Source organism: Solidesulfovibrio sp. C21 (assembly GCF_047785625.1).
Classification (GTDB): domain Bacteria; phylum Desulfobacterota; class Desulfovibrionia; order Desulfovibrionales; family Desulfovibrionaceae; genus Solidesulfovibrio.
In genome coordinates, this window is record NZ_JBLODY010000012.1 from 1 (window position 1) to 57671 (window position 57671).

General features: G+C 62.2%; 41 protein-coding genes and 4 pseudogenes (1 of these 45 running past the window's edge). 23 read left to right on the forward strand and 22 right to left on the reverse strand.

Features of this window, described 5'->3' with window-relative positions:
* Positions 1–175: 175 nt before the first annotated feature.
* The 5 genes from ACMZ6R_RS06025 to rsmI form a co-directional block, all read right to left on the reverse strand.
* On the reverse strand, positions 176–1981 hold the full coding sequence (locus ACMZ6R_RS06025; protein ID WP_416109983.1) for an ABC transporter ATP-binding protein: 1806 nt from the start codon (positions 1979–1981) through the stop codon (positions 176–178).
* A 185-nt stretch (positions 1982–2166) separates the two neighbouring features.
* Positions 2167–4920, reverse strand: coding sequence for a glycosyltransferase (locus tag ACMZ6R_RS06030; protein WP_416109984.1), 2754 nt, complete (start codon positions 4918–4920; stop codon positions 2167–2169).
* A 419-nt stretch (positions 4921–5339) separates the two neighbouring features.
* A complete protein-coding gene (locus ACMZ6R_RS06035; RefSeq protein WP_416109985.1) occupies positions 5340–5696 on the reverse strand; it encodes an Hpt domain-containing protein in 357 nt (118 codons plus the stop codon).
* Between the two features lie 72 nt (positions 5697–5768).
* Positions 5769–7277, reverse strand: a complete 1509-nt coding sequence (locus ACMZ6R_RS06040; RefSeq protein ID WP_416109986.1) for a sensor histidine kinase — start codon at positions 7275–7277, stop codon at positions 5769–5771.
* An 18-nt stretch (positions 7278–7295) separates the two neighbouring features.
* The gene (gene rsmI, locus ACMZ6R_RS06045; protein WP_416109987.1) at positions 7296–8135 is read right to left on the reverse strand and encodes a 16S rRNA (cytidine(1402)-2'-O)-methyltransferase; all 840 of its coding nucleotides are present in this window, start codon (positions 8133–8135) and stop codon (positions 7296–7298) included.
* A 218-nt stretch (positions 8136–8353) separates the two neighbouring features.
* Here rsmI and ACMZ6R_RS06050 point away from each other — a divergent pair, with 218 nt between their 5' ends.
* Entirely contained in the window at positions 8354–10060 is a 1707-nt protein-coding gene (locus ACMZ6R_RS06050; RefSeq protein WP_416109988.1) for an FAD-dependent oxidoreductase, read from the forward strand.
* 228 nt (positions 10061–10288) lie between these two features.
* Here the strand turns inward: ACMZ6R_RS06050 and ACMZ6R_RS06055 are convergent, their stop codons facing one another.
* A complete protein-coding gene (locus ACMZ6R_RS06055) occupies positions 10289–10924 on the reverse strand; it encodes a flavodoxin family protein (protein WP_416109989.1) in 636 nt (211 codons plus the stop codon).
* A 176-nt stretch (positions 10925–11100) separates the two neighbouring features.
* On the opposite strand from ACMZ6R_RS06055, the gene ACMZ6R_RS06060 reads away from it, so the two are divergent.
* The 11 genes and pseudogenes from ACMZ6R_RS06060 (at position 11101) to ACMZ6R_RS06110 (ending at position 26462) form a co-directional block, all read left to right on the forward strand.
* Positions 11101–11865: an AraC family transcriptional regulator gene (locus ACMZ6R_RS06060; RefSeq protein ID WP_416109990.1), complete on the forward strand. Its 765-nt coding sequence runs from the start codon at positions 11101–11103 to the stop codon at positions 11863–11865.
* Between the two features lie 537 nt (positions 11866–12402).
* The gene (locus ACMZ6R_RS06065; protein WP_416109991.1) at positions 12403–13668 is read left to right on the forward strand and encodes a [FeFe] hydrogenase, group A; all 1266 of its coding nucleotides are present in this window, start codon (positions 12403–12405) and stop codon (positions 13666–13668) included.
* Positions 13669–13771: 103 nt separating this feature from the next.
* Positions 13772–14146 carry an iron hydrogenase small subunit gene (locus tag ACMZ6R_RS06070; protein WP_005996593.1) on the forward strand — a complete coding sequence of 125 codons (375 nt, stop codon included), beginning with the start codon at positions 13772–13774 and terminating at the stop codon, positions 14144–14146.
* Between the two features lie 84 nt (positions 14147–14230).
* Positions 14231–14623: pseudogene (locus ACMZ6R_RS06075) on the forward strand (hypothetical protein); the annotation flags it as partial.
* Positions 14624–15075: 452 nt separating this feature from the next.
* Positions 15076–16824, forward strand: coding sequence for an ABC transporter ATP-binding protein/permease (locus ACMZ6R_RS06080; protein WP_416109992.1), 1749 nt, complete (start codon positions 15076–15078; stop codon positions 16822–16824).
* Positions 16821–17825, forward strand: coding sequence for a permease (locus ACMZ6R_RS06085; protein WP_416109993.1), 1005 nt, complete (start codon positions 16821–16823; stop codon positions 17823–17825). Before ACMZ6R_RS06080 ends, ACMZ6R_RS06085 begins: the two co-directional genes overlap by 4 nt.
* Positions 17822–18622 (forward strand): DUF1980 domain-containing protein, encoded by an 801-nt coding sequence (locus ACMZ6R_RS06090; RefSeq protein ID WP_416109994.1) that lies wholly within the window; start codon positions 17822–17824, stop codon positions 18620–18622. The genes ACMZ6R_RS06085 and ACMZ6R_RS06090 overlap by 4 nt, the downstream gene beginning before the upstream one ends.
* Before the next feature lie 285 nt (positions 18623–18907).
* A complete protein-coding gene (locus ACMZ6R_RS06095) occupies positions 18908–21652 on the forward strand; it encodes a molybdopterin-dependent aldehyde oxidoreductase (RefSeq protein ID WP_416109995.1) in 2745 nt (914 codons plus the stop codon).
* Between the two features lie 157 nt (positions 21653–21809).
* Entirely contained in the window at positions 21810–22979 is a 1170-nt protein-coding gene (locus ACMZ6R_RS06100; RefSeq protein ID WP_416109996.1) for an iron-containing alcohol dehydrogenase, read from the forward strand.
* Positions 22980–23072: 93 nt separating this feature from the next.
* Complete coding sequence (locus tag ACMZ6R_RS06105; protein ID WP_416109997.1) at positions 23073–23936, forward strand: transporter; 864 nt, start codon at positions 23073–23075, stop codon at positions 23934–23936.
* 468 nt (positions 23937–24404) lie between these two features.
* Positions 24405–26462, forward strand: a complete 2058-nt coding sequence (locus ACMZ6R_RS06110; RefSeq protein ID WP_416109998.1) for a sigma-54-dependent Fis family transcriptional regulator — start codon at positions 24405–24407, stop codon at positions 26460–26462.
* A 32-nt stretch (positions 26463–26494) separates the two neighbouring features.
* On the opposite strand, the gene ACMZ6R_RS06115 is transcribed toward ACMZ6R_RS06110, so the two are convergent.
* The 4 genes from ACMZ6R_RS06115 to ACMZ6R_RS06130 all read right to left on the reverse strand — a co-directional run bounded on the left by ACMZ6R_RS06115 (position 26495) and on the right by ACMZ6R_RS06130 (position 29928).
* Entirely contained in the window at positions 26495–27838 is a 1344-nt protein-coding gene (locus ACMZ6R_RS06115; protein WP_416109999.1) for an SLC13 family permease, read from the reverse strand.
* Positions 27839–27881: 43 nt separating this feature from the next.
* Positions 27882–28886 (reverse strand): transporter substrate-binding domain-containing protein, encoded by a 1005-nt coding sequence (locus ACMZ6R_RS06120; RefSeq protein ID WP_416110000.1) that lies wholly within the window; start codon positions 28884–28886, stop codon positions 27882–27884.
* Positions 28887–28986: 100 nt separating this feature from the next.
* Positions 28987–29289, reverse strand: coding sequence for a tetratricopeptide repeat protein (locus ACMZ6R_RS06125; protein ID WP_416110001.1), 303 nt, complete (start codon positions 29287–29289; stop codon positions 28987–28989).
* 282 nt (positions 29290–29571) lie between these two features.
* Positions 29572–29928, reverse strand: a complete 357-nt coding sequence (locus ACMZ6R_RS06130) for an inositol monophosphatase family protein (RefSeq protein WP_416110002.1) — start codon at positions 29926–29928, stop codon at positions 29572–29574.
* A gap of 861 nt (positions 29929–30789) precedes the next feature.
* Between ACMZ6R_RS06130 and ACMZ6R_RS06135 the strand changes: the two genes are divergently transcribed.
* The 3 genes from ACMZ6R_RS06135 (at position 30790) to ACMZ6R_RS06145 (ending at position 33787) form a co-directional block, all read left to right on the forward strand.
* Positions 30790–31758: a tripartite tricarboxylate transporter substrate binding protein gene (locus ACMZ6R_RS06135; RefSeq protein ID WP_416110003.1), complete on the forward strand. Its 969-nt coding sequence runs from the start codon at positions 30790–30792 to the stop codon at positions 31756–31758.
* A 62-nt stretch (positions 31759–31820) separates the two neighbouring features.
* Positions 31821–33344: a tripartite tricarboxylate transporter permease gene (locus ACMZ6R_RS06140; RefSeq protein ID WP_416110004.1), complete on the forward strand. Its 1524-nt coding sequence runs from the start codon at positions 31821–31823 to the stop codon at positions 33342–33344.
* Entirely contained in the window at positions 33341–33787 is a 447-nt protein-coding gene (locus tag ACMZ6R_RS06145; protein WP_416110005.1) for a tripartite tricarboxylate transporter TctB family protein, read from the forward strand. Before ACMZ6R_RS06140 ends, ACMZ6R_RS06145 begins: the two co-directional genes overlap by 4 nt.
* A gap of 364 nt (positions 33788–34151) precedes the next feature.
* On the opposite strand, the gene ACMZ6R_RS06150 is transcribed toward ACMZ6R_RS06145, so the two are convergent.
* From ACMZ6R_RS06150 to ACMZ6R_RS06170, 5 genes are all read right to left on the reverse strand, one after another.
* On the reverse strand, positions 34152–35312 hold the full coding sequence (locus ACMZ6R_RS06150; RefSeq protein WP_416110006.1) for a UxaA family hydrolase: 1161 nt from the start codon (positions 35310–35312) through the stop codon (positions 34152–34154).
* A 2-nt stretch (positions 35313–35314) separates the two neighbouring features.
* On the reverse strand, positions 35315–35599 hold the full coding sequence (locus ACMZ6R_RS06155; RefSeq protein ID WP_416110007.1) for a UxaA family hydrolase: 285 nt from the start codon (positions 35597–35599) through the stop codon (positions 35315–35317).
* Between the two features lie 516 nt (positions 35600–36115).
* Positions 36116–37666, reverse strand: coding sequence for a sigma 54-interacting transcriptional regulator (locus tag ACMZ6R_RS06160; RefSeq protein WP_416110008.1), 1551 nt, complete (start codon positions 37664–37666; stop codon positions 36116–36118).
* Between the two features lie 140 nt (positions 37667–37806).
* On the reverse strand, positions 37807–39075 hold the full coding sequence (gene larA, locus ACMZ6R_RS06165; RefSeq protein WP_416110009.1) for a nickel-dependent lactate racemase: 1269 nt from the start codon (positions 39073–39075) through the stop codon (positions 37807–37809).
* 103 nt (positions 39076–39178) lie between these two features.
* Complete coding sequence (locus tag ACMZ6R_RS06170; RefSeq protein WP_416110010.1) at positions 39179–40039, reverse strand: NAD(P)-dependent oxidoreductase; 861 nt, start codon at positions 40037–40039, stop codon at positions 39179–39181.
* A gap of 500 nt (positions 40040–40539) precedes the next feature.
* Between ACMZ6R_RS06170 and ACMZ6R_RS06175 the strand changes: the two are divergent.
* The 3 genes and pseudogenes from ACMZ6R_RS06175 to ACMZ6R_RS06185 form a co-directional block, all read left to right on the forward strand.
* Positions 40540–40770: pseudogene (locus tag ACMZ6R_RS06175) on the forward strand (hypothetical protein); the annotation flags it as partial.
* A 302-nt stretch (positions 40771–41072) separates the two neighbouring features.
* Positions 41073–41207, forward strand: a pseudogene (locus ACMZ6R_RS06180) (CoA-binding protein); the annotation flags it as partial.
* Positions 41185–41745 (forward strand): ATP-binding protein, encoded by a 561-nt coding sequence (locus ACMZ6R_RS06185; protein WP_416110011.1) that lies wholly within the window; start codon positions 41185–41187, stop codon positions 41743–41745. The pseudogene ACMZ6R_RS06180 and the gene ACMZ6R_RS06185, both read left to right, overlap by 23 nt.
* Here ACMZ6R_RS06185 and ACMZ6R_RS06190 read toward each other — a convergent pair.
* Both ACMZ6R_RS06190 and ACMZ6R_RS06195 read right to left on the reverse strand, forming a co-directional pair.
* Positions 41696–42094, reverse strand: coding sequence for a hypothetical protein (locus ACMZ6R_RS06190; protein WP_416110012.1), 399 nt, complete (start codon positions 42092–42094; stop codon positions 41696–41698). The genes ACMZ6R_RS06185 and ACMZ6R_RS06190 overlap by 50 nt on opposite strands.
* 199 nt (positions 42095–42293) lie before the next feature.
* Positions 42294–42560 (reverse strand): hypothetical protein, encoded by a 267-nt coding sequence (locus tag ACMZ6R_RS06195; protein WP_416110013.1) that lies wholly within the window; start codon positions 42558–42560, stop codon positions 42294–42296.
* Between the two features lie 529 nt (positions 42561–43089).
* Between ACMZ6R_RS06195 and ACMZ6R_RS06200 the strand changes: the two genes are divergently transcribed.
* The 5 genes and pseudogenes from ACMZ6R_RS06200 to amrB all read left to right on the forward strand — a co-directional run bounded on the left by ACMZ6R_RS06200 (position 43090) and on the right by amrB (position 49992).
* Entirely contained in the window at positions 43090–44592 is a 1503-nt protein-coding gene (locus ACMZ6R_RS06200) for a hypothetical protein (RefSeq protein WP_416110014.1), read from the forward strand.
* Between the two features lie 22 nt (positions 44593–44614).
* Positions 44615–44824: a recombinase family protein gene (locus ACMZ6R_RS06205; RefSeq protein ID WP_416110015.1), complete on the forward strand. Its 210-nt coding sequence runs from the start codon at positions 44615–44617 to the stop codon at positions 44822–44824.
* A 245-nt stretch (positions 44825–45069) separates the two neighbouring features.
* Positions 45070–45177, forward strand: a pseudogene (locus tag ACMZ6R_RS06210) (hypothetical protein); the annotation flags it as partial.
* Between the two features lie 709 nt (positions 45178–45886).
* Positions 45887–48202, forward strand: coding sequence for a DUF3160 domain-containing protein (locus ACMZ6R_RS06215; protein WP_416110016.1), 2316 nt, complete (start codon positions 45887–45889; stop codon positions 48200–48202).
* 149 nt (positions 48203–48351) lie between these two features.
* Positions 48352–49992: an AmmeMemoRadiSam system protein B gene (gene amrB, locus ACMZ6R_RS06220; protein ID WP_416110017.1), complete on the forward strand. Its 1641-nt coding sequence runs from the start codon at positions 48352–48354 to the stop codon at positions 49990–49992.
* A 321-nt stretch (positions 49993–50313) separates the two neighbouring features.
* On the opposite strand, the gene ACMZ6R_RS06225 is transcribed toward amrB, so the two are convergent.
* The 5 genes in view from ACMZ6R_RS06225 to kdpA are tightly spaced (at most 14 nt apart) and all read right to left on the reverse strand, a layout consistent with a single transcriptional unit that may run on beyond the window.
* On the reverse strand, positions 50314–51006 hold the full coding sequence (locus ACMZ6R_RS06225; RefSeq protein WP_416110018.1) for a response regulator: 693 nt from the start codon (positions 51004–51006) through the stop codon (positions 50314–50316).
* Positions 50972–53683, reverse strand: coding sequence for a DUF4118 domain-containing protein (locus ACMZ6R_RS06230; RefSeq protein ID WP_416110019.1), 2712 nt, complete (start codon positions 53681–53683; stop codon positions 50972–50974). Before ACMZ6R_RS06230 ends, ACMZ6R_RS06225 begins: the two co-directional genes overlap by 35 nt.
* Positions 53684–53691: 8 nt before the next feature.
* Positions 53692–54309, reverse strand: coding sequence for a potassium-transporting ATPase subunit KdpC (kdpC, locus tag ACMZ6R_RS06235; protein WP_416110020.1), 618 nt, complete (start codon positions 54307–54309; stop codon positions 53692–53694).
* A gap of 10 nt (positions 54310–54319) precedes the next feature.
* Positions 54320–56392, reverse strand: coding sequence for a potassium-transporting ATPase subunit KdpB (kdpB, locus tag ACMZ6R_RS06240; RefSeq protein WP_416110021.1), 2073 nt, complete (start codon positions 56390–56392; stop codon positions 54320–54322).
* Positions 56393–56406: 14 nt separating this feature from the next.
* On the reverse strand, positions 56407–57671 hold the 3' portion of the coding sequence (gene kdpA, locus ACMZ6R_RS06245) for a potassium-transporting ATPase subunit KdpA (RefSeq protein ID WP_416110022.1). It continues 550 nt past the right edge of the window; the window shows 1265 of its 1815 coding nt (coding positions 551–1815); its start codon lies off the right edge, out of view; its stop codon occupies positions 56407–56409.

The following is a 57671-nucleotide window of genomic DNA, read 5'->3' on the forward strand; positions in this document are numbered from 1 at the left end:
CCCCCGAGCCCCCACCCTCCCGAAAAACTTTAAAGGGAGATGGACAAAAATTTTCCCATTTCTAAAAAAACCTTATAGATATAACATCCTATTATAACTAAAAGTCTTTGGAAAGGGGGCCCGGGGGGAGAACCTTTCTTCAGAAAGGTTTCCCCCCGGCTCATTCTTCAATTCTTTACGCCACCAAGGGGTGCGGCGGCAACTTCTCGGGGCGTCCCTTGCCCATCTGGATGGCGTGGAGTCGGGCGAATTCACCGTTTCTGGCCATCAGCTCGTCGTAGGAGCCCATTTCGTGGATGCGCTGGTTCTTGATGACCAGGATGACGTCGGCCCGGCGCATCATGGACAGGCGGTGGGCGATGACGAAGGTGGTGCGGTTTTCCATGAGCCGCTCCAGGCCTTCCATGATGAGGGCCTCGGTCTCGGCGTCGAGGGCCGAGGTGGGCTCGTCGAGGATGAGCAACGGCGCGTCCTTGAGCAGGGCCCTGGCGATGGCCAGACGCTGGCGCTGGCCGCCGGACAGGTTGGAACCCTTTTCGCCGAGGACGGTGTCGTAGCCCTTGGGCAGACCCATGATGAACTCGTGGGCATTGGCCAGCCTGGCCACGCGCTCCACTTCTTCCCGGGTCGCCTGTTTTTTGCCGTAGGCGATGTTGTCGTGCACGGACATGGGGAACAGCTGGGTTTCCTGGAGCACGATGGCGATCTGGTCGCGCAGGCTTTTGAGGCTGACCGCGCGCAGATCCTGGCTGTCGATGGTGATGGCCCCTTTCTGGGGATCATAGAAGCGCAACAGCAGGCTTATAAGCGAGGTCTTGCCGGCGCCGGTCTGGCCGACCACGGCCACGGTGGAACCGCCCCGGCAGGTGAAATCGAGGTCGTTTAAGACCATCTTTTCCGGGGTGTAGCCGAAGGACACCGCATCAAAGCGCACTTCGGCGTTTTTCACGACCAAAGCCGGGGCATCGGGCACCTCGGGCACGGCCTCGTCCACGGCCAGGACGTCCATGACGCGCTTGGCCTGGGCCAGGGAGCCACGGATGCCGCCCACGGTGACGCTCAGGTTATTGAGCGGCGTGTAGAGCGATCCCAGGTAGGCGATAAAAACCAGCAGTTCACCGGTGGAGAGCAGGCCGTCGAGGACGTGGCGCACGCCGATGTAAAGGACCAGCGCCGTGCCGGCGGCGGTGATGCCGGAAACCAACCAGCCGTAGACCGTCTGCAAGGCATAGAGCGACAGCTTCCGGTCGAAGGAATGCTGGGACTCGGACACGAATTTGCGGCGTTCCTCGTCTTCGCGGCCAAAAGCCTGGACCAGGGTGATGGAGGAAAAGATGCGCTCCACCGTGGTGTAGACCTGGGATTCCTTGAGATGCGTCTCCGTGGTCAGGTCGCCGATCTTGCGCGACACCCGCGATATGGCGATAAAAAGGAAGGGGATGACGCACAGGGCGTAAAACGTGAGTTCCGCATCCATCTGGACGCACACCACCAGCATGCCGCAAAGCAGCGCGGTGCTCGTGACCGTGGTGAAGACGCCGTTCATGAGCAGTGCCTGCACGGCGTAGGTATCGCCCATGATGCGGTAGATGAGGTCGCCCGTGGGCCAGTTCTGGTGAAAGCGCAACGACTGGCGCTGGAGATGGTCGAACAGGTCGCAACGCAGGTCCTGGACCATGTCCTGGCCCATGCGGATGGTCAGGTAGTTGTTGAGGAGTTGTACGAAGCCCACCAGGAAGTGCACGCCGACCAGCATGCCGACCACGACGAGAAGCTGGACGCTGACGGAAATGGCGGCCAGATCGGGCTTCCAGCCCATGACTTCCAGGGACTTGTGGCCGATGATCTGGTCCACGGCCAAGGTCAGCGGCCAGGGTTTGAGGAGCTCCATGGCGCTGGCCAGACCGACCAGTCCAAGCCCCAGGATAAACAGGGCTCTGTAGGGCTTGAGATACCCCAGCAGCGTACGAAACATGCTCATGGCGATTTTCCTTGCCAGGAGAGGCGCCGCCTCTCCTGGACCTCACCGGCAGGGGCTCCGCCCCTGCACCCCGTCGGGGGGCCGAGGGCCCCCCGATCCCCCCATACCGGGGAGAAATAAAACGTATAACCAATCATGCCGCCCCGAGGCCGAAGCACCTTGGGGCGGCGTGGCGGATACCGCTGTTAAGCGGCTTCGGTCTCGACAACCACCGACTCGGGCTCGAGTTCGGCGGCAACCGCGGCGGCAACCGTTTCCTCAGGCACGGGCTGGGCCACGGTTTCGGCCGTGCGCGGCTTGACCACGCGGGTCACGCGTTCTTCCACCGGCTCACTCATGGAGCAGCCGGGGCGGGTGACCATGACGTACTGGATGATGGTGGCCACGAGCGAGGCGGAGCGGAAAAGCCCCACGGTCATCCAGCCGGCCAGGCCGACCGCGGCGGCGCCGAAGGCCAGGGCCAGGACCGGATGGAGCAGGAAGCACCCGGCGGCCGCGCCCAGGCAGGCGACCAGGGCCAGAAACGACGCGCCGGAAGGCAGGACCGAACCGGCCAGGCGCACGAACCGCTTCTCGCCGCCGTGGTTCTCCACGGTCACGCGCAGGCGCGAGGTGGTGAGCTTACCCGCCTTGGCGGCCAGATCCCAGGGCGGGGTGGACGACGAGGCGGCAAACCCGCTGTCGAGGGCGTAGGAGACGCCGAGCGTGCGCAAAAGACCGATGATGGAGGCGAGCAGCTCGTCGCGCTCGAGGCTCTTGTTGTTCCAGAAGAAACGGTGGAAGGACAGGCGATGGGCCAGAATGCTGCCGGTTGCGGCCAGGCGGCGAAACAGGCCCACGCGCGGCAGGCTCGACTCGTCGCAGCCCGCCGTGTCGGCCAGGGGCAACGGGCAGGCGTTGACGCCGGCCCCGCGCCTAAGCGTCCAGACCGTCTTGTAGCGGGTCCAGCCGCGCAGCACCGGCTGGGCCACGGTCAGCCCGGCGATGATCAGGCGCGCGGTGATGTTGTCGTACTGCTCGGGCAACCGGGCCTTGCTCACCCGGTAGGCCACGAAGGCGATGGTCATGGCGGCCATGGCCAGCCCCAGGCCGCCGGCGAGGAAGCTCAACGGCGTGGCGATGATGCAGGCCACGGCCAGGATCATCCATTCCATGGACAGCGGCAGGTAGGCGGTGAGGCTCCCCTTGGGCTCGTAGAGGGTCTGGAACAGCCCCATGCCGAAGGCCCCGTGGTAGACGATGGGCCGGGCGGCCAGAAGCGCGCCGGAGATGTCGCCGTAGATGCGGCCGGCCCAGCGGGAATTCCCGAGCATGTTGAAGCGGTTCTTGTGCTTGGGAAGAAGCAGCGCCTCGGCCCGGCCGTAGCCCTTCTGCTGCTTGAGGTAGGCCGAGACGGTGTTGCGGCGGTGATGCCACACGGTCATGGCCGCGGAAAAACCGATGAGGTGTCCCTGGTCCTGGAGCCGCCAGCACACGTCCACGTCGTCGCCGGCCGCGCGGTAGGTGGCGTCGAAACCGCCGATGCCGGCCAGATGCTCCTTGCGGTAGGCCATGTTGCAGCCGGGGATGTGCTCGGCGATCTCGTCGGTCAAAAGCACATGGGTCGGCGCGCCGGGGGACACGGCCACGCAGGCGGCGGTGCGGTTGTCCTCGGCCGGGGTCAGGTTGGGGCCGCCGACGGCCACAAAGCGTTCGTCGGTGAAGGCCCAGGCCATGTAGTGGAGCCAGTGCGGGTCCACGTAGCAGTCGGAGTCGGTGTAGGCCACGACATCGCCCTGGGCGGCGTTCATGCCCACGTTGCGGGCGGCGGAAAGGCCCAGGTTCGGCTGATGGATGACATGGATGTAGGGCGCGGCGGCGGCGTGGCTGTCGCAAATCGCGCCCGTGTCGTCGGTGGAGCCGTCATCGACCACGATGACCTCGAAGCCGGGGTAGTCCACCCGGGCGAAGGAGGCCAGACAGCCGTCCATGGTGGAGGCGGCGTTGTAGGCGCACACGACAACGGAAATAAACGGCGGATTTTCCGGCAGCATGGGCAGGCGCTGCCGGTAGACGTCGGCCACGGCCTGGTAGGCGGGCTTGGGCTTGCGCGTCTCGGTCACGATGCCGAATTTCCAGTCCTCGATCAGATGGCCGCCGGTGTACCATTCGTCGGTCCAGGCGAAAACCATGGTCCCGGAAACGCCAAGCTCGAAGGCGGAATGCAGCTGCCAGGACAGGGTCTCGGCCACGTGCTCCTCGTCGTTGCGGATGGAATCCATGCCGAACTCGGACAGGACCAGCGGCAGTTCGCCGGCCACGTTCTGCAGCCGCTTGACGTAGGAACGAAAGGCCTTCTTGTCGTGCAGATAGACGTTGATGGACAGGAAATCGAGGAACGGCAGGCGCAGGTACTCCGTGGAGGGGTAGTTGGCGTAGGTGACCATGCCCTCGGGATCTTCCTCGCGCACGATGGCGGCGAGCCTGGCCAGGAACTTCTCCACCTTGCCCGCGCCGTGCCAGCGCACGATGTGGCTCGGAATCTCGTTGCCGATCAGCCAGGCCAGGATGGCCGGATGGCCGGCCAGGGAGGCGACGGCCTCGCGCACGGTCTTTTTGATGTCTTCCTTCACTTCCCACTGGTCGAGGAAGCACAGGTGCTCGGGCCAGGGAATGCCGATCATGACGCGGATGCCATGGCGGGCGGCGATATCCAGGAAGCGGCGCGGCGGCACGTAGTACACGCGGATGGCGTTGACGCCGGCCCGGCGCATGAGTTCGAAATCGTGGTTGACGGTCTCGTCTTCGGGCAGCTGCTCGCCCCGGGAGTTCTCCGGGAACGGCCCGTAGGTGACGCCCTTGATGAAGAATTTGTCCTCGCCGGCGAACAGATAACGGCCCTTGGCGCGCACGCGCGGCAGCGTCTTTACGCCCGCAAGCCCTTCTTCGATCTGGAACATGGTTCCCTTCTCCTGGTATGGGCGTTGTTTCGCCCTTTTTCGAACCCGCCACCCGGCACCCGTAAGCGGCGGCGATACGGATCAAATTTCGCGTTCATCCGGCAACTTGTCGGAATTCTTGTTGAAATATCCAAGAACCCCGCATGGCCGAACAGATTGCGGGAACCATTGAGCAATACGCGTGCCATTGCCGCAAAGGCCGGGAAGACAGGGAATCGGCGGACCGGGGAAGGGAGAATGACGCGGCTGGTTACGAAAATTGCCCACTCGATTACGTAATCGTAATCGAGTGGGCAATTTTCACCGAAGTGCAATTATAACGGTATGATGCAAAACAACAAAAAACCTGGAAAGGGCTGCGCGCGGCAGGGGAAACGCAGATAACGGTTCCCCCTCGCGCATGCGTCCGGCCTTGCGGCTCAGAACAACCCCGCCACATATTGGTTCGTGGCTTCGAGGCGCCGCAGCAGGACCGCGGCCAGCCGGGACACAGCCGCCGTATCACCGGCCCGTCCGGCCATTTCCAGGTCGTAGGCCACCTGGCGCAGGGGCTCGGCGAACATTGTCGCGGCCACCCCCTTGAGGGAATGGGCCAGATGGGTGACGGCATTCATGTCCCCGGCGGCCAGGGCCTGCTCGAAGCCGGCCCGCCGGCCCGGGGTCTCAGTCTGGAACACCCGGAAGATCTCGCCCAGCAGTTCGTCGTCGTTATCGAACCGCTGCCGCAGCCGGTCCATATCCACCAGACCGCGCATCCCGTCGTCGACATCGGCCATATGGCATCCTCCTTGGCGCGGGCGTCCGTGCGGCGTCCGTGCGGCGTCCCCCGGCATTTCGGGAGCGCGGCATCAATGCGTCGCGCCGGCCAACACCGGCGGCAGAAAAAGGGTAATAGCGCATCCGCCGTCCGGCTGCCCGACCGCCTCCACCGAGCCGCCGAAATCGTCCACCACTTTTTTGACCATGGCCAGCCCCAGGCCGTATTCGCACTGGTCTCTCTTGTAAAAGGGACTGAACATGTTCTCCAGGTTTTCCCGGGTCACGCCGCGTCCGCTGTCCGTGACCTGAAGCCGCACCCGCTCCTCGACCCGGTCGGCGGCCAATGCGACCAGACCGCCATGGGGCAGGGATTCCACGGCGTTTCGCAGCAGATTGACCAGGCATTGCTTGAGCAGGGCCGGATCGAGGGCCACAGGCGGCAGTTCCGGGGCGATGTCCATCACCAGCCCCACCCGGCGCGCCTCGGCCTCGGCGCGCACCGCGTCCACCGCTTCCCGGGCGGCACGGTCCACCTCGGCCGTTCCCTCCACCGTCCCGCCGACCGGCCGGGCGAATTCCAGGAACTGGGTGAGCAGCGCCTCCATGCGGGTCAGCTCCTCCACCACGATGGCCGCCTTTTCCCGGGCCGCCCCGGGCAGGTCGGTCATGGCCGAAAGGCGTCTGGCGAAGCCGCTGGCCGCGAAAAGCGGATTTCTGATCTCGTGGGCCAGATACGAGGACAGCCGCCCCACGGTCTCGATGCGTTCGGCCTGCCGGGCGCTGATCTCCCCCTGGGTGCGGTCGGTGATGTCGCGGCGGAAGACCACCACGTGCCCGACCCGGCCCACGGCGTTGCTGACGGGGTAGGCGTAGGTGCGGAAGTAGCGCAGCCGGCCGTCGGCGGCCATGGCCGTCTGGAGCCGCTCGGCCTTGACGCCGGTCGCCAGGGCCATGCTGAAAGGGGATTGCGGATCGTCGGGATCGCAAAAGGGCGGGTCGTCGGAGCCGCTTTGCAGTTCCTTGCAGGGCCGGCCGAGGAGCGAGTCCTTGGACTTGCCCAGGCGCGCCAGGATGTTGCGGTTGAGGTCGACCACCTTGCCGGCGGCCGAGACCAGGGCGATGTCCTCCTGGACCTCGTCCACGATGGCTTCGAGCAAAAGTTTCTGGTGGTCGAGGCGGCGGCGGCAATGCGCGCCCACGGACACGGCGTTGGACAGGGCGCACAGGAAAAACGAGGCCGTGCTGTCGATCAGCGAGGCCCCGGGCGGCATGGATGCGGCCAGGGCCCGGCAGTCGCAGCCGCTTTGCAGCTCCACCACGAGGTTGATGCCGGGGTTGGCCGCGAAAAGTTCGCTGGGTGTGGGATAGAGCGGCACACCGGCCAGAAGCGGGGCCTGGAGGTGGGGATCGTCCGGCGCCAGCCCGGACACGCCGGCCAGCCGCATGGGCGGCAGGAACTCGCGAAATTCCTCGCCGGCCACGATTTCAAGGATGGTGTCGAATCCGGGGCCGCAGCCCACCACGCCGACGAGATACTCCCGTTCCTCGGCGTCGAGAACGCAATACCCTTCCCGTGCGGCGCGCGGACCGTCCACCATGCGGCCATACCCTCCGGGTCAATCGTGCTTCCGGTTTTCGAGCATCGCATAAACCTCTTTGACGGTCCATCCCGAAAGCCGCGCCGCGGCGCGTCTCGCCGCCTCGCGGGGCTTGCCTCCCGCCGCCGCCTCCTCCCGCGCCACGCGCGCCGCCTCTTCATCGGACGAGCGCATCGCCCGGCCCGGGCCGACAACCACCGTCACCTCGCCGAGAAGCTCCAGTTCCTGCCCGGCGAATCCGGCCAGCGTGCCGGGCAGAAATTCCTCGAAGGTTTTGGTCAGCTCCCGGCACAGCACGCATTCCCGATCGCCCAGGGCCTGCAAGGCAACGGCGAGGGTGGCCCGCAGCCGCGTCTTGCGCTCGAAAAAAACCAGCGTCGCCCCTGTCGCGCCGAAGCGGGCGAACAGCTCCCTGGCCTCGGACACGGTGCGGGGCGGAAAGCCGAGAAAGGAAAACGGGTACGGCGCGATGCCGGCCGCCGACAGGGCCGCCAGGATGGCCGAGGGACCGGGCACGGGCGAAACGGCGTGGCCCGCTTCCCGGGCGGCCCGCACCAGCCGGTAGCCCGGATCGGCCAGAAGCGGCGTGCCGGCGTCGGAAACCAGGGCCAGATCCTGGCCCGCGTCCAGCCAGGCCAGCACCTGGGGCAGCCTCGCCTCCTCGTTGTGCTCGTGAAAGCTCACGAGCCGCCGGGCCGTTATGCCGAGCGATTTGAGCAAAAGCCCCGTGCGCCGCGTGTCCTCGCACAAAACCACCTCGGCCCCGGCCAGAACCGAGGCCGCCCGGGGCGAAACATCCGCGACATTGCCCAGGGGCGTCGCCACCACGAAAAGCGTTGCCGCGCGCGTATCCGTCAAACCGGCCTCCTTCCCTCCCCGTTCTGGTACAGTCTGGGCCGGGGCATTGACAAGGTCCGGCTTTGGAATACTTTAACGCCATTTCAGTATTGTGCCGCCGGGGGAAAAGAGCCTGCAACTGCCTGTTTTCCGACTCTGCCCGTATGCATAGTCGACGCCGTCCCAAGGAATGATCCCTGAGAATGCCCGGACAACAACTCGAAACGCAAGGATACGCCATGCCACAACAGGTCGTCATCATCGGAGCCGTGGCCCTGGGGCCCAAGGCCGCCTGCCGCTTCAAGCGCCTCTCCCCTGACAGCAAGGTCATCATGCTCGACCGGGGCAAACGCATCTCCTACGGGGGCTGCGGCATTCCCTATTACGTTTCCGGCGAGGTCAGCGAGGTCTCAGCCCTGCAGGCCACGGCCTTCCACATGGTGCGCACGCCCGAATTCTTTCACGAAGTCAAGGACGTGGACGCCCGCCCCGAAACCGAGGTCACCGCCATCGACCGCAAAGCCAAGACCGTGACCGCCCGGCACCTGCCGACGGGCAAGGAAGAGGCCATCCCCTACGACAAGCTGGTCATCGCCACGGGCAGCTCCACGCGCAAGCTCCCCATCCCCGGACTCGACCTGCCGGGCGTGCACGCGGTCAACAACCTGGAGGCGGCCGAGGCCATCAAAAGCGCCGTGGCCGCCGGTTCGATCGGGTCGGTGGCGATCATCGGCTCGGGATTCATCGGCCTGGAAATGGCCGTGGCCTTTGCCGACATGTGGGGCCTCGACGTCACCGTCATCGAGCTGTTCGACCAGATCCTGCCGGGCGTGACCAGCCCGACCCTGGCCGGCATGGCCCAGCGGCACATGGAGGAAAAGGGCGTCACCTTCCGCCTGGCCGAACAGGTCAAGGCCATCGAGGGCGACGGCAAGGCCCAACGCGTGGTCACGGACAAGGGCGTGGTCGAGGCGGACATGGTCATCGTGTCCGTGGGCGTCACCCCCAACGACGCCCTGGCCAAGGCGGCCGGCCTCGACGTGTCCCCGCGCGGCGGCATCATCGTGGATGAGCACATGCGCACCTCCGACCCGGACATCTACGCCGGCGGCGACTGCGTGGTGGTCAAAAACCTGGTCACCGACCAGCCCATGTTCCTGCCGCTCGGGTCCATGGCCAACCGGCAGGGCCGGATCATCGGCGACAACCTGGCCGGCGGCGACTCCTCGTTCGAGGGCGTGGTTGGCTCCTGGTGCGTCAAGCTCTTCGACCTCGGCGCGGCCGGCACCGGGCTCACCCTGGCCTCGGCCAAGCGGGCCGGAATCGACGCCGTCTCCACCCACATCACGGCCGTGGACCGGGCCCATTTCTACCCCGAACACAGGCTCATGTCCCTGGAGCTCATCGCCGAGCGCGGCACCAAACGGGTGCTGGGCTTGCAGGCCCTCGGCGAAAACGGCGACGCCGTGGTCGGCAAGGTCAACACCGTGGCCGCCATGCTGCCGGGCAAGCCCAAGGTCTCGGCCGTCTCCAACGTGGAAGTGGCCTACTCCCCGCCCTTCGCCGCCGCCATGGACATCCTGAACACCGTCGGCAACGTGGCCGACAATATCCTTTCCGGCCGCAACAGCGGCATCACCGTCAACGAATTCGGCGAGCTCTGGAAGCAGTCCGATCTCGGCGACGCCTACATCCTCGACTGCCGCGAGACGCTCCAGGGCGAGCCGCTGGTGGAGAAATACCCCGGCCGCTGGCACAACATTCCCCAGGGCCAGTTGCGCGAACGTCTGGCCGAGGTGCCCCGCGACAAGAATATCGTGCTCATGTGCAACACCGGAGCGCGCTCCTACGAAGCCCTGATCACCCTCGCCCACATGGGCTTCAAACAGGTCGTCAGCGTCGAGGGGGGCATGGCCGCCGTGGACGCAGCCGGCATCGACGTGTAAGAGAAGCGAGGCGGGAACAATGCCGCCGGCGGCCAGGGGGGAAACTTTTTTCAAAAAGTTTCCCCCCTGGACCCCTCTTCAAAAACTTTTCAAGGGGCATGGTGAGGGTTCTTTTCCGCTCGACTTGGCCCTCAAAAATACTGTATCCTGTGTATGCCACAGGCCGCGTCCTCGGCCGCGCCACTGCCCCGCCAATCCAGACCACCTCAGACCGCCCCCCCCCTTGATCTACGCCTTCGGGTCAGGGGGTAATTCGCCCTCCTTCACTACTGGATAAGAAGCCTTACCAGCTTCTATTGTCTTTCCCAGCCAATTGATGGCCTCACCCAGGTGCTGCATATTCCGAAATGCTTCTTCGTCGGCGCCCACGTCACCCGGTTTCAGACCATAGCCCATGTTCCAATAAATTGAACCAGGCACGATCATCTGTGACATGAAGAACAGATGATTCATTGTATCAAATGCATGCGTCGCCCCACCTCGGCGTAAAGCCACCACGGAAGCTCCAATTTTTCCAGATAGTGCGCAATCATTCCCAAGAGCAACAAAACCTGCTCTATCAATGAAAGCTTTCATTTCTGCTGTGACATCTGTAAAATAGACTGGAGATCCCAGGACTATGGCATCCGCCGCCACAGCCTGTGAAAAACAATCGTTGAAAATGTCCGCGCCTCCAAAAATGCAGTGCTTATCTTTTTTATTCCAGCACTTATGACAACCGCAGCATCCCCGAATCTTCTTGCCGCCAATTCGGATCAGCTCGGTTTCCCAGCCGGATTCCGCCAGAGGTTTCAACACCGCTTCGAGGAGCAGTTCCGTATTGCCTTCCTTTCGTGGACTTCCATTGATCGCTACAACTTTCATGCTTTTTTTCCTTTTTGTTTGAGCCAGATTCCCCTGAGGAGCTGGAATGGTTTTCCATTCAGACCACCTTTGCCGACATGGCATCCGCCTCTCCGCATACGGATAGACCACGCGCCATTTGACAGGTTAACGTTATCTGGACAAAATATATCGAAAAGTCGCCAAGAGGACTAACAATGGATGCGCTTTGCGTGGATTCAAGCGAGCGGCTTGATGGCCCCCCGCTCATCGTACTTTCTGGCGATGACCAGCCAGGCTGTGAGTACCGCCTTGGGACGCGCGAATATGCCTGGCATAATCATGAAAGGGGTCAACTCTTTTGCGTACATGATGGTTTGATGCAGGTCAGTACAAAGCATGGATCCTGGGTATTACCTCCGCTACGTGCTGGCTGGATCCCACCAAAGACGGAACATAAAATAAAAATTTCTGGCGCAATAAGCGGGTGGAGCATATTGATACTTCCGCAAATATGTTCTGATATTTTAGATTTTCCTTGTGTCATTAATATAAGCAAGTTAATGGATGCTCTTATAAAAAGAATAGTATCATGGGGACCAAGAGATGTTCTTGACGAATATCAAGAAAGAATCCTTGCTATTTTACTTGATGAAATAAAGCGCTCACCTAACGAGCCATTACATCTTCCTATCCCGTCAGATCCTCGACTGTCACGGATTACAGAAGAATTTATAACTCATCCTGAAGAAAAAAGGACTCTTGAAGAATGGGGCGCATGGGCTGGCGTATCCCCCAGAACGCTTGGCAGATTGTTTATAGCGGAGACGGGGTTGACATTTACCCAATGGCGTCAACAAGCCCGCCTGACACATGCCTTGGAAATGCTGGCTCAAGGGGAGTCCGTTGGTGCTGTCGCCGATGCCCTGGGGTATGCTACCCCTAGTGTCGCGTTCTCTAAAAAATATGACAATATTTTTTAGAGAAAAAATAATTATTTTAATATATTATTCTCAAAATTTGTATGCACGAATTTCGAGAACGCGACACTAGCGGCTTCATCGAAATGTTTCGTCGGGCTTTTGGAGATTCTCCGGGCCGTTACATGGCGATGCGGCGCTCTCGATAACCCAAAGCCCGTCCTCACGATAAAGCAGACAGCCACACGAAATCGCTTCCTCCTTAACGAGAGACGTCTGGCTTCAGCCGGTTCGACGCCTCTCCTTCTGCCCCCTGCGCGTCGCATCGAACACCCCACGTGAAAAAATGCGCGGGCAACCCCACTTTGCCGCAAAGGGGCTTGCTCCATACGAAAATATGAAGTATCACGATTCCGTGCCACGAAATATTATTTTATACTATTTTAAGTAAACTATTTTTGCATGAATATGCAGCAAGCCTTTCCCACAGGTTGGGCACCGCCTCCGGGGGAAACCGCGAACCCTCCGGAACGCGCCGCGCCCCCGCTTTCCTGAAAACCCGCCCGCAAGGGTAACCCATCTAACCGTTGGAGGTTGCGTATGAGCCGCATCGAGATGGAAAAAATCTTCTACGAACAAAGCGTGCCGCCTCCGGGTACGAACCTGGACCAGGCCTATATCGTCCAGGTCGACGAGACCAAATGCATCGGCTGCGACACCTGCATGGGCTACTGCCCCACCGGGGCCATCACCGGCGAATCCGGCGCGCCCCACAAGGTGGTCGATCCGGCGGCCTGCATCAACTGCGGCCAGTGCCTCACCCACTGCCCGGTTTCGGCCATCTACGAAACCGTGTCCTTCGTCCCCGAGATCGAGGCCAAGCTCAAGGATAAAAACGTCAAGGTCATCGCCATGCCGGCCCCGGCCGTGCGCTACGCCCTGGGCGATCCCTTCGGCCTGCCGCTCGGCGCGGTCACCACCGAGCACATGCTCACGGCGCTCAAACAGCTTGGCTTCTCCAATGTCTGGGACAACGAGTTCACGGCCGACGTCACCATCTGGGAAGAGGGCTCCGAGCTTCTGGCCCGCATCACCAAAAAGCTCGACAAGCCCCTGCCCCAGTTCACCTCCTGCTGTCCCGGCTGGCAGAAGTACGCCGAAACCTTCTACCCCGAGCTGCTGCCGCACTTCTCCTCGTGCAAGTCGCCCATCGGCATGATGGGTCCCCTGGCCAAGACCTACGGGGCCAAGGAACTCGGCTACGAGCCCAAGCAGATCTACACCGTGTCCATCATGCCCTGCACGGCCAAGAAGTTCGAAGGCATGCGGCCGGAAATGGACGCCAGCGGATTGCGCGACATCGACGCCACCATCAACACCCGCGAGCTGGCCTACATGCTGCAAAAAGCCGGCATCGACCTGCCGAAGATCGCCGACGGCAAACGCGACGCGGTCATGGGCGAATCGACAGGCGGCGCGACCATCTTCGGCGTCTCCGGCGGCGTCATGGAAGCGGCCCTGCGCTTCGCCTACCAGGCCCTGACCAAAAAACCGCCCCAGAGCTGGGACTTCAAGGCCGTTCGCGGCTTAAACGGCATCAAGGAAGCAACGATCAACATCGGCGGCACCGACGTCAAAGTGGCCGTGGTCAACGGCGGCAAGAACTTCGCCAAGGTCTGCGACGAAGTGAAGGCCGGCAAATCGCCCTACCACTTCATCGAATTCATGGCCTGCCCCGGCGGCTGCGTCATGGGCGGCGGCCAGCCCATCATGCCGACCGTACTCGAATCCATGAACCGGACCACCACGAAGTTCTACGCGTCGCTCAAAAAGCGTCTGGCCCTCTACGACGCGCAAAAGGCGTAACGCATAAAAAATACGGTAGTATTTTTGCAGAAATAACGACCCAGGCGTGTGCCCTTCGAAACCCGCACAAGCGGTTTCGCGGAAACGCGCCCCAGGAGGATCTATGTCGATACTTGCCACCACCCGGCGCGGTTTCATGAAGACCGCCTGCGTTCTGACCGGCGGCGCCCTGATCGGCCTGCGCCTGACCAGCAAGGCCGTTGCCGCGGCCAAGCAACTCAAAGAGTACATGATGGACCGCGTAAACGCCGTCTATGGCGCGGACGCCAAATTCAAGGTCCGGGCCTCCCAGGACAACGCCCAGGTCATCACGCTCTACAAGAAGTTCCTGCATGAGCCGCTGTCCCACGAGTCCGAGCATCTGCTCCACACCAAGTGGGTGGACCGCTCCAAGGACCTGGCGGCGCTTAAGGCCAAGGGCCTCTACCCCACGCCCCGGGCCAAGGAATTCGAAAAAGAGCCCTATCCCTTCCAGTAACCCCCCGCCTTGCGCTCCGGACGAACCCGCGGCAAGGGTTTTTGCCTGACCCTAGGGTTGCGTCCCTCTGCAACAAATGTCCCGTCCGCCAACCCGGCCGAGGCCATCCAGGTCTACCAAGCCTTCCTCCAGTTCAAATATCCGGGCACCGACATCGAGGTCACGGCCGGGCTCCAGCCCACGGCCCTGCCCCAGAGCGCGCTTTTCAACGACAGCCTCGTCTTTACCGACTGGGCCGCCGCGGTGCTCGTCAATGCGCCGCTCATTCCCGACACCCTGCGCGTCACGGCCGGTTTCGCCCGCCTCATCGACGCCAACCGGACCTATGACACCACCACCCAGGTCGGCGACGAGCTGGATTTCTACATCCTGAGCCTGCCCGTCACCACGCCGGGCTTCAAGGTCACGCCCTGGGGCGTTTTCTCCATGGCCGGGTCCAAAGCCGCCTATTTCACCAGCTACGCCTCGTCCTTCGCCTACCTGCGCGGCAACAACTCGCCCCGGGCCATCCGCGCCCTCAATACGGCACTCGGCTCCAATCCCTACTTCGAAATGGGCCGCGACCTCACCTGGAACGAGTCCGCCATGGGCTTCACCTATCGCTATTAGAGGGAACCGGGGGGAAACCTTTCTGTAGAAAGGTTCTCCCCCCGGGCCCCCTTTCCCAAGACTTGTGACGGTTACAGAGTGTTATCGTTTACTCACCCGTAACCATTGAAAGTTTTGGGGAGGGGAGAGCGCGAGAGGGGAACCCTTTTTTCAAAAAGGGTTCCCCTCTCGCATCTTCCTCCTTCTCCTCTCTCTCCCCCCCATATGAACCATTTTTCATGAAATTCCGGGGAGTCGGACGTTGCGTCGGCATGGCCAAGTGGCTAGAGGGGTACGGTCCGCCCGTGCGGACCGCGCGCAACCCCAAAAGGAGTCTCCCCATGCCCGCAGCCAAGCGGCGCTTTCTGTCCGACCTGTGGAAGCTCACCAAACCCTATTGGAAAAGCGAGGAACGGCTCAAGTCCGGCCTGCTCCTGGCCGTCATCGTCGCCATGAGCCTTGGGATCGTCTACCTCAACGTGCTTTTCAACGAGTGGAACAACCTCTTTTACAATTCCCTCCAGGAAAAAAACGTCGAAGCATTTTTCCGGCTCTTCGGCCGGTTCACCATCCTGGCCACCATGTTCATCATCGTGGCCGTCTACCAGATATACCTGCGCCAGATGCTGCAAATCCGCTGGCGGCGCTGGCTCACGCAGCGGTATACCGAGCGCTGGCTCACGCCGCATAACGCCTACCGGCTGCGCTTCGAGGGGGGGCTTACCGACAACCCCGATCAGCGCATCAGCGAGGACATCAACGGCTTCGTGGAGCAGACCCTGTCGCTGACGCTGGGGTTCCTCGAATCCGTGGTGTCGCTCGTCTCCTTTTCCGTCATCCTCTGGAACCTGTCCGGCGACATCCACATCCTGAACCTGCCCATCCCGGGCTCCATGCTCTGGGCCGCCCTGGTCTACGCCGGCGTCGGCTCGCTGCTGACCCACTACATCGGCCGTCCGCTGATCCGCCTGAACTTCTTCCAGCAGCGCTACGAGGCCGATTTCCGTTTCAACCTGGTGCGGGTGCGCGAAAACGCCGAGGCCATCGGGCTCTACGGCGGCGAGGACCAGGAGGGACGGGGCCTCGTCGAACGCTTCAGCCACGTGGTGGCCAACTGGTGGGGCATCATGCGCCGGCAAAAACGCCTGACCTGGTTTTCCGCCGGCTATTCCCAGGCGGCCATCATCTTTCCCTTCCTGGTGGCCGCGCCGCGCTATTTCTCCGGGGCCATCCACCTGGGCGGCCTCATGCAGACCGTTTCGGCCTTCGGCCACGTCCAATCCGCCCTGTCCTGGTTCATCAGCGCCTACACGCGTCTGGCCGAATGGAAAGCCACCGTGGACCGGTTGACCGGCTTCGAGGCGGCGCTGGAAGACCTTGCCGCCCATGCCGAAGCGGGGCTCACCCGGCAGGCCGCGCCGGCCGGGACGGGCATGGCGCTTCGCGACGTGAGCCTGCGTCTCCCCGACGGCGATACGCTTTTGGCCGGGGCCTCGCTGACCCTGCCCCCGGGGGAACGCGTCATGCTGGCCGGGCCGTCCGGCTGCGGCAAGTCCACGCTGTTTCGGGCCATCGGCGGCCTCTGGCCCTATGCCGCCGGGGAACTGGCCATGCCGGAGCACGAACGGACGCTCTTTCTGCCTCAGCGCCCCTACCTGCCCATCGCCACCCTAGCCGGAGCGGTGGCCTATCCGGACCCGCCCGAACGCTACGGCACGGACAAGATCGCCACGACCCTGGCGGAATGCGGCCTGCCCCATCTGGTCGACCGGCTCGGCGAGGAGCGCCACTGGTCCCAGGAACTGTCCGTGGGCGAACAGCAGCGCCTGGGCTTTGCCCGGGCCATCCTGTTGCACCCGCGATGGCTTTTTTGCGACGAGGCCACCTCGGCCCTGGACGAGGCTTCCGAAAAGACCCTGTACGGCCTGCTTGTCGACCGGCTGCCGGACACGGCCATTTTGAGCATCGCCCACCGCCCGGCCCTGGCCGCTTTCCACCACCGGGTGGCCCGGTTCGTACCGGCCGGCGAGGGCGCGACCTGGAGGCTGGACGAAAGCCCGCTTGCCGCGCCACAATCGGCCCCGGCATGAACACCACCGGAGCCCTCGGTCTTTTCACCCAGGCAACACTCTCCATCGTCATGGAGGCGCTGCCCTTCCTGCTCATGGGATCGGTGGCCTCGGGGCTGGTCGAGGCCTACGTGCCGCGCGAACGCGTGGAGCGGCTTGTGCCCAAGGGGCGCATCGCCGCCACGCTCTTCGGCCTGGCCCTTGGCGCGGCCACGCCCTGCTGCGAATGCGGCGTGGTCTACCTGGCCCGACGCCTCATGGGCAAAGGCGTGCCGGCCGGCGCGGCCGTCACCTTCATGCTGGCCGCCCCGGTCATCAATCCGGTCTCCATCCTGGCCACGCTGGTGGCCTTTCGGGGCGACCCGACCATGGCCATCTGGCGCTGTCTGATCGTCGCCACGGCCGCGCTCGTCGTCGGCTTTCTGGCCGGTGGGGAAAAGGCCGAGGCGCTTGTAAAACCCCTTGCCGGCGACGCGCCCGCCTGCGGCTGTGGCCATGACCACGGCCCGGAACACCATCACGACCATGCGCCCGCCACGGTCCCGGGCACGCCCTTCGGTTCCCTGGCCGACGCGCTGCCGGTTGCCGCCCTGGCCAAAAAGGCCCGGCGCGACAAGGCGGCCAGCGCCTTTACCCACGCCATGGCCGATTTTCTCAACATGGCCATGGTGCTCGTCTTCGGGGCCATGGCCGCCGCCGCCTTTAAGGCCTACGTTCCGGCCCCGGTGGTCATGGCCATGGAAAACGACATGACGTTGGCCATCCCCGGCATGATGGCGCTGGCCGTCGGGCTGTCGCTGTGCTCCCAGGCCGACGCTTTCGTGGCCGCCTCGTTTTCCACCTTCCCCATGGCCGCGCGGCTGGCCTTTCTGGCCCTTGGCCCCATGCTCGACCTCAAGCTCGTGCTCATGTGGCGGCAGGTATTCACGCCAAGGCTCGTGCGCCGGCTCGCCACCCTGCCGGCGGCGGTGGTCTTCGCCGCCTGCGTCGCCTTCGGCCTGGCCACCGGAGGCGCGTCGTGATCCTCCGCCCGCGCGCCCTGCTCGCCCGCCTGGACGGCCTGGCCTGGCTGGCCATGGCCGCCTTCATGGCCTACCTCGCCCTGGCCGGCGACTACTGGCACTACCTCAACCCCAAGTTCAAGCCCCTGACCCTGAGCGCCGCCGTGGTGCTGGCCGCCCTGGCCGTCTGGGCCTTGCTGCGCCCCGTGGCCAAACCGAGCGTTTCCCGGGCCCTGGCCTACCTCGCCCTGGCCGCCATGGTCGCCATCAGCCAAAACTGGCTGCCGTTTCCCGCCGCTTCCCCCGAGGTCGACGTTTTCGCCCTACCACCGCAACTGCCCGCGCCGCCCAAAACCGCCCCCACGCCGACCCGCCTGACGGTCGACGGCAAGGCCTACATCCCCATCAACACCGTGGAGCTGTTGGATATCGCCCACAACAAGCCGGCAGGGAAATGGGCGCTGGCCTACGCCATGCGCGGCTTCGTCAAACGCGATCCTGCCCTCGACGCCAAAGGGGAATTCGTGTTGTGGCGGCTGGCCATCTGGTGCTGTTTCGCGGACAGCACGGCCACCGGCTTCAAGGTCACGCTGCCGCCCGGCACGTCGCTGCCGCCGGACAAGAGCTGGCAGGTGGCCTACGGCCATCTGGCCCCCATGCCCGACGACCAGCGCGGCGCGTACACGCCCCCCGGCATGAGCTTCACCTCCATCTCGCCGGATGCGCTGTTCGTCGCCGATCGCGTCGCACCGGCCACCGTCGAGCCTGAAGCGGTCTGCATGTTCGAATGGCGACCGGCCGAGCCGTATAACTATTGAGGGAGCAGCGCGCGACGCACGACCAAGCTGTTGGAAAATCCCCCCCTGCGGCCTTGCCGCCGCGTCCGCTGCCCGCCCTCCCGGCCATTTTCCGGCTGGGACAGATGGTTTCATCAGGGATGTTGCCTCTTTACATGTCTTCCTAACATGTAAGGTGCACCTTTACATAGGGCAGGCCTTTTTCGTCTGTTGCTTCCAAGCAACTCCCTCTAAAATCGGTAGATCGCTCTCCACAAAACGTGGCATGCCTATTGCTAAGTGGATAAAAACACTGGAGTGATAAGCATGGAACAACTCGAGCAAAAGATACTCATCGTTAATGGTGTTGAGAAAAACATAATAGCCAATCCCAATGCGTTTCTGGCCGACATTCTCCGCGAACAATTGCATCTGACCGGCACCAAGATCGGCTGCGCCCAGGGACAATGCGGCGCCTGCTCCGTCATCATCAATGGCAAGGTCGTGCGCTCCTGCATCACCAAAATGAGCCGCGTTCCCGAAAAAGCCCGCATCACCACCATCGAAGGCATCGGCCAGCCCGGGGATCTCCATCCCCTGCAACGCTCCTGGGTCAAGTACGGGGCGGCGCAATGCGGCTTTTGCTCCCCGGGATTCATCGTTTCGGCCAAGGGGCTCCTGGACGAAAACCCGAGTCCCAGCCGCGAAGACGTGCGCGACTGGTTTCAAAAGCACCGCAACGCCTGCCGCTGCACCGGCTACAAGCCCATCGTGGATGCGGTCATGGAAGCGGCGGGCGTCATGCGCGGCGAGGCCCCGGAGACGAGCCTCGATTTCGTCATGCCCGCCGACCGGCGCATCTGGGGCTCATCCTACCCGCGTCCCACGGCCGAGGCCAAGGTCACGGGCACCCTGGATTACGGCGCGGACCTCGGCATCAAGATGCCGGATGGCACCCTGCACCTGGCCCTGGTCCAGGCCACGGTCCACCATGCCATGATCCGGGGCATCGACACGACCGAGGCGGAAAAGATGCCCGGCGTGTACCGGGTGCTCACGGCCAAAGACGTCAAAGGCAAAAACCGCATTTTCGGCCTGGTCAACCACCCGCGCCACAAGGGCGACGGCTGGGAACGGCCCATCCTGTGCGACGCCAAGATCTTCCAGTTCGGCGACGCCGTGGCCATCGTCTGCGCCGATACCGCCGCCCAGGCCAAGGCGGCCGCGGCCAAGGTGCGTCTCGACCTGGACGAGCTGTCGGCCTACCTGACCCTGCCCGAGGCCATGGCCCCGGACGCCATCGAGATCCACCCCGGCACCCCCAACGTCTATTTCACCCAGCCGCTGGTGAAGGGCGAGGAGACGGCTCCCATCTTCGCGCGCGACGACGTGGCCGTGGCGGAGGGCGAATTCCACACCAGCCGCCAGCCCCACATGCCCATCGAACCCGACGTCGGCTTCGCCTACATGGGCGAGGACGGCCTGCTCCACATCCACAGCAAGTCCATCGCCGTGCACCTGCACGCCCTCATGATCGCCGAAGGCATCGGGCTCACCCCGGACAAGATCGCCCTGGCCTCCAACCCCATGGGCGGCACCTTCGGCTACAAGCTGAGCCCCACCACCGAGGCCCTGCTCGCAGTGGCGGTCCTGGCCACGGGACGCCCGGCCTATCTGCGCTACGACTACTTCCAGCAGATGACCTACACCGGCAAGCGCTCGCCGTTTCACATCAAGGCCCGGATGGCGGCGAACAAGAACACCGGCCGCATCCTGGCCCTGGAACACGATTACAGCGTGGACCACGGCCCCTACTGCGAGATGGGCGACGTGCTGACCTTTCGCGGCATCGAATTCCTCGGCGCGGGTTACGACATTCCGAACATCCGGGGCATGGGCCGCACCGTGGCCACCAACCACTGCTGGGGCGCGGCCTTTCGTGGCTTCGGCGGTCCCCAGGCCTTTTTCGCCGGCGAATCCCTGGTGGACGAACTGGCGCTCAAACTCGGCCAGGACCCGCTGGAATTCAGGTTGGCCAACTGCTACCGGCCCGGTTCCACCACCCCCACGGGCCAGGAGCCCGACGTCTACTGCCTGCCGGAAATGTTTGAAGCCTTGCGCCCGATATACCGGGAAGCCAAGGCGCGGGCCGAAAAGGAATCCACCCCGGCCGTGAAAAAGGGCGTGGGCATCGCGGTCGGCGTCTACGGGGCCGGCGGGGACGGCGTGGAGCGGGCCGAGGTCTTCGTGCGGCTCGATCCCGACGACGGCGTGACGGTCGGCGCATCCTGGGAGGACCACGGCCAGGGCGCGGACATCGGTGCTGTGGGCACGGCCCACGAAGCCCTGCGCCCCATGGGCGTCCCGCCGGAAAAAATCCGTTTCAGCTGGCCCGATTCGGCCAAACAGCCCCCGGCCGGGCCGGCCGGAGCCTCCCGCTCCCAGGTCGTGGTCGGCGGGGCCATACGCGTGGCCTGCGAAGCCCTGCTCGCCGCCGCCAGGAAGGAGGACGGCACGTACAGGACCCACGCCGAAATGACCGCCGCCGACAAGCCCACGCGATTCGACGGCGTCTACACCATCCCCGGCGTGCCCTGCGATCCCGAAACCGGGCTTGGCAGCCCCTTTTTGGTCTACATGTACGTCATCCACATGTCCGAGGTCTCGGTCGAAACCGCCACCGGCAAGGTGACCGTGGACCGCATGCGCTGCCTGGCCGACATCGGGAAGATCAACAACCGGCTGGCCGTAGACGGTCAGATCTACGGCTGCATGGAAATCGGGGTGGGGCTGGCCCTGTCCGAGGACTTCGAGGACGTGAAAAAGCACTCCACCCTGGCCGGGGCCGGCTTCCCCTATATCCAGGCCGTGCCCGACGATCTGGAGATCGTCTACTTCGAGAACCATCCGCGCCAGTGGGGTCCCTTCGGCGCGGCCGGAGCCGGGGAAGGCCCCATGGTCAGCCCCCACGTGGCCATCATCAACGCCATCCGCCATGCCTGCGGCGCGCGTGTGACGACGCTGCCGGCCAGGCCGGAAAGGGTGCTCGCGGCCATGGCCGCCGCGAATTAACGGACGCAGTCCCACCCCTGCGCCGGGGGCGATATGCACGTCCCCCGGCGCGCCAGCGGGAGGGGAATACAAGGCGCGGGCAACGCACCAGACGACGCTTCGCGGTCGCGCGCAAATAGCGTCCGCCGACGACGACCAAGCCAAAAGGAGGCTTTTCATGTCCAACGTCACCGCTTTTCAACTGGCCGACATGCTCTTTACCGGTGCCGGGGCCCTGGGAAAAATGCCGGACACGCTCAAGGCGGCCGGGGTGAAAAAACCGCTGGTCGTCACGGACAAGGGCATCGTGAAGGCCGGTCTGGCCAAGCGGGTGGAAGACGTGCTGACGGCAGCCGGCATCGCCTATGCCGTCTATGACGGCACCGTGGCCAACCCCACCGACGACAACGTCGACGAAGCCTTCGCCCTCTATGGCAAGGAGGGCTGCGACGGCCTGATCGGCCTTGGCGGCGGCAGCGCCATGGACACGGCCAAAGGCTGCGGCATTCTGGCCGAAAGCGGCGGCCCCATCGACCAGTACCGGGGCATGGGCCTGCTCAAAGCGCCGCTGCCCTTTTTCATCGCCATCCCCACCACGGCCGGCACAGGCTCCGAGTCGACCTCGGCCTCCATCATCACCAACACCCGGGGCGACCACCACTGGAAAATGGTCATCCTCGACGGCCGGCTTCTGCCCAAGGCGGCCATCATCGACCCGCTGCTCATGATGGGCCTGCCGCCCCACATCACCGCCTCCACGGGCATGGATGCCATGACCCACGCCATCGAGGCCTACATCTCCATCGGCGCCATGGAATACACCGACGCCCTGGCCATCGGCGCCATACGGCTCATCTTCAAATATCTGCGCCGGGCCACAGGCAATGGCAATGACCTCGAAGCCCGGGAAAAGATGGCCTATGCCCAGACCATGGCCGGCATGGCCTTCACCAACGCGGGCCTCGGCATCGTCCATTCCCTGGCCCACCCCTTAAGCGCCTTTTACGGCATCTCCCACGGCGACGCCAACGCGTTGGCCCTGCCTACCTGCCTGGAATTCAACAAGATCGTCTGTCGGGAAAAGATGGCCGACATCGCCCGGGCGGCCGGGCTCACTGACCTCGGGCCCTACCCGGAAGACACGACCGTGGCCGCCATCCGGCGCTTAAGCGCCGATGTGCGCATCCCGGCCAGCGTCACCGAGGCCGCCGCCCGTATCGGGGTTAAAATCGACCCCAAGGACATCGGCCCCATGTCCAAAGACGCGCTCAACGAGATCTCGACCATCACCACCCCCAGAGTGCCAACCCTGGCCGATATCGAGGCGCTCTACAAACAGTGCTGGTAGCTCCGCCAGTGCCGTGAGCGGACGGCCCCATGAAAGCCGCCTCCCGCCTCTCCGGCAGGGAGGGAGGCGGCGCTTCGGACAGGAGGAAGGCGTATGAACAAGCGCTTGCTGCTTGCGATCCTGTGTCTGTGCCTCGCGCTCCCGGCCAGCGCGCCGGCCGGCACGACAAACGCCCGGGACTACGTGCCCCTGCCGCCGGGCACCAACATCATCAACCTCTACTACTCCCACGGCTTCGGCAACGAACTGTACGCCCGGGACAAGAAAGTCAGCGACAACGCCAATCTGACCACCAACATGGGCATCCTGCGCCCCATCCACTACATGCAGCTCGGGCCCTTCACCATCGACCCCCAGGCGGTCATTCCCTTCGGCGAGGTGGAGTTAAACGGCGAACGCTCCTCCGGCGTCGGCGACATCACGTTTCTCTCCACCATCTGGTTCGTCAACAACATGGAGCAGGGCTACTACTTCGCCTACAGCCCCTATTTCACCATCCCCTCCGGTCCCTACCACCGGGAAAGCATCGTCAATCTCGGCTCCAACCGCTGGTCCTTCAAGCAGGAGCTGGCCGTGGGCAAACGGCTGGCCGACAAGGCCTGGCTGGAACTCATCGCCAACGTGGAGTTTTACACCAACAACATCGACGCCCCGGACGCGGAAAACAAACCCGTGACCTCGTCGAAGGACCCGCTCTACGGCGTGGAGTTTCACGCCAGCTACGACCTGACCAAGGACTTCTTCGTGTCCGGCGACTACTACTTCGCCTACGGCGCGGAAACGACCCTGGACGGGGCGCGGCAAAACGACCGCACCTGCAACCATACGGTGGGGGCGAGCTTTTTCTACATGCTCAACCAGCACCTCCAGCTCATGGCCGATTACAAGCTGCCGGTGGCGGTGCAAAACGGCATCAAGACCAACAGCATCACCCTCCGGTTGGCCTACGTGTTCTGATCCGGACGGCAGGCGGCCGGCCTCCCGGCGCGAAACAAGGCTCTCCGACATAAGCCCCCGGGCTTGCGGCGGAGGGCCTTGACGCGTCGAATCTCCCCGATCGCCGCCCTTTTGCCGAGGCCGCCCGCCCCCCTGTGACGCACGTCCCCCCCTTCCCCGCCTTTGCGAATACCGGCCCGCTGGCAAGGACTGCCGCGTGGCCACGCCGCTTTCCCGACAAGGCCGGCCCGATATGGCCCGGCAGTTTTTTCGCTCTATCCCAACCAATGCATTGTGCAAACAGCCCGCGACAGAAGAGCGAGACACCGGGAACTATCACGGAATGCCTTGCAGGCGTGCCACAAGACGCGTATACTAGAATTGTATTCCATGCCGGGTAATCAAACGCGCTGCCTTGAAAAAAGCCGGGGGAGCGTTGCAGCGGCAAAGAGACGCGTTTCTTGTTTGACGCATGGGAGGAGGTGACCGATGCAAGCCTTGGCGTCCTTGGGGTCATCCCGCTATATTGATGAACGTATATTATCCGAATATGAAGAGCCGACGATCAGCAATTACTACAGCGGCCCGTTTTCCATCCTCAACGGGCTCAATTCCCTGTTTTGGGACAAAATAAGCAACACCCGCGCCCGGTTTCACCGTGGCGAGCTCACCCACTCCCCCTCCATCCGCCCGAGCATCATGCGCTCCTGGCAGCGGTCGCGCGCGGCCTGCGTCCCGTCGGTCGGTGTGCCGATGGTTCTCCTCAACCATGTTGAATTCCATACTATTATCAAAAAAAATGAGTTTTTCGTCACCATTGCCGCGCGCATCATGGACGAACTCCTGGAAAACATCCTGCCGTCGAAAAGCTGTATCATCCTGACGGACGCCGACGGCGTGTATCTGCATACCATCGGCGCCGGGGAAGGCTTCGGCCGTGGCACGACCTGTCCCCTGCGCGGCCTCATCAGCCGGGAAACCGTGGACGGCACCACCGCCATGGGCCTTTGCCTGGAAGAAAAGGCCCCTGTGTGCGTGCTCGGCTGTGAGCATTACAATTCCCATTTCGACGGCTGGTCCTGCGCCGCGGCGCCCATCTTCGACAACAAGGGCAATTTGGTCGGCAGCCTGTCCCTGACCCTGGAACGCGACAAGTTCCACCAGCACACCTTCGGCCTGGTCATCGCGGCGGCCCGGGCCATCACCGAACAGATGCGCCTGCGCCGCCTGCTCCAGGAGGTCCAGACCCTGATGGAACTTTTGGGCGAGGCCGTGGTGATGGTCGACGCCAACGGGGCGATCCGCCTGATAAACCGCTATGCCAAGCGCCTGTTCCACATCCGGGAGGATGTCTCGGGCCGGGACATGTCCGCCATCGCCACGGTCACCGGGGGCGACCCCATGCTGGTCCTCGGCAAAAGCGTCAAGGACGGCGAATGTTCCCTGCGCCTGGCCGACGGCACGTCGCAGCATTGCCTGTTCTCCACCTCGCCCACGCCCGAAGGCGGCCTGTGCGTGACCCTGCGTGAAAGCCGGCGCATGCACAAACTGGCCGGGCGCATCACCGGCGGCAAGGCGGTCTACGATTTTTCGGACATCAAAGGCGACGCCCCGGCCATGGGACAGGCCCTGCGTCTGGCCCGGGTGGCCAGCGGCAATTCCATGACCACCCTGATCCTCGGCGAATCAGGCGTGGGCAAGGAGCTTTTCGCCCAGGCCATCCACAACGGCGGCTCCCGGCGCGACCAGCCTTTTGTCGTGGTCAACTGCGGGGCCATCCCGCGCGACCTCGTGCAAAGCGAACTGTTCGGCTACGAGGCCGGGGCCTTTACGGGAGCCAACCGGCAGGGCGCGCCGGGCAGGTTCGAACTGGCCGACGGGGGCACCCTCTTTCTCGACGAGATCGGCGACATGCCGCTGTCCGCCCAGGTGAGCCTCTTGCGCGTGCTCCAGGAGGGCGAAGTGACCCGGGTCGGCGGAAAACGCCCGACAAGGGTGGATGTACGGGTCGTGGCGGCCACCCATCGCGACCTGACCGCCGCCGTGCATAACGGCACCTTCCGCCAGGATCTCTATTACCGCCTCAACATCCTGGTCATCACCGTCCCGCCCCTGCGTCGCCGCCAGGAAGACATCGCCGCCCTGGCCCGCTTTTTCCTGCAAAAAACCGCCAAGAGCCTGCACAGGCAGGTGACCGAATTCGCCCCCGAGGTCATGGAATGGCTCCTGTCCTACTCCTGGCCCGGCAATGTGCGGGAATTGGAAAACCTGGTGGAGCGCATGACGGTGGTGGCCGAGGGGGCCCGCATCGAGCTGGCGGACCTGCCGCCGGAATGCGTCCGGGGCGCGTCATGCCCGCCGGCCGGGAAAGTCCCGGAATCCGGCCTTGAGGGCGACACGGGCATGCAGGGCCTGGTCGATGCGCTTCGCGCGGCCAGGGGGAACGTGCGGGCCGCGGCCAAGGAGCTGGGGGTGTCGCGGGTGACGCTTTACGCGCGCATCAAGCGCTGCGGCCTGGACCTGGAGGCCATTCGCGGCGCGCTGTAACGGGTGCGGCGAGGCTCGCCAGGAGCCGTTTTTCAAGGCGCGACGAACAACGACAGCAGCCAAACATACAGAGCCGAGACCGCAAGTTGGCAGCCGGCGATGGGAATGCCATAGCGCATGAACGAGACGAACGGCACGGGCTTGCCGTAGCTGGCGCTGATGCCGACGGCCACGAGTGTGGCCGAGGAGCCGATGAGGGTGACGTTGCCGCCGAGCGTGCCGCCGAACATCATCCCCGCGAAGATGGGCAGTGACGCCGGTGGCCAATCGGCATAGCCGAACCCCAGGGCCAGTTCGGGAACCACCTTGGCCATGACCAGATAGCCTTTGGCCAAAAGGATCGCCGCGGCAACGACAGGGATATTGGCCAGAAACCCGGAAAGCAGCCCGATGGACACGAGCAGCACCAGGGCCGCTTCCAGGATATGGTCGCCCCAAGCGGCGTACAGGGCCCGGGACAGGCCACTCATGAGGCCGGTTTTGGTAATCTCCTCGACAAAGCACATCATGCAAAAAATAAAAAGCAGCGTGCGCCAGTCGATGTCCCGAAAGACGGCTTCCGTGGGTTCGTAGCGGGAGATGTGCAGCGCCAAAAGCGCCAGGCTCGCGCCGATGATGGCCGCGCTTGGCGGAATGATGGTCACGGGCAGGAACTCGCCGACGAGAAACAGGAAGACCATGATCGCCAGGGCGCCAAGGGTCAGGAGGCAGAATCCCGGACGGGCGATGGGCTTGGGGCGCAGCTCGGGGGAAAGGTCCCGGCGCGTCTTCCAGAGCGCCCCGAACAGCCACGGCATCAGCGGAATCACGATAAGGATGCTCAGCAAGCCGCCAGCGCTGATTTTTTGGAGATAGCGCAAAAAGGACAGGCCGGCCGCCTGCCCGACCAGAAAGGTCGCCGGATCGCCGACCAGGGTGAGGAGGCCGGCCGCATTGCTGATGATGGCCGTGAGAATGAGCGGCCCGGCAAAATCCGCGTCCAGTTCCTCGCAAACCTGTATGACGATGGGGGCGATGAGGATGACCGCCGTGGCGTTGGGCAAAATGGCGCAGACCACGGAGGTCAGCGCGGTCAAAAGCAGGAGGAAGCGACGTCCGCTGCCCCCTGTCAGGATGAGAAAGCGCGTGCCCAGGTTCTCGAAGACGCCGGTCGGCGCAAGCACCCGGGCCACCACCATGCCGCCGAATAAAAGCGCCAGGGAGCCGGATGAGGCCTTGGCGGCGTTAAAGACGTCGGTGTGGGTGAGCTGGCCGCCGACGGTCAGCACGCACAGGCCAAGGAGCGCGAGAAGCGTCATGTCCGCGACGCCGAGTGCGATGCAGACGATGACCAGCCCGAACACGACGGTGATGACAAGGGTTTGCGCATCCAGCATGGCGGGGTTTCCGGCGTTTGGCGTTTGCGGGGGTGAGTGGCGATTAGAAATCGGGCGGAATCATCAGGCCGCCCTGGGACCAGAGGCGGTTGGGCCCTCGCTCCAGACGCAGGGGGCTGCCGGATCCCAGATTGCGCGCGAACATCTCGCCGTAGTTGCCGACCGCGGCCACGACGCGTGCGGCCCAGCCGGGCTCAATGCCGAGCGGCTTGGCCAGGGTGTCGGACTTGCGCAGAAAGACTTCCTTGGCCGGGGACATGGGCGCGCCGGGCGTGAAATCCGCTTGCCCGAGGCCGAATTCCTCGGCCAGAAGCAGGGCCGCCCAGACGGTTTCCACGAGCTGCCGCCAGGCGTCGTCCCCCAGGCGCACGGCCGGGGAAAGCGGGGCCATGGTGGAGTCGTCCTCGATGATGCCATAGGCATCCTTCCCCCCGGGGGCGCCCAGGCGCATGGAGGCCAGCAACGCGGCATCGCTGGCATAGCCCTGGCACTCGCCCCGCAAAAAGGCCTCGCGCGCCTGCTCGTCGCTGTCGAAGCCGGCCTTGTCGATATGCAGTTTCATGCGCATGGCCCAGTAAAGCAGGGACGCGTCCTGGGTCGAATCCTTGACCACGCAGATTTTCGTGTGGTCGAGAGCGGCGATGTCCGCAATGCCGCTTTCCGCCCTGACCAAAACGCCCTGTGAGCTATAGACGAGCGGGCCCGTGAACACGATGCCGAGCCGCACCGCGCGCCCCAGGGCCCAGGTGGTGTTGCGGGCCAGGATGTCGACTTCCCCGCTCATCAGGGCGGGGAACCGGGCCAGCGTCGGCAAGGCCTGGTAGGAGACGCGCGTGGCTTCTCCGACCGCGGCGGCCACGGCGCGGCAAAAATCCGCATCCACGCCGCTCCAATGGCCCTTCGCGTCCCTCTCGGAAAAACCGGGGATGCCGGTGCTTACGCCGCAACGCACCATCCTGGAGGATTTGACCGAGTCCAGGGTTTCACCGGCCATGGCCGTGCCGGTCAAAAGCCACAACAGACAAAGAAACTGCAATATGCGCCGCATTCCGTCCCCTTCAAGGAAATATGTGTAGTTATCCTTCTGTCGGGCGGCGAAGTCAATATGTCGCGTCCTTGTTCCTCTCAAAAGCAACAACGCTACGGCCTTAATTCCCCAGACGACGCAACAGTTGTCGGGCGCCCTGATGGTCCGGGGCAAGGCGCAGGAGGCGCTCGGCCAGCTCCCTGGCCTTGTCCGTCCGCCCCGTGCGCAGGTAAAGCCCGGCCAGGGCGGCGAAGGCCTGCCGGTCCCCGGGGGTAAGCTCCAAAGCCCGCGAAAACGCCCGCTCCGCCCGCGTTGGCTCCCTAAGCACCAGCAGCACCTGACCCAGATTGTAGGAGGCGCGGCCGTAGTCCATGCCCATCGCAGCGCTTTCCAGATAATGCTCCGCTTCCTTGTACTTGCGCATCTCTCAAGAGCATCTTTGAGTGCAATTTCTCCGGATGCGGTGGGCAGCACAACTGAGCTTGTTTGCGCATGGAGGATAGTGAGGCCGTCCGGACGGATGGCATTAACCGTTAGCGCCATGGGAAAAAAGATAATTACGATCGACACCGCTTGGAAGATCGCTTTCCTGCGAAAATCATAATCTCTCCTGCCGTTTAGAAGATTAAAGCCGACACATCCATATAATACAACTGCCTCATTCGGCGGCCAATTTATCGATCATCGATAGTTATTATATGTTTTCTTATGATGCTTGGTCGAAAGAGCATAAATGCACGGCATCATAAATAAGGCCACTAGAATTCCAATCATTAAGCCGCCTATCGCACTGAGGTGGTCCCGTTTCCTCGCCCAGAAAACCATGATCCGGAAAGGCCTGGCGCAGGCGCGTGAAAATGGCCTGCTCGGACTGGGCATCGATTTCCGAGGTGATGTCCCCAGGACTTTTGACGGTGGTGGAGAGCCGGGAGAGTCGGCGGCGGCCTCTGGTGAGGATGGCACATCCGGCTCGGATGACTTCCCGGGCCACCGCCTGGGCGAAGTCCAGATCAAGGTCCGGGAGAAGGGCGGGAGCACCGTGACGGTCAATGGCATCTAACATACGGGGAACACCTCGGGAGCGTTACGGCCTAGCCGGTATGAACCAAGAGGGGCCTGGTGCGGGAGAGAGGTCGGCGGTGACGTTATGTTTTCGGGACGCGTTCCGACGCGTTGTTGTCGCCGGCAGATCTATCGGCGCGCCTTAAGCAAAAAAAATGCCAAGCAAGTCCTTCTGGCGGTCCTTCCGGTCATTCGGTCGGTCTTGATCAGCTATGGCAGGTGGATCTTGTCGTTGGGGCGCGCGGTGCGAAAAAGGGGGCTTTCGTATTGCGCGGGTGTTTTGCTTGCGGGGCTGACCCGGACGCCCATTTTTTCAAGATGACGCCTGATATTGGGCAAATCAGATAAATCGGAATGAGGGGTATACAAATTTATTTAAAAAAATGAGTACATTATGGTGTCAGTCTCGTGGCATGGTACTTGCTCGAAAGAGACTGTATTTTAACGAATCGAAGGAGTTGAAGCGGCCAGGAAGAACGAATTGAAGGCATGCCGGCCAGAGGCCGGCTCAAAAAAACTGTGCGCCAAAAAGAACAAGCAGGCGCATCCCCTCGTGAGACACAAGCGGGAAGGTGGCAATGAGACGGGTCTTTTTTCAGCCAGTTGTGTTGTTCCCCACGGAATGCCCCTTTCCGCGCCATCGCGCCACGACATTTACCGTAAAACAGCTCCCGGGGCGGGCCGCCCTTGCCCGACCGCGTTCTCTTTGCTGTCCCTGCTGTTGGGGACAGGGCCAATCTCTTGCTCGTCACGTGATGGCAGTTACCGTGCGCATCACGTTTTGCCTGGCTTCGACGCCATTGTCTCCCGGACCGGGTGATCAATGGTCGATGCTATGCCAACAAACGCAAAGGAGTGTGCCATGTTTAGACGCTTCGGACAGTCGCTTGCGACGCTTGTGGCCTTCATCCCTCTCCTGCTGCCTGCCCCGGCGGCCTTTGCAGCCTCCTATCCCGATCAACCCATCAGCATGATCATTGCTTTCACGGCCGGCGGTTCCAGTGACGTGCAGGCGCGCATCATGCAAAAGTACTGGAACAAACTCGATACCGAACCCTGGGTCTTTGTCTACAAGGCCGGCGCGGGCGGCGCCATCGGCTTCGGTGAAATCGCTCACTCCGAACCGGACGGCTATACCATCGGCGGCGTCAATGTGCCCCATATGGTGTTGCAGCCTCTGGCTCAGGGTGCTCAATATTCCATCGACGATTTCGACTATATCTGCCAAGTGGTCAATGACCCCCAGGTCGTGGCGGTGCGCAAGGACAGTCCCTTCAAGACCGTCAAGGAAGTCTTCGACTACGCCACGGCCCATCCCAACAAGCTCAAGATCGGTCTGGTCGGCCCCATGTCCGGGCATCACCTGATGTATCTTGAATTCAAGGCCAAATACGGTTTGAAGGCTTGCGAGGTGATGTACAAGGGCGCCGCCGACCAAAACGCGGCCTTGCTCGGCGGCGAAGTCGACGTGATTTTCGGCAACGTCAACGACGTGATGCGCAGTCTGGAGATGATGCGTGTGCTGGCGGTTGCAGCAGATAACCCTACGGATTTTCTGCCGAACGTGCCTACTCTTCGCTCCTGTGGCTATGACATCGTTTCGGACATCCGCCGTGGCTTCGTTGCTCCCAAGGGGCTCGACCCGGCCAAACTTGCTTTCTTGCGCGAGGCTTTTCGGAAGATTGCCCTGAATCCCCAATATCAGGCTGAGATGCGTAAGGCCGGACAACCCATAGAGTATCTCCCCGGTGAGCAGTTCCAGGCCTATGTCCGCAAACAGTTGGACATCGACAAAGCGCTTCTTGTGCAGTTCGGTCTTTTGAAAAAATAACCATCCCCCCGGCTGCCTGCCGGACGGCTTCGTTCCGACAGGCAGGTTTCAGGAGACGCCTCATGCTGGATTTTTTCCCTCTCGCAGTCGCGCATCTCATGGATCCGCTCAATATCGTTCTGATGCTCGGCGGGCTTACCGGCGGTATTATCATCGGCGCCCTGCCAGGCCTGACCGCGACTATGGGCGTTGCCCTCATGGTGCCGGTCACCTTTGCCATGGACCCTATTTCCGGGTTGATTATGCTCGGAGCCATTTATGCCGGCTCCATTTACGGTGGCTCCAACTCGGCCTGCCTCATCCGCACGCCGGGTACGCCGTCCTCGGTGGCCACCACCTTCGACGGCTTCCCCATGTGCCGGGAGGGCCGGGCGGACGAAGCCCTCCAGACCTCGCTTCTGGCCTCGGCCTTCGGCGGCGTGGTGGGCACCATCTTCCTGCTGTTCATGTCCGGGCCGCTGGCCAGATTCGCCCTCAAATTCGGCGGGCCCGAGATTTTCTGGCTGTGTATTTTCGGCCTTTCCACCATTGCCATCATGTCCCGGGACAACATGCTCAAGGGGCTGCTTTCCGGCGGCCTGGGCCTGCTCGTCTCGACCATCGGCATTGATCCCAACTCCGGTGTGCCGCGATTCACGTTCGGCTACTATCCCCTGGCCCAGGGCGTGGAGATCATCCCGGCCATGATCGGGCTGTTTTCCTTTTCCCAGGTCCTGGTGCTGTTGGGCAGCAACCGCCAGTTTATTGCCGAGTACACGCCTTCAAGGGGGGCGTTTGCCCGGGTGCTGCGCAAACTGATGACCGACTGCAAGGTCATTTTGCTGCGCTCCTCCTGTATCGGTACGATTGTTGGCATGCTCCCCGGTGCAGGAGGCGAGATCGCCTCCATTATCGCGTATAACGAAAGTAAACGCTGGGATAAGGATCCCTCCCGCTACGGCACCGGTGTCATCGAGGGCGTGACCGCCAGCGAAAGCGCCAATAACGCGGTCATTGGCGGCTCGCTGATCCCCATGCTGACCCTGGGCATTCCGGGCAGCGCCGTGGCCGCCGTCATCCTGGGCGGCTTGCTGGCCCATGGCATCCAGCCAGGGTTTAAAATCTTCACGGCAACCGGCGAACTGGCCTATACCTTTATTCTGTCGCAAATCGTCGTGAATATCCTGATGATTCCGGTCGGCTACCTGCTGGCCAAGGTGATGGCCAAGATCCTCAACATCCGCCTGACCCTGGTGGCAGTGGCCATCGTCACGCTATCGGTTATCGGTTCCTACGCCATCAGCAACAGCATGCTTGATGTCTGGGTGGTGGTTCTCTTCGGTATCATTGCTTTTTTCGGTGGTCTGGTGGGGCTGGATACCGGAGCCATGGCCCTTGGCATCATTCTGGGGCCCATGGTGGAAGAGAATTTGGGCAAATGCGTCAATCTCGCCAAATCCGAGGGCTCGATCTTTCAGGTCTTTTTTTCGAGTCCGATTTCACTGCTGCTTATCCTGTTGACCCTGCTGTCCATTGCCACGCCCTTCCTGTTGGAAATGCGCAGCAAACGGCACGCCGCCACGAACTGCACGGAGTCGCTGTCATGACACGCAAGTATGCTGATTTCCTGTCGGGGCTGGGCTTTTTGGCCATAGCCCTGCTGTTTTGGAGCGCCGGCCGCGATCTCACCGGCATTTCCCGGATTTTTCCCACGATCCTGGAACTGTTTCTGGGGCTTGGCGGCCTGGGGCTGCTGCTCAACTCCCTGCGCAAAAGCCTTGGCGGAACATCCTGCGAGGAAATGCCGGTCTGGGGACGTGTCTGGCTGATTTTGGCGTGTTCCATCGTCTACGTGATCTGCGTGCCTCTACTCGGGTTCTATGTCGCCTCGCTGCTGTTTCTCTTCCTCGTGGCCATGGTGCTTGGCGGGCATTGGGACTGGAAACACGCCAAAATCGCCGCCCTGTTTTCCGTAGGATTGTGCGTGCTGGTCTATCTGGTCTTCAAGCTGCTGCTGTCTGTGCCTACGCCGAAAGGGCTTTTTATCTAACTCCATACACGCCGAAATCCTCCTTCCGCCCTGCCACCCGGAACCGGCCTGACTCTGCCCAGACCGGCTCCGGGTGATGCAACAATCTACCGCACAACAAGAAACACGCTTTCGAGTCTGTTCCCAATAGACAAGGAGAAGGGATGCCTCCGGCGTCCGGGAGGGGATGGTCCCCTCCCGGCCCCTCCTCAAAGGGGGAGCGGCAACGCGTCGTTCTTCCCCCTTTTTTTGGGGGGGAGGAATGATTCCCCCCCGCCGCCGGAGGCCTCTTTTCCGTTAAAAAAGGGCCGGCGATGTGTTCGCCGGCCCAAGGAGGGCTGGTCCTGTCCGCGGGGCGGACAGGACATTTTAACTAACTGCTTTATTAGGCGCTTTCGTACAAACGGGTGAACACGAACTCGCGATGGCCCAAGGCTTCGGCGGCGGTGTTGCGGCCATTGGCGGTCCGCACCATCATATCCAGCAGCAAGTCGCCGGACTGGTCCATATTGAGTTCACGCCGCAGGACGCCGGACACATCCACGTCGATATGTTCGTTCATGGTGCGCACGGTCCGGGGATTGGAGCTCAGCTTGATCACCGGCAGAATGGGGTTGCCGATGATATTGCCCTGGCCCGTGGGGAAGAAATGGACCACAAAGCCGGCTGCCGCCGCCAGGGTCACCATCTCGGCCGCGGCCGAGGAGGAGTCCATGAACCACAGCCCGGGACCGGTGGGGGCATCGGCCTTGTCGAGGACACCGTCCACCACGCACTTCTTGCCGATCTTCTGGATGTTGCCCAGGGCCTTTTCTTCGATGGTGGTCAGACCGCCTTCAATGTTGCCCTTGGTGGGCTGGGAGTCGCACAGGTCATCGACTTTGTGCGCCTCGACCACGGCGGCGTAGCGGTCGAACATGGCCATGAACTGCTCGCGGATCTCCGGCGTGCGGCAGCGCGCGGCCACCAGATGCTCGCCACCGGTCAGTTCGGTGGTTTCGCCGAACAGCAGGGTGTTGCCGTTGGCGTAGAGCTTGTCATAGGCATTGCCCACGGTGGGGTTGGTGGCCAAGCCGGAGGTGGTGTCGGACTCGCCGCACTTGGTGGAAACCCAGAGTTCCTTGACGTCGCATTCGGTGCGTTGCAACTCGGTGGCGAAGTGAACGAACTCCTTGGCCTTCCAGGAAGCGGCGCGAATGGTTTCCAGGTCGCCGTGCTGCTCGATGGAGAACCCGGCCACGGGCTTCCCGGTCTTGGCGATGCCTTCCACGACCCGGGTGGTCCATTTCGGCTCAATGCCGATGACCACCACGGCGGCCACGTTGGGATTGCAGCCCGTCCCGATCAATGTCTTGAAGTGCAGGTCCAGATCGGCCCCGAACTGGAGACGGCCGTAGGGGTGGGGCAGGGCCAGGGTACCCTTGATATTGTTGGCCACGGCTTCGCTGGCGGCGTTACTCAAGTCGTCGAGGGGCAAGATGACGACGTGGTTGCGCACGCCGACCCGACCATTTTCACGCCGATACCCCATAAATTTGGTCTTCATCGTTACCACCTTTTCGTCTTGACATTGTGCACGTGGAGATGCTCGCCATTTTTTATCGGGGCAACGACCTTACCGATGTCCACACCGTACTTGATGACCGTGTCGCCAACGGCCAGATCTTTGAGGGCCAGCTTGTGGCCGATGGGGATGGCATCCTTGACTTTGACCTGCAGGGTCTGATCCCCGTCCATCACCCAACCGGTCAAATCCTGACCGGCCTTGACGCCCTCGACCACAACGACACCAACCATGTCGCCAGGTTCATGGACAATAAAGTCAATGGACATGTATTCCTCCTGACATCAATGTTCCCAACCACGGCGTGCCGGCCTCACAACCTCACCAATCATATGACGATGCACCCGTTGCATCATCAAGGAACAAACCGACAACACGGGCACGTTTGGCTGCCGTTGCCTTGGAGAAGCCGGCGCGGTGTTGGTCGTAGCCGTGCACGACCCGCGGTCAACAATGCTCCAAGCAGGCCAGACGTCCCTTGTTCGTGTCGTTCTGGGTGGCCGGTGGCTCCTATCCCAGGAATAAGCAAAGGCTGTGCCTGCCTCGGACTTGTTACCTAACATGCAGAAATTATTTTATTTTCATTGAAAAAATATCGGAGGAATGCCAGCTTGGCAGCTGGATATTCGGCCCTAAGCCCAATATCGGTCAGATAGTGGCGAGGCGCGCCATGCCTGGAAACAGGCGGTGCCGGCCAGGAGGGGAGGAGGCCTCTTTCCCTTCTTTCACGTCATTTCGAGCGAAGAACCTCAGGCAGGAGGTGCCGCCGGTTGCAGAGCAGGGCGTTAGGCGTCGCGGTTGGTTTGGATGCCAAGCTTGCGCATGCGGTATTGCAGGGTGGTGCGGGGAATGCCGAGCAGGCCGGCCGCGCTGTCCGGGCCGGAAATGCGTCCCTTGGCCAGGGCCAGCGCCTCTTCGATGTACTGTTTTTCCATCTGGCGCAGGGTCAGAAAGGCGCCTGACTCCTGCCCCTGCTTCTCGGCGGCAGCAATGAGCATGCTGCGGACATCCTGCAGGGTCAGGGGATGCTGTACGTTGGCGATGAGCAGACGGCTTATGATGTTGCGCAGTTCCCTGATGTTGCCGGGCCAGCTGTATTCCTGGAGCAGGGACATGATGCTCATGGAAAAGGAGATATCGGGCACCCGCATTTGGGAGGACAGGATGCCGGAAATCCGTTTTGTCAGCACCGGAATGTCCTCCCGGCGTTCCCGCAACGGGGGAATGGTGATGATCATGGTGGCCAGCCGGTAGTAGAGGTCCGTGCGCAGGCGCCCTTCCTTGAGGGACTTGTGGATGTCGATGTTGGTGGCCGCGATGAGGCGGATGTCGGCCTTGATGGAAAAGGATTCGCCCACCCGCTCAAAACTGTTTTCCTCAAGCACCTGCAACAATTTGCTTTGCAGGTCCATGTGCAGTTCCCCGATCTCGTCGAGGAAAAGCGTGCCCTTGTTGGCCATCTCGATGCGGCCCACGCGTTGGCTGGTGGCGCCCGTAAAGGCGCCCTTGCCGTGGCCGAACAGTTCGCTTTCAAATAGGGTGGTGACCAGAGCCGGGCAGTTGACCTTGACGAAGTTGTGTTTGGCCCGGCGACTGCGGTCGTGGATATAGCGGGCGATCATGGTTTTACCTGTGCCGGTCTCGCCCTGGATCAGGATGGGGACTTCCAGGGGAGCCACCCGGCGGATTTGGCGCATGATGGCCTTCATGGCATCGCTTTCGAAGACCGGCCCCTCGACCATGTCTGGAGGTGGGGCCGGGGTGCCGCCCAGGGGGCCGGATTCCAGGACGGCTATACGTTCATGACCCAGGATGTTGTCCACTCCCGAGGAAACGAAGGGGCTCAAGGAGGCGATGAAATCGACGATCTCCATGAGCTTGGGCGGTTCCTGGCGGAAGGAGCAATGGAGGGTGCCGATCACCTTGTCCCGGATGATGAGCGGAAAGGCGATGGAGACGTTTAACCCTGCTTCGGCCAGGGGATTGTCGGATTCGTTGGGAAAATGGCTGGTCAGATCGCGGATGACAATGGGCTCGCGCGAGGTGATGACCAGGCCGGCCACGGTTTTGGGGCCGGCATGGCGGACGATGGATTGGGTCTCGACAACGACCCCTTCGGCCGACGTGAAGTAGGTGAGGACTTCGATGTCGGAATCATAGAGGTTGATCGCCAGGCGGTCATAGGGAAAAAGCCGCCGCAGCTGGTGGCTTAAGGCCTTAAAATAGCCTTTGCGGTTGACTGACGCCAACAGGGCGTCATTGAGACGGCGAATGACTTGCTGCAGCACGGTGCTGCTGCGCAAGTCGAGGTTGGGGGTGCATTTGGAGGGCGCCATGGCAACACTCCCTTCGGGGTAAAGGTTGACGGCCCGGAAGGGGACTGCCCGGACGCAGTCGAAAGCGGGCGTAACCGCAATGAATTTTAAGTATATTAGGGGAAAACGTGTTTCCTGTAAAACCTCCGGCGAACCTGCGCTTACCGAGCGGCGGCTTTGGGAAAATAGGTCGTGTTGGCGCTTGGCACCACCGCCACGCGCGCCTTGGGGCCGGCCTCGGCCAACCAAGCGTCCAGGGTCTCCTGCAGGCCGCCCTTTTCCAGATGGCAACTGGCCAGGCTGGCCTGGTCCATGAGCGAGACAACGCGGACCGTAAAATGGGTCAGGGTCCGGCTAAATAAGAACGCCTTGTGCGCGCCCATGCGAAAGCCGTTGGCCTTAAATTCTTTCAGTTGAGACTGGGGATCGGGGAAGCGGCGCACGTATGCTTCATAGACCTCGTCGCCGATGCCCTGGGGGCAGGCAGCCAGGAGCAGGATTTTTCCGCCTTCCCGGGCGCACTGCGAGGCCAGGTTGAGTCCCTTTTGGGCCTGATACAGGCAGATATCCTTGGGACAGCCGCCGCAGGACGCCACGACGATATCATAGGGCTCCCCGGACAGCTGGACCCCGTAGAGGCGGTCGCACAGCGGCGCGCCGGCCCGGAGCACGGCTTCGGGCCGGCCGGCCCACAGACCAAGAATACGCTTGGCCGGATTGAGCACAACGTTGACGGCGAAGTCCACGCCGACGAGGTTCCCGGCCTCGTTGAGGTCCTGTCGCACCGGATTGTCCGCCAGCAGGCCCACCTGGGCCCCGTGCTCGAACATCAGGGAATGGTTGGCCTGGACGCTGCGCACCGAGCCGCATCCAATGATGGCGCCCTTGGCTCCGCCGGTGAATCCTACGAATTGATGGGGGTCGATCTGGCCAACCACAATTTTGAGCGCTGCGGAGGCGTAGAGGGCGTTGACCTCCACCGGGGTGCCGCGGCTGGTGGTGCCGCAAAACATCATGGGCGAATGGCGGGCATCGTGGGCCATGACCCGGCAGGTACCGACGACGTCCGGAGGCAGCAGGCGGGTCAGGTCGTCCTGACTGGCCGGTGGATGCAGGCCACCGCCCATGATGATGACAACATCCTTGGGGGAAAGGGTCGGCCAGACGGCAAAAAGCCGGGCCAGAAGCGGCGGCAACAGCAGCCGGAGCGGAGTCGGCCGGGTTTCGTCGGGTACGGCGATGGCCACGGAGGCGGGTTGGGGTCTCGCCGCAAAGGGATCGGCTTCTAAAGGCGCCTCCAGGGCCACTTCCAGAACGGCCCTAGGGTCGCTCAATGGAGCGAGAGCGCTTGGATGGAGAATATCCACCTGTATTTCGTTCGGGAAATGGATGGTGCGATGCCCGCGGTCGTATTTTACGTCAATATCCATATCCGTTCGCCTTTTGGTGAAAACGAGCCAGGAGGGCCCCTATTGCGTGGCGGAGGGGTAGCCGCGGCACGGCTGGGTCCTGATTCCGTTGTGCCGATGGACCTTATTTCGTGATCTTGTACACCGCGTTGCAGTCCTCGGTGCCCAAACCGGCGGCGTTGGCCTGTTTGAACACGCTAAGGGCTGCCATCATGGTCGGGATCTTCATGCCCCAGGCCTCGGCCATCTCGCAGCCCAGCCGGACTTCCTTGAGGGCCTGATCCAGCCCGAAACGGTTGGCGAAATCATCATCGGCGATCCAGGGGCCGCGTTCGTCCATCTGAAAACTCCGGGCCCCGGTGCCTTGCAACAGCCTAATGAGCGTCTTGCGTCCGATGCCGGCTTTTTCCCCGATGCGGATGCCTTCGGCCAGCGCGGCCAGATTGGTCATGCCCACCAGCGTGCTGATGAGCCGCATGGCACAGGCGGCTTCCACCGTACCCATATAGGAGGCGGACGAGCCGATGATCGGCCACAATACGGCCAGTTCGTCGAAGGCGGCTTTGTCGCCGCCGACAAACAGGGGCTCTTCGGCTTTTTCCGCTTGGGCCGGGGTGTTGTCCAGGGAGCATTGGAGAAACCGGCATCCCCCGGCTTTGGCGGCGGCCTCCAGGGTGATGGCGGTCTGCGGATCGATGGTGCTCAGGTCTATGACGATGGCGCCGGGTTTGAGCCGTGCCAGCAGCCCGTCCGGGCCGAGCAGGACGTTTTTGACCTCCCGGGGAAGCGGCAGACGGGTGAACACCACGTTCCTATCGGCAAAATCGGCCAGACAGGTCGCGCCACGGGCAGTGGTCCCGGCGGCCAGGGTCTGGTTCACGGCTTTTGGGCTGCGGTCATAGACCAGCACCTGCTTGCCGGCCCGGATCAGATTCCGGGCCAGTGCCCCACCCGTGAGACCGACGCCAATACATCCGATCCGCATGGGACTTCTCCTTGACGCGGTTTTGCTCCCATCCACGAGAGGCTCGTACGCTTTACCCAAAGGCAACAGAACGGCACCGTTGCGCGAGGTGTCTTTCCAACTAGGTGAAGGCCCATCAAGAAGCGTGCAAAGTGAAAATGTATTTTTAATGTATTAATATAATAGGATATTTTAAAAAGAGAGGCAGTTTGCCGCGCTAGAGAGCCGCCCAAATACCGGCAGCATGCCGAATTGCAGGCAGCCCGGAACGGCCACGGCACATCCTTCCTGTGAGCCAGCTGGTGGGCCAAGCCCTTTCCGAGACCAAACGCCTCCGGACCCGCTACGCTCCAAAATACGCTCGCCTGCCGGACGGATTGCCAGGTTTTCGGCTTTTTGTAGGAATATTTTCTAGTAATATATTATATTTATTAAATATTCTTATTAGAATGATACTTGCTAGGCCGATGGAATGTTGTGTGTCTTGCGTAATCGACTGTCAGCTTGAAGGAGGCCTTCGTATGGCCAAGAATAAAAAGAGCATGGACGGCAATACCGCCACCACGCACGTCGCGTACGCGTTAAGCGACACGGCGGCCATTTATCCTATCACGCCTTCGTCCACCATGGGCGAGATCGCGGATGAATGGGCGGCCAAGGGACTCAAAAACATCTTCGGCCAGACCGTGACCATCCGGGAAATGCAGTCCGAGGCCGGCGCGGCCGGCGCGGTACACGGTTCACTTGCGGCCGCAGGCAAGAACCCGCTGACCATCGACTCCAAGGCCCCGGCCGGCGACTTCCAGGGCTTCCTCGGCGGCGAAGTCCGCTATGCGGCCCTGGAAAAGATGCACCCCGATATGTCCCTGCGCTACCGCACCACCATGGAGGCGGCCTACAAGAAGCGCTATAAGGAACTGGAATACCTGGCCTCCATGCCGGTCTTCGACGGTTTCTCCGGAACCGGTACAGAGGGAGACGGAAAGTAATGAACAGTTCACCAGCCATCGTGCAATCGCTCGAAGACCTCGTAGGAAAAGAAAAGGATTACTTCATGACTTATCAGGAGAATATCCACGCGCTTTTTGCGCCCAAAACCGTAGCCGTCATCGGCGCGTCCGATAAGCCGGGAAAAGTCGGCCATACGGTGGTGCATAACATGCTGGATGCGGAATTTAAGGGGACATTGTGAGGTGGTCCCATTTGTTTGGACAGGTTGGCGGGGAAAAACACATTCGCTGTGCGCTCTTGGGCATGAGCTTGTCCGACGCGATCACTCGGTGCTGTTCATCCCGGCCTACCGCTTGGTGCAGAAGCTGCTCATCGCCAAACGGGATTTGAACCTGGAAAAGGCCCTCAGAAAGCTGGACCGTTTCGAGGCGGTGATCATCGACGACATCGGCTACGTCCAGCAGGACCGGGAGGAGATGGAGGTGCTCTTCACCTTTTTGGCGGAACGTTACGAGCGTGGCAGCGTGCTGATCAGCAGCAACCTCGTCTTCTCTCAATGGGACAAAATCTTCAAGGATTCCATGACGACGGACGCGGCTATCGACCGGATGGTCCACCATTGCGTCATCTTGGAACTGACCGGCCAGAGCTACCGGAACCAGGAGGCTCAAAAGCGGAATTCAGTCGCAACGTCCCGCGTCCATGACGACGGACGCGGCCTTGACCTCAAACCCGAAGATCACATGGCTGAGGCCGAGGTCGATGCACAAAAATAGTTGTCGTCAGTGCACAAGAGTAATTGACGCCGAGCATCCAGTAGCGGCTTCCCGCGCTGTCCTCCCAAATGAAACTAGTGTCCGCCAGCGTTTTTACCGGATTTTGCCCCGCCCATACTCTGGTGATTTCCTGCAAATTCGGCTTTTCAGGCTGTTCCAGAAAAATCGAAATGTCGGCGGAATCATCGGGCGCAGTAAAACTGATGACGCTGTCATCCCGGTAGAATTTCCAATCATCGGGCGTTTGCGCGCTGAACTCCTTAATAACATGAAGGGCGGCAAAGGAAGACTGCGGGACGCAGACAAATACGAAAGTGAGAACGAAAGCCAAAAGACAGGATTGAAGCATAACATTACTCCTTATATTGGCGCGTCGAGTATGTGAGAAATCATCATTGATTCTCCATTCGAACAAAAATGACTATTGAGACGCCATTAATTGATGTTGAATATGTTTTTTTACAGGTTGTTGAGCTGTTTTGTATCTTCAAATGCAATGGGCCATGACAAGGCTGCCGATTTGCCATGGCCAATATTCATTCAACTACCTACTTTGTGATCTGGACATCCAATGTATAGCTTGTATCGATCCCATGTATGGCGCAGACGATGATTTTATAGTCGCCTCTTTCGGGCAGGGCCCCTTCCCACTGCGTGGCGTCATCATCCTCGCCAGCGCCAGGCAGATAGACATCTTCATCACCGGGCTTCTTGGAGCGGAACAGGACGAGATTATCGACGTTTGTTACATTGACCAGCATGGTTTGCGGCGACAAGCGCCAGCAAGATAAGTAGCGAGAACTCCATTGCGGCATGGAGCACCAGCCTTTTCCCTGAAGCCGCTACGGCTCTTGCGCCCAGCGTTGGAAAGCGATCCTGACGATTCATCATATTCTCCTTCGAAGGACGGTCCTTTTCTAAAACGGCGCTCCCTTGGCCAATGCCGGATTGCATACGCATGGCGTAATGACGGCTGGACCATAGCATAGACCATGCCGCACCGGGGAACGACCGCGCAGACCAGACATTCCGCAGCCTGGACAAACCGGCCGCGACCTAGCTGCCCACAATTCTGCCACAAGCCTGTTTTCTGGCCGCTCTGCGCCATGCAACCTGCCAACAGGATGGACGACGCGTCCCACAGACCATGCCACGCGACAGGCGTCCGGCGGCGTTTGGGCGAAATGAACCTGTGCATGCGAGGCGACGCGCTCCGACAGGACCTCGCTTTACGGCTTGAGGCGCCCCTGGACCCAGGCGTTTCCCCGGTTTGGCGCAACTTATGCTTTGGGGACGTATTGCGCCAAAACCTACCCTCCCAAAAGCCACGGATGAGTGGACGACATGAAACTTCGTAGTGCTTTGTTTTCCGTTATTGGCGTTCTGACCCTGTACGCCGCTTCGTCGCAGGCGGCCAAGGAAGAACTGCTGGTTTCCTTTGCAAATGACACCAACTTTGAGACCCAGGCCGTAACGATCACGGCGAAAAAAAAAGCTGGCGGCGGGGCGATCTATCGCCGCGGCATGTACGTCGAACCGGGCGGTTCCGGCTTCATCGGTTTTGACGGCGGGTCCTCGCTGACCAACCTCAGCATGGATATGGGCGTGGCGCGCTTCGAGTTCATCGATGTAACGCCCCTGGCCGGGCGGTCTCATTTGAACCTGCGCGTCGCCTTTGACGAAGCAAGCGCCACTCCCCTCTTGATCCTGGAGGGGCGGGCTGAACAAAACGCCTCTGGCGTTACGCGTGCCGATACGCCTGGCGACGCCTTTGGCGCGACACTGGACGCGCAAGCCGGTCCCATCTGGAACAATGATCACGCGAAAAAGCGATGTCCGGAAATCGTGCAGGAGTGGCTGCGCGAAAATCCGGGGCAAAGCGCCGCCTGGAATGGTCAATGGAGGACCACCAGGGAAAGTGAGATGAGCGTATGCGGCCTCAAAACCGCTCCCGCCCCGGAACCGGGCATGGAATTCACGCAGGAAGCCGGGCCGATCTGGAACAATGTCCACGCAAAAAAGCGGTGCCCGGAAGTCCTGGCCGAATGGATGCAAATAAATCCTGGCAAGGATGCGGCCTGGACCGGCCACTGGTGGACCACGCGGGAAAACGAGATGAGCGTTTGCGTCCTACGCCTCGCCCCTTCCGCCGAGGCGCCCCAAAAATTGCAGACCCTGGAAGACTACGGCGACGGCGCCGTGCGGGTCGCTGGCCGGTTTACGCCGCTTTTGGCCAGAAACGAAAGCGGAGGCGTTCCGTTTACCGACCTCCTGGCGGCCAAGACCATGGCCGACATCCGGACCCTGGCCGGGCTTGAGACTGCTGGCGACGAGGATGATCCGAACAACCGGGAACACGCGCTGACCCTCAAGGCGCGTTTTAGCGGGAGCGTCTGGTTGGCCTCCATCCATCCGAACAATGACGATTATGATATGTTCACCGGCTATCACGAGGACAAGGTCAGGCCGGGGCGCATCTTCATGCGCGCCTATGCAGAGAATGAGGCCAGGGAGAAGGTTATAGACGGCCTGCGGGACAAAGGCTGGCACCCCTGGGCCCTGCAGTCCCAAAGCGGCCCAGGGATGAATGACGAGCGTTCTTACAAATACTGCGAAGCCGCTCCGGACGCGCAGGAAGCATGGGCCTTGGTCATGAAGGAATACTCCGGTTCCGATCCGCGCCCCTATTACACGCGAACCCTCTTTTTGCCCAACGAAGGCTACGAGGCCGCCGTCGCCAATGGCAAGTCCCAAGCGCCGGGATTCCTGTTTCAGACGGGAAACTCCATCGTGATGACCATGGAATACGTCCTCGACGCCGACGTTTACGTCGGCCTTTCACGCTAAAACGTCCCTTTTGGAGACAAACATGAACGCGATCCTGGGCTACGCACGGGTGTCGACCGGCGAGCAGGACCTGGAAGGGCAGCGCCGTCGCCTCCAAGAGGCCGGCACATTGCGGATTTTCGAGGACGTTAGCAGCGGGCGGAAGTTCGAGCGGCCTGGTCTGACCGCGCTGCTCGAGTATGCGCGCCAGCCAACACCAAAAGAAAAAGCAGAAAAAAAGTTAGGCTTCTAAAAGTTAGGCTTCTATGCAAGGGCAAAGCGCACATAAAGTCCTGCTTGGCGTCCATCGCAGGCTTTGCCTCTTGAATTACACAGCATGACCAAATGTGCATATCTCCTCCTTTTCGTGGCGATGCCATCTCTCGTTAGACTCTGGAGGATAATGATAATGACAATAAATATTTCACACCAGGGTTGTCCCGGGGTGTTGCAATATCACTCTTACCTATTCAACGATGATAGACGACGAAATATCGTCCCATCTGTCTCCGAGATATGAATACTTATGTGCAACTTTGCATTTTCTTCCTCTGTAATTTTGTGCTCAAACAAGTAGACGACATTACCATATCTAACTTTTATTGATCTTATCATGCCATTGCCTATCTCAAGATCGTTTACATTATAGCTTCCTTCTTACAGGCATTGCTGCTGCCCTCGGTAGCCTTTGTGCTCGTATATAATAGCTGCGAAGCTTCTTGCTTCAGCCATGCTTGGGATAATAATATACAGGCCACCAGGTAAGACGCGAAACATCATGACCATACATCCATCAAGGTACATCCGTTTCATCTCTTCCTCCTTCATGCAATCGTGTTTTCACCAACGCCCTGGCTTGGCTCTGGATTCTCTTCTATGGCGTATGCTTGGCGTATGGTGCCGGGGTATTGTATAGACTGTGCCGGGGGCCGCAGTGGCGCTACGCCTGGAGCAGTGAGCCACCGCGCCGCCGGGGCTGGGCTGTCCTGCCCATAATTCTGCCATAAGCCCATTTTCCGGTGACAGCGTGCCCCACAACCGAACAGCCACCCAGACGGGGCGAGCCGTGCGCTGTGCAGGCACCGTCCCGATTTCAGGAGAAAAGGGCTTATCCAGGCGCCAAATACGTCCAGCTGACGCTGCGCTGGTCACAATCAAAACAGTGTCGCTTTTCGCATGTGGCGCAACTGGCGCGACTTGTGCTTGAGGGATGGATGGTCGCGCCAGAGCATCTTTCCTTGCCCTATGTGGACCAGCTCAGTTTTCCGGATGTTTGAAAAACCGTACCGCGCACGATTGCGAGACCGGAGGCATCATGTCACGCTTACGTCCATTGCCACTGTTGGCGCTTGCCCTGTTTCTCGTTCCCCTGGCCGGATTGGCCGCCGCCCAGGAGAACCCGGCCAAACCGGCCATACAGGAGACGCTTCCCTCCCTGGAAAACGCACAAAACGCCCAGGCCGTGCTTTCCTTTCTCAAAATCAACCTGACCCCGGACCAAAAACGCTTCCTCAATGCCAATAAATTTCTCCTGGTGCCCAAACGCGACACCATCTTCGGCCAAAATGACCACGATGCCGCCCCATTCAGCCTCAACGGCTATGACTATGACGAAATGCTCGGCCTGTTCGACCGCCTCGGCGGCGACGGTTCGCCCCTGAACCGCAAACCGGAAAACACCAAGTTCGTGGGCCCGGACGTGGTGCTCCACGCCATGGGCAAATATTTTGAAAATGCCTTGGAGTATCTGGAAAAAACCGAGCTGGCCCCGCTGCTGACCCGGTTCGTGGCCGCTTTGCGGGACCGGGCCCTGGCCCACAGAAAAACCGCTTCCGGCGCCTTGGCCAACCACCTGGAAACCGTGGCCGCCCAGCTCACCGTGCCCCTGGTGCTGCTGGAAAACGTCAAGGCGAAAACGCCCCCAAAGGCCGGCGAAATGCCCGTGTACGGGGATGATGAAGTGCCCGACAATATCGACACCCCTGCTGCCGCCCTAAAGCGTCTGGCCGTCCTGTCCAAGCCGTTCTCGCCCCCAACCGTGGCCGCGCTTCAGACCGAACTGCGGCGCATCTACGAGGCCGAGGGCATGGCGCCGTCGCCGCTGTTTCGCAGCTATGACCCCGAAGGCAGGCTCAAGGCCGACTACACCCAGTACAAGCCCCGGGGGCATTACGCCAAGAACTCGCGACTTCGCGGCTACTTCCGAGCCATGATGTTCCTGGGCCGCATGGGCTGGCCGCTTGGAACGCCCGCCGGCCTGTCCGACGCCCTGATCGTCACGGAGCTTCTGGACGAGCCGGGCAAGGACGGCAAACCGCTGTCCGCCTCCTGGAAACGCCTGATGGACGTCACCGGCTTTTTCGCCGGTCTGCCCGATGACACCGATTACGAGGCCCTGCGCGCGTTTGTCCTCAAGGCGCTGGGCCAAAAGAAGCTCTCCCTGGCCGACGCCGTGAACCCGAAGATGCTGGGAAAGCTCGCCGGCCGTCTCGACGAGTTGCCCACGCCGCGCATCCTGTCCGACATCCTGGTCGATCCCTCCATCCCCAAGACCACCAAGGAGGCCACGCTCGCCCAACTCAAAAACTTCCGCCTGTTTGGCCAGCGTTTTTCCCCGGACGCCTGGATACTGTCCCGCCTGACCGCCGGCCAGGAACAAACCGACGTCCGCCTGCCCTCCATGCCTTCGGCCCTGTTCGTGCCGGCGGCCCTGGGCAACGCCACGGCCCGGGAGTTCACCGCCGCCTTCCTGGCCGGTCCGGGCCAGAACTTTTCCCCGGACGAGGTAACAGCCTTCCTGGGACGGCTGGACGCCACGGCCAAGGGACTGGCCAGCCTGCCGGAAAAGAGTTGGTCCGACAGCCTGGCCGCGGCCTGGCTCCACGTCCTGTCCACCCTCAAGACCAACCACGGCCCGGGTTGGCCGGCCTACATGCAAAGCCCGCCCTTCCCGGCCAAGCGCATCGAAACCATCCTTGGCTCCTACACCGAACTCAAGCACGCCACCGTGCTGTACGCCAAGCAGAACTATGCCGAGAGCGGCGACGGCGGGGAGGAAGGCACGCCACCCCCGGTGCCCAAGGGCTTCGTGGAACCGGCCCCGGACTTCTGGGCGGCCATGGGAAAGCTTATCGGCACGGTCAAAGCCGGATTCGCCCACTACAAGCTGCTCCCCGCTGAACTGGAGGAGTATGGACGCCTGAGCGAGTTCAACGATCTTCTGGCCTTCTACGGCTCCCTCGCGGCCAAGGAGATGGCCAACCAGCCCCTTTCCGAGGAAGAATACGAAAAGTTGCGTACCCAGGGACTTGGTTTCATGAGCGCGCCTTTTGAAATGGTCATCCTCACCGAGGACCAGTACAGAAGTGGTCTGACTGCCGACATCCACACCGACGCAGTCACCGGACAGGTGCTCTACGAGGCCACGGGCATGCCCTATGTCATGCTCGTGCTGGTAGGCAACGAAAACAGCCCACGGCTCACCGTGGGCACGGCCTACAACCAGTACGAATTCGCCCGTCCCTTAAGCGAAGGCCGCCTCACCGACGAGGCCTGGCGGGCCGATGCCTACGCCAGACCGCCGCGCCTGCCCGCAAAAAACGCGTGGTACAAGGACTTGGACACACAATAGGCAAGACGCCTCCGGCGGCCGGGAGGGGATAATCCCCTCCCGGACCCTCCACAAAGGGGAATACAAAAGGCCCTCCCGTCCAGGGGGCCGGGGGGAATGATTCCCCCCGGCAGGTCCAGGGCAGCACCCTGGGGAAAGGAGTCGTTGGGGTGTTCAAAATATCTTTGGGCTGGGGAGTGGCGCTCTGGCTGTTGGCCATCGCCACGGCCCAGGCCGCACCACCTTTTCCCGCCCTGTACCCAGAGCCGGAACTTTTCCAGGCGGCCCTGGCCCGAAAGCCTGCCCCGGCCATTCCCTGGCGCGTCACCGGCCTCACCGTGCCCCATCACCTGCTGGCCGCCGACCTCATCGCCGACGCCTTCTCGCGCCTGCGCACGCAACACTACCACCGGGTGATCATTTTGTGCCCGGACCACTTCCACCGCTCGGCCACGCCCTTTGCCGTGTCCGTGCGGGACTTCCAAACCGTGCTGGGCCCCGTGGCCCTGGACAGAGAGGCCACGGACCGGTTGCTGGCCTGTCCCCTGGTGGGCGCCTCCAATCTTTTTTCCCATGAGCACGGCGTCCAGGCCCTGACCCCGTTTCTGGCCCACCACGTTCCCAAGGCCCGCCTCGTTGCCGTGGCCATCCGGGCCACGGCGTCCCCAAAACAATGGAAAATTCTGGCCACGGCCCTGACGCCGCTGCTTGACGCCCACACCCTGCTCGTCCAAAGCACGGACTTTTCGCACTACCTGACGCCAGCTGAAGCCGCCCGCATGGACCAGCAGACCCTGCGCCTCGTGGCCGATCCCGATCCGGAAAAGCTCCTTCGCCTCAACCAGCCGCGCCATGTGGATTGCCTGGGCGCGCTTTTTCTCCAACGCACCCTGCAACGGGACGTCCATCATGCCGCCCCAATCACCGTGGCCAACCGCAACAGTCAAGCCTACGCCACCACGCCCGTGACTCGCTCTACCAGCTACATGGTGCAGTACTACGGCCCACCGGACGCTCTCCTGCCCGGCCCCAATCGGTTCATTTTCACCGGCGACGCCTTTTTCGGGCGCTTCATGGCCAAACTGCTGGCCCGCCCCGGCAAACGTACGGAACTCGTCCGCTGGGTGCGCACACGTACGGGCGGCGTGCCGCTGGTCGTCAATCTGGAAGGCGTACTCTCCCCCCGCTGCCCGACCAATCCCGGTCCCTATACCCTGTGCATGCCCCAGGCCGACACTTTGCGCCTGCTGCGCGACCTTGGCGTCACGGTCGCCGTACTGGCCAACAACCATGCCAAAGACCTGGGCCCCGACGCCCTACGCCGCATGGCCCAAACCTTACGCCGAGTCGGCATCCTTCCCGTCCTGGCCGACCAGACCACAGACATCGGCCCGTTGCGCCTGGCCGCCCTGACCGACCTGGACAATGCCGACCCCAGACGCCGCAATCTGCTGACCCGGACCGCCATCAACCGGCTGATCACCCCAAAGCAGCCCAAACCGCTCTTCGTCATGATCCATTGGGGCGCGGAATTCACCCGCAAACCCGACCCGCGGGTCCTGGCCCTGGGCAAGGCCCTGACCGAGGCAGGGGCCCAATGCATCATCGGTTGCCACCCGCATCACGCCTGGCCGCTCACCTGCGACGCCAATACCTGCCAAGCCTGGTCCCTGGGCAACTTCCTCTTCGACCAGTCCCGCCCCGACGCCGATGGCGAGCTCCTCGAAGTCCGCTTCTTCCCCCAAGGCACCTATGCCCTGCGCCGTCTCCCCATCGGCAATCTCTACCGGAAACTGGGGCACCACCCCTGACCCGGCCCAGACCCAACATTCGTGTTACCAGGTATCAAGTAGCGGGGACTGGCTCCGCTGTCGTATCTCCGAGAGGGATTCTCGCGTCCAGGTCCAGCTCAAAGAGGCCGTAGGGGTTGATGTGGTGGTAGACCAAGGTTCTCGGTCGCGAAAAAGCCGGCGTTGTCATGCAGCATTGCGGTCGTGAGAAGGCTGGTAAGCATCATGCCAAAGGCATGGACTACGGGCGTTAGGCTCCTCCGTATTCATTATAAACAATGTGCCGATTCGAAGGAATTCAAGGCTACGTGCTGCGTTGCAATCGGAGTATGTCCGTAAGGCTCATTCCAGCCGGTAACCTACACCCGTTTCGGTCTTAAGATGTACTGGCCGGGCTGGTTCGCGCTCAATCTTGTGGCGCAACTGGTGCACGTAGACGCGGACGTAATGCCCTTGCTCCGTCGCCGACCGACCCCAGACCTCCCGCAGGAGCTGAACCTGGGTGACCACCTTGCCGGCATGGCGGGCCATCACGGTAAGCAGCTTGAATTCGATGGGGGTGAGATGCGCCTCTTGTCCCCCCACCGTGACCTTACGGCCTGCGAAATCCACGCGTAGGTCTCCGGAGACAAAGACCGCCTCTTCCTCGCTCGACCCGATTTTGGCGGCATGGCGCAAGGCCACCCGGATGCGGGCTTCAAGTTCGCCCACGCCAAACGGCTTGACCAGGTAATCGTCGGCCCCTGCGTCCAGGCCCGCGACCTTGTCGTTTTCCTGTCCCCTGGCCGACAGGATGATGATGGGCGTTTGCGTCCACTCCCGAAGCCTTGAAAGCACCGTGAGGCCGTCGATATCCGGCAGCCCCAGGTCCAGCAGGATGACGGCCGGATTGTGCGAGGCGGCCATGGACAGGCCTTCCCTGCCGGTTGTGGCTTCGAGCAAGGCAAAGCCTCGGCCTTCGAGATAGGCCCGCAGGAAGCGCCGGATGGGCGCTTCATCCTCAATGGCCAGGATTGTTGCCGGCGTCTGGACCATGACTGGTGCTCCCGTGTGCGGCGGCCTCCAGAGGCAAGGTGACGATGAACCGGGTGCCGCCCTTGGGCCGGTTTTCGGCCCGGATGTTTCCGCCGTGGGCCATGGCCACGGCCCGGCAGATGGCCAGCCCCAGTCCATACCCTCGTGGATGCTTTTCTCCAGGAGCACGATAAAAGATATCGAATATCCGCTTCAAGGAATCGGGTGGAATTCCCGGCCCTCGGTCTGCCACGATCAATTCCACGTCCTCTCCCACTTTGTGGCCAGCGATGTGAACCGGTGAGCCGGCGGGAGTATATTTGGCTACGTTTTCCAGGAGATTGACGAGAAGCTGTTCCATAAGCAAGCCATCCAGGGGCGGCATGGGCAGGTCCTCGGGTAGAGAAATGGTCACAGGCCGCTCGCCCAGGCTTTTTTCCATCCGGGACAAGGCGGTCCCTACTATTTCCTCCAGGGGGATCGGCTCCTTGCGCAGTCGTACGGTCCCGGATTCCAGGCGGGTCAGGCGCAGCAGGTTATTAAGCAGTCGGCTTAATCGTTCGGCCTCGTCCCGGATGTTTCGGGCCAACATGGCGTGGGTTTCTTGATCCATGGCGGCATTCGCCAGGAGCAGGCTTTCGGCCGAGCCCGATATGGCGGCCAAGGGAGTTTGCAGGTCGTGGGTCACGGCGCTTAGAAGCGAAGCCTTGAGGCGCTCGGCCTCGGATTCGAGTTGAGCGAGCTTCGCCGATTCCTGGAGCCGTTCCACCTCCAGGGTCAATCCCACCTGCTGGGCAAATGAATCCAGAATTCGAATCTGTTCCGGGAAAAATTCCTTTGGCGATGCCGGCGCGGCCACCAGAACGCCCATGACCTTGTCCCGGCCGGTAAGCGGCAAAAAAAGCGCTTGGACGTCCGGCAGGGTGTCGGTGCCCCGCCCAGCGGCGTGGCCGTTTTCAAAGACCCAATGGGCCGCTCCATACCCCTTGGCATCAAGAAAGGCTGGGGAATGATTCCGGGCTTGGCGCAGCCCGCCGCCTGCGTCTGGCACAAGCACGGTTGCGTCGCAGGCCAACAGTTCCGCAACGGAGCGCCCGGCGGTATCGGCCACGACATCCAAGCCGCGAGCCTCGGTCAAACGTTGGGAAAGCGCCAGCATGAGACCGGCCCGCCGCTCCAGGTCCCGGGCCAGGGTGGCATGATCGCGCATACGCGTGGTCAGCCGGCTTATGACCAAGGCCACGCCAAGCATGATGGCAAAGGTGACGACATACTGTGTGTCACTGACGGCAAAGGTGAAACGCGGCGGCACGAAGAAAAAATCAAAGGCCAGGACGCTGGCCACTACGGTAAGGAGGGATGGCCCCCTGCCGCAGGTCATGGCCGCCACCACCACACCGAGCAGGTACACCATGATGAGGTTGCTTAACTGAAAGTTAGGAAACATGGCGAAGGACACGGCCGTGGCGGCTGCCCAAATGGCTAGGCTGGCGACATAGGGACGCCAGGAGATCCGGGGGTTGGCCATTCCCCCGACAATACGCTCGGTCTCTCCTCCGATGTCGCCTCGGATGACGTGGACGTCGATTTCGCCGCTTTTGCGGATGAGTTCGTCCACGGGGCTGCCGAGAAGAAAGTCCTTCCAGCGCGGCCGCACCGGTTTGCCAATGATAATGGTGGAGACGTTCTTGGACCGGGCCAGAGCCACGATCTCCTCGGAAACCCGGGGACCGGCGATGGTGGCCACTTCAGCCCCGAGCTTTTCGGCCAAGCGGAGATTTTCCGCAGCCGACTGGCGCTGCACGTCGGACAAGCGCGGCGACTCCACGAAGGCCGCGATCCAGGAGACGTGCCGGGCTGCGGAGGCCCGTTTGGCGGTCCGGATGAGCTTGGCCGAGGTCGGGCTTGGCCCCACGCATACCAGCAGCCGCTCGGCTGTGGGCCAAGTGGCTTCAATGGCGTGGCCTTTGCGGTAGACGAGAACTTCGGCACTGATGCGCTCGGCCGTGAAGCGAAGGGCCAGTTCGCGCAGGGCGAACAGGTTGCCCGAGCGGAAGAAGTGCTCTGCCGCCCATTCGGCGCGCTCGGGCACGTAAACCTTGCCCTCGCGCAGGCGGCGCAGCAAATCTTCCACAGGCAGGTCCACCAGCACGATGGCGTCGGCTTCTTCCAACACCGTATCCGGAACGGTCTCGCGCACCCGAACGCCGGTGATTTGGGCGACCACGTCGTTGACGCTTTCGATGTGCTGCACGTTGACCGTGGTGTAGACGTCGATGCCGGCGGCCAGCAGTTCGCGCACATCCTGCCAACGCTTGGCGTGGCGGCTGCCGGGGGCGTTGGTGTGGGCCAGCTCGTCCACGAGCAGCAGCGCCGGCCGACGGGCCAGGGCGGCGTCCAGGTCGAATTCGGACAGCTCATGCCCCTTGTAGGCGATGCGCTGTCTGGGCAAAACAGCGATTCTGGACAGGAGTTCCTCGGTTTCCGTCCGCCCATGGGTCTCCACCACGCCCGCCACGACGTCCAGGCCTTCGTCGAGGGCGGCCCTGGCCGCTTCGAGCATGGAATAGGTTTTGCCCACGCCCGGGGCCGCGCCGAAAAAAATGCGCAACTTCCCGTTATGTCCGTCCGTTTCCTCCTTGCGAGCCAGCGCCAGCAAGGCGTCGGGATCAGGGCGGCCGTCGTTGTCCATGGCCATGGCGGCTCCTACGGGTTGCGGGATTTTTGATTGTCCGCTTTTCCCACCAGGGCGTCCAGGTCCAGATTGAGCCTCAAGACGTTGACCCGGGGCTCGCCCAGAATGCCGAACTGGCGACCCTCTATGCGGCTTTCCACCAAATCATGCACGGTTTGCTCGGAGAGTCCCCGGGCCTTGGCCACCCGGCCGACCTGGTAGAAGGCTGCGGCTGGGCTGATGTCCGGGTCCAACCCCGAAGCCGAGGACGTGACCAGGTCCACCGGCAGCCCGGCCGAGTTCCCAGGATCGGCGGTAGCCAACGCTATTTTGCGCTGGTTTACGGCTTCGACCAGGGCCGGATTGCTGGGACCAAGATTAGAACCAGACGAAGCCATGGCATTGTAGGGCATGGGGGCCGTGGCCGAGGGACGACTCCAGAAATACCCCGGCGAAACGAACTGCTGTCCGATCAGGGCCGATCCCACCACCTCACCGTTTCGGACAACGGCGTTCCCCGCGGCCTGATGGGGGAAGATGCCTTTGCCCATGAACGTCACAACCAGCGGGTAGGCAAGTCCCGTCAGTACGGTCATGCAAATCAAGAAGCCGACACCCATCCAGAGTTCTCTGCCTATCTTTCGCCACATGATGTTCCTCCTAGGCCAGGTGCAGGGCGGACAAAAGCATGTCGATGAGTTTGATGCCGATAAAAGGCGTCACCAAGCCCCCCAGGCCGTAAATGAGCAGATTGTCCCGCAAGGCCCGGGCCGCGCCAACAGCCCGGTAGCGCACGCCCTTGAGCGCCAGGGGGATTAAGCAAACGATGATGAGGGCGTTGAAGATGACGGCCGACAGGATGGCGCTTTGGGGGGTTTTGAGTCCCATGATGTTGAGCGCGGCCAAGGCCGGATAGGTGCCGACAAAAGCCGCCGGGATGATGGCGAAGTACTTGGCGATGTCGTTAGCGATGGAAAAGGTGGTCAGCGCCCCCCGGGTCATGAGCAGCTGCTTGCCGATGGCCACGATCTCCAGGAGTTTGGTGGGGCTGGAATCCAGGTCCACCATGTTGCCGGCCTCCTTGGCCGCCTGGGTGCCGGTGTTCATGGCCACGCCCACGTCGGCCTGGGCCAGGGCCGGAGCATCGTTGGTGCCGTCGCCGGTCATGGCCACGAGCCTGCCTTCGGCCTGGATGTCCCGGATGCGCTGGAGCTTGGTTTCGGGTCTTGCTTCGGCCAGGAAATCATCCACCCCGGCCTCGGCGGCGATGGCGGCGGCGGTGAGCGGATTATCCCCAGTGACCATGACGGTCTTGATGCCCATGCGCCGCAGTTCGGCAAAACGCTCCTTGATGCCGCCCTTGACGATGTCCTTGAGCCACACCGTCCCGAGCACCTTGCCTTCCTCGGCCACCAGAAGCGGCGTACCGCCGTCCTTGGCCACCCGTCGTACCGCTTCCCGCACCGCTTCGGGGAATCCACCCCCGGCCTCGGCCACATAGGCCTCGATGGCGTCCGGGGAGCCTTTGCGGATAGAGCGGCCCGGCAGGTCCACGCCGCTCATGCGGGTGGCGGCGGTAAAGGGCACGAAATGCGCGCCCAGTTCATGGATGTCCCGGCCGCGCAGCCCGAAGCGCTCCTTGGCCAGGACCACGATGCTGCGGCCTTCGGGGGTCTCGTCGGCCAGAGAGGACAACTGGGCGGCATCGGCGAGTTCAGTCGGTTCTACTCCCGGAGCGGGCAGAAATTCAGTCGCCTGGCGGTTGCCCAGGGTAATGGTGCCGGTCTTGTCCAGAAGCAGCACGTCCACGTCGCCGGCGGCCTCCACGGCCCGGCCGGACATGGCGATGACGTTGGCGGCGATCAAGCGGTCCATGCCGGCGATGCCGATAGCCGAGAGCAGTCCGCCGATGGTGGTGGGGGCCAGGCACACGAAAAGCGCCGCCAATACCGTCACGGTGATGACCGAGCCATGCCCGGCCTGTCCGACGGCAAAGGCGGAGTAGGGATAGAGGGTCACGCACACCACCAGGAAGATCATGGTCAGGGCGGCGAGCAAGATGTTGAGCGCGATTTCGTTGGGGGTCTTGCGGCGCTTGGCTCCTTCCACCATGGCGATCATGCGATCGAGGAAGGTTTGGCCGGGCTCGGCCGTGCCACGGACCACCAGCCAGTCGGACAGCACCTTGGTGCCGCCGGTGACGGCGCTTCGGTCGCCGCCGGCCTCGCGGATGACCGGGGCGGATTCGCCGGTGATGGCCGATTCGTCCACCGAGGCGATGCCTTCGAGAATTTCGCCGTCGCAAGGGATGGCGTCCCCGGCTTCGACCAGAAACAGGTCGTCTTTGCGCAACTCGGCCGAGGAAACCACGGTAACGCGGGCATCACGCGAGGCTTCGTCCAGCTTTTTGGCCGGGAGATCCTTTTTGGCTTTGCGCAAGGAATCGGCCTGGGCCTTGCCCCGACCCTCGGCCATGGCCTCGGCGAAGTTGGCGAAAAGCACCGTGAACCACAGCCAGCAGGCGATGGCCCCTGTGAATCCCGGCGAGGCTTCGCCGTGGCCGGTCAGGGATTGGATAAGAAGAATGGTGGTCAGGATGCTGCCCGCGTACACGGTGAACATGACCGGGTTTCGCACCTGGCAAGCCGGAGTGAGTTTGAGGAACGCATCGAGCACGGCCCGCCGCACCAGCGGCGGATCGAACAGGGGACGGGAACGGGTCTTGGCGCACATGGCGACATCCTTCCTTACTGCGACAGCATGAGGTGTTCGACGACGGGACCGAGGGCCAGGGCGGGGATAAAGGTAAGCGCTCCCACGGTCAGGACCACGGCCACGAGCAGGCCCACGAAAAGCGGCGTATGGGTAGACAGCGTACCGGCTCCGGTGGGAATGATTTTCTTTCCGGCCAAGGAGCCGGCCAAAGCCAGGGTGGGCACGATGAGCCAGTAGCGGGCGACGAACATGGCAAAAGCCCCGGCCCAGGCGTAATACGGCCTGTCGGCGGCCAACCCGGCGAAGGCGCTGCCGTTGTTGTTGCCCATGGAGGAAAACGCGTAGAGGATTTCCGAGAACCCATGGGCCCCGGGGTTGCTTATGGCTGTCCTGGCCCCGGTGGCCACGGCCACGGCTGCGCCGCAAAGGACCAGAAACGGCGGGATGAGGATGACCAGGGCGGCCATCTTCATTTCAAAGGCCTCGATCTTCTTGCCCAGGTATTCGGGCGTGCGTCCCACCATGAGTCCGGCCACGAACACGGCCACGACGGCGAACACCAGCATACCGTAAAGCCCCGAGCCCACGCCGCCGAAGACCACCTCGCCAAGCTGCATGAGCAGCATGGGGAAAAGCCCGCCCAGGGGCGTGAAGCTGTCGTGCATGGAATTGACCGAGCCATTGGAGGCGGCGGTGGTGGCCGTGGCCCAAAGGGCCGAGTCCACAACGCCGAAGCGGAGTTCCTTTCCTTCCATATTCCCACCGGGGCGGGCTGCGGTAAGCGGCGTGTCCATGGCCGCAGTGTCCACACCCAGGGTGGTTAACCGAGGATTGCCGGCCTGCTCGGCCGTAAGGCAGGGGAACAGAAAGAGCGCGAAGAGAATGACCATGGCCGCCAATACCGCCACACCCTGGCGCATGTCCCGGACCATGCGGCCAAACGTGATGCACAAGGCGGCCGGGATAAGCAGGATGGCCAACACCTCGAGGAAATTGGAAAGCGGCGTCGGATTTTCAAACGGATGGGAAGAATTGACGTTGAAAAAACCACCGCCATTGGTGCCAAGCTGTTTGATGGCTTCCTGGGAGGCCACCGGGCCTAAGGCTATTTTCTGTTCCGCCGCCACAGCGGATTCGGTCATGGGCTTGCCAGCGGCGTCCAGGCTGGGCGCGGCGTTTCCGTCGACCACGGGCTTGTTGTAGGTCACGGGGTCCAGCAACCTGGCTGTGACCGACCCCTGAAAGGTCTGCGGCACGCCCTGGGCCATGAGGAGCACGGCCAGAAGGAGGGACAGCG

What these genes read in the sequence shown, in the direction of transcription:
- ACMZ6R_RS06025 (WP_416109983.1), bottom strand. Translation starts at nt 1,981, where the DNA reads ATGAGCATGTTTCGTACGCTGCTGGGGTATCTCAAGCCCTACAGAGCC.
- ACMZ6R_RS06030 (WP_416109984.1), bottom strand. Translation starts at nt 4,920, where the DNA reads ATGTTCCAGATCGAAGAAGGGCTTGCGGGCGTAAAGACGCTGCCGCGC.
- ACMZ6R_RS06035 (WP_416109985.1), bottom strand. Translation starts at nt 5,696, where the DNA reads ATGGCCGATGTCGACGACGGGATGCGCGGTCTGGTGGATATGGACCGG.
- ACMZ6R_RS06040 (WP_416109986.1), bottom strand. Translation starts at nt 7,277, where the DNA reads ATGGTGGACGGTCCGCGCGCCGCACGGGAAGGGTATTGCGTTCTCGAC.
- ACMZ6R_RS06050 (WP_416109988.1), top strand. Translation starts at nt 8,354, where the DNA reads ATGCCACAACAGGTCGTCATCATCGGAGCCGTGGCCCTGGGGCCCAAG.
- ACMZ6R_RS06055 (WP_416109989.1), bottom strand. Translation starts at nt 10,924, where the DNA reads ATGAAAGTTGTAGCGATCAATGGAAGTCCACGAAAGGAAGGCAATACG.
- ACMZ6R_RS06060 (WP_416109990.1), top strand. Translation starts at nt 11,101, where the DNA reads ATGGATGCGCTTTGCGTGGATTCAAGCGAGCGGCTTGATGGCCCCCCG.
- ACMZ6R_RS06065 (WP_416109991.1), top strand. Translation starts at nt 12,403, where the DNA reads ATGAGCCGCATCGAGATGGAAAAAATCTTCTACGAACAAAGCGTGCCG.
- ACMZ6R_RS06070 (WP_005996593.1), top strand. Translation starts at nt 13,772, where the DNA reads ATGTCGATACTTGCCACCACCCGGCGCGGTTTCATGAAGACCGCCTGC.
- ACMZ6R_RS06080 (WP_416109992.1), top strand. Translation starts at nt 15,076, where the DNA reads ATGCCCGCAGCCAAGCGGCGCTTTCTGTCCGACCTGTGGAAGCTCACC.
- ACMZ6R_RS06085 (WP_416109993.1), top strand. Translation starts at nt 16,821, where the DNA reads ATGAACACCACCGGAGCCCTCGGTCTTTTCACCCAGGCAACACTCTCC.
- ACMZ6R_RS06095 (WP_416109995.1), top strand. Translation starts at nt 18,908, where the DNA reads ATGGAACAACTCGAGCAAAAGATACTCATCGTTAATGGTGTTGAGAAA.
- ACMZ6R_RS06100 (WP_416109996.1), top strand. Translation starts at nt 21,810, where the DNA reads ATGTCCAACGTCACCGCTTTTCAACTGGCCGACATGCTCTTTACCGGT.
- ACMZ6R_RS06105 (WP_416109997.1), top strand. Translation starts at nt 23,073, where the DNA reads ATGAACAAGCGCTTGCTGCTTGCGATCCTGTGTCTGTGCCTCGCGCTC.
- ACMZ6R_RS06110 (WP_416109998.1), top strand. Translation starts at nt 24,405, where the DNA reads ATGCAAGCCTTGGCGTCCTTGGGGTCATCCCGCTATATTGATGAACGT.
- ACMZ6R_RS06115 (WP_416109999.1), bottom strand. Translation starts at nt 27,838, where the DNA reads ATGCTGGATGCGCAAACCCTTGTCATCACCGTCGTGTTCGGGCTGGTC.
- ACMZ6R_RS06120 (WP_416110000.1), bottom strand. Translation starts at nt 28,886, where the DNA reads ATGCGGCGCATATTGCAGTTTCTTTGTCTGTTGTGGCTTTTGACCGGC.
- ACMZ6R_RS06125 (WP_416110001.1), bottom strand. Translation starts at nt 29,289, where the DNA reads ATGCGCAAGTACAAGGAAGCGGAGCATTATCTGGAAAGCGCTGCGATG.
- ACMZ6R_RS06130 (WP_416110002.1), bottom strand. Translation starts at nt 29,928, where the DNA reads ATGTTAGATGCCATTGACCGTCACGGTGCTCCCGCCCTTCTCCCGGAC.
- ACMZ6R_RS06135 (WP_416110003.1), top strand. Translation starts at nt 30,790, where the DNA reads ATGTTTAGACGCTTCGGACAGTCGCTTGCGACGCTTGTGGCCTTCATC.
- ACMZ6R_RS06140 (WP_416110004.1), top strand. Translation starts at nt 31,821, where the DNA reads ATGCTGGATTTTTTCCCTCTCGCAGTCGCGCATCTCATGGATCCGCTC.
- ACMZ6R_RS06145 (WP_416110005.1), top strand. Translation starts at nt 33,341, where the DNA reads ATGACACGCAAGTATGCTGATTTCCTGTCGGGGCTGGGCTTTTTGGCC.
- ACMZ6R_RS06150 (WP_416110006.1), bottom strand. Translation starts at nt 35,312, where the DNA reads ATGAAGACCAAATTTATGGGGTATCGGCGTGAAAATGGTCGGGTCGGC.
- ACMZ6R_RS06155 (WP_416110007.1), bottom strand. Translation starts at nt 35,599, where the DNA reads ATGTCCATTGACTTTATTGTCCATGAACCTGGCGACATGGTTGGTGTC.
- ACMZ6R_RS06160 (WP_416110008.1), bottom strand. Translation starts at nt 37,666, where the DNA reads ATGGCGCCCTCCAAATGCACCCCCAACCTCGACTTGCGCAGCAGCACC.
- larA (WP_416110009.1), bottom strand. Translation starts at nt 39,075, where the DNA reads ATGGATATTGACGTAAAATACGACCGCGGGCATCGCACCATCCATTTC.
- ACMZ6R_RS06170 (WP_416110010.1), bottom strand. Translation starts at nt 40,039, where the DNA reads ATGCGGATCGGATGTATTGGCGTCGGTCTCACGGGTGGGGCACTGGCC.
- ACMZ6R_RS06185 (WP_416110011.1), top strand. Translation starts at nt 41,185, where the DNA reads ATGCGGAATTTAAGGGGACATTGTGAGGTGGTCCCATTTGTTTGGACA.
- ACMZ6R_RS06190 (WP_416110012.1), bottom strand. Translation starts at nt 42,094, where the DNA reads ATGCTTCAATCCTGTCTTTTGGCTTTCGTTCTCACTTTCGTATTTGTC.
- ACMZ6R_RS06195 (WP_416110013.1), bottom strand. Translation starts at nt 42,560, where the DNA reads ATGCCGCAATGGAGTTCTCGCTACTTATCTTGCTGGCGCTTGTCGCCG.
- ACMZ6R_RS06200 (WP_416110014.1), top strand. Translation starts at nt 43,090, where the DNA reads ATGAAACTTCGTAGTGCTTTGTTTTCCGTTATTGGCGTTCTGACCCTG.
- ACMZ6R_RS06205 (WP_416110015.1), top strand. Translation starts at nt 44,615, where the DNA reads ATGAACGCGATCCTGGGCTACGCACGGGTGTCGACCGGCGAGCAGGAC.
- ACMZ6R_RS06215 (WP_416110016.1), top strand. Translation starts at nt 45,887, where the DNA reads ATGTCACGCTTACGTCCATTGCCACTGTTGGCGCTTGCCCTGTTTCTC.
- ACMZ6R_RS06225 (WP_416110018.1), bottom strand. Translation starts at nt 51,006, where the DNA reads ATGGTCCAGACGCCGGCAACAATCCTGGCCATTGAGGATGAAGCGCCC.
- ACMZ6R_RS06230 (WP_416110019.1), bottom strand. Translation starts at nt 53,683, where the DNA reads ATGGCCATGGACAACGACGGCCGCCCTGATCCCGACGCCTTGCTGGCG.
- kdpC (WP_416110020.1), bottom strand. Translation starts at nt 54,309, where the DNA reads ATGTGGCGAAAGATAGGCAGAGAACTCTGGATGGGTGTCGGCTTCTTG.
- kdpB (WP_416110021.1), bottom strand. Translation starts at nt 56,392, where the DNA reads ATGTGCGCCAAGACCCGTTCCCGTCCCCTGTTCGATCCGCCGCTGGTG.